Annotated in this window: 48 protein-coding genes (2 of these 48 only partly in view); 38 read left to right on the forward strand and 10 right to left on the reverse strand. The window is 69.0% G+C overall.

The features are described 5' to 3' along the window. Positions 1 to 86 carry the start of an iron ABC transporter ATP-binding protein gene (locus tag KY500_RS01830; protein WP_219902107.1) on the reverse strand. It extends 562 nt beyond the left edge of the window, so only the first 86 of its 648 coding nucleotides appear in the window; the start codon lies at positions 84 to 86; its stop codon lies beyond the left edge, outside the window. Positions 87 to 129: 43 nt separating this feature from the next. Here KY500_RS01830 and argS point away from each other — a divergent pair, with 43 nt between their 5' ends. The 10 genes from argS (at position 130) to KY500_RS01880 (ending at position 12939) form a co-directional block, all read left to right on the forward strand. Then, positions 130 to 1806, forward strand: coding sequence for an arginine--tRNA ligase (argS, locus tag KY500_RS01835; protein WP_219902108.1), 1677 nt, complete (start codon positions 130 to 132; stop codon positions 1804 to 1806). A gap of 12 nt (positions 1807 to 1818) precedes the next feature. After that, on the forward strand, positions 1819 to 2610 hold the full coding sequence (locus KY500_RS01840) for a DUF2993 domain-containing protein (protein ID WP_219902109.1): 792 nt from the start codon (positions 1819 to 1821) through the stop codon (positions 2608 to 2610). Between the two features lie 145 nt (positions 2611 to 2755). Then, complete coding sequence (lysA, locus tag KY500_RS01845; protein ID WP_219902110.1) at positions 2756 to 4255, forward strand: diaminopimelate decarboxylase; 1500 nt, start codon at positions 2756 to 2758, stop codon at positions 4253 to 4255. Continuing rightward, positions 4252 to 5589, forward strand: coding sequence for a homoserine dehydrogenase (locus KY500_RS01850; protein ID WP_219902111.1), 1338 nt, complete (start codon positions 4252 to 4254; stop codon positions 5587 to 5589). Before lysA ends, KY500_RS01850 begins: the two co-directional genes overlap by 4 nt. Continuing rightward, on the forward strand, positions 5589 to 6710 hold the full coding sequence (thrC, locus tag KY500_RS01855) for a threonine synthase (RefSeq protein WP_236900833.1): 1122 nt from the start codon (positions 5589 to 5591) through the stop codon (positions 6708 to 6710). The genes KY500_RS01850 and thrC overlap by 1 nt, the downstream gene beginning before the upstream one ends. Beyond that, a complete protein-coding gene (gene thrB, locus KY500_RS01860) occupies positions 6707 to 7660 on the forward strand; it encodes a homoserine kinase (RefSeq protein ID WP_219902112.1) in 954 nt (317 codons plus the stop codon). Before thrC ends, thrB begins: the two co-directional genes overlap by 4 nt. Before the next feature lie 302 nt (positions 7661 to 7962). Next, entirely contained in the window at positions 7963 to 10590 is a 2628-nt protein-coding gene (gene rho / locus KY500_RS01865) for a transcription termination factor Rho (RefSeq protein WP_219902113.1), read from the forward strand. Next, a complete protein-coding gene (gene prfA / locus KY500_RS01870) occupies positions 10590 to 11669 on the forward strand; it encodes a peptide chain release factor 1 (protein WP_066593635.1) in 1080 nt (359 codons plus the stop codon). Before rho ends, prfA begins: the two co-directional genes overlap by 1 nt. 146 nt (positions 11670 to 11815) lie before the next feature. Beyond that, entirely contained in the window at positions 11816 to 12298 is a 483-nt protein-coding gene (locus KY500_RS01875) for a GNAT family N-acetyltransferase (RefSeq protein WP_219902114.1), read from the forward strand. Between the two features lie 71 nt (positions 12299 to 12369). Beyond that, positions 12370 to 12939 (forward strand): LysE family translocator, encoded by a 570-nt coding sequence (locus tag KY500_RS01880; protein ID WP_255579709.1) that lies wholly within the window; start codon positions 12370 to 12372, stop codon positions 12937 to 12939. A gap of 3 nt (positions 12940 to 12942) precedes the next feature. Here KY500_RS01880 and KY500_RS01885 read toward each other — a convergent pair whose 3' ends face one another. The 3 genes from KY500_RS01885 to cysK form a co-directional block, all read right to left on the reverse strand. Then, positions 12943 to 13968, reverse strand: coding sequence for an isopenicillin N synthase family oxygenase (locus KY500_RS01885; protein ID WP_219902115.1), 1026 nt, complete (start codon positions 13966 to 13968; stop codon positions 12943 to 12945). Between the two features lie 127 nt (positions 13969 to 14095). After that, a complete protein-coding gene (gene epsC / locus KY500_RS01890; RefSeq protein WP_219902116.1) occupies positions 14096 to 14674 on the reverse strand; it encodes a serine O-acetyltransferase EpsC in 579 nt (192 codons plus the stop codon). 41 nt (positions 14675 to 14715) lie between these two features. After that, positions 14716 to 15654: a cysteine synthase A gene (gene cysK, locus KY500_RS01895; RefSeq protein ID WP_066593652.1), complete on the reverse strand. Its 939-nt coding sequence runs from the start codon at positions 15652 to 15654 to the stop codon at positions 14716 to 14718. A 147-nt stretch (positions 15655 to 15801) separates the two neighbouring features. Here cysK and prmC point away from each other — a divergent pair, with 147 nt between their 5' ends. The 15 genes from prmC (at position 15802) to KY500_RS01970 (ending at position 28711) form a co-directional block, all read left to right on the forward strand. Further along, positions 15802 to 16704 (forward strand): peptide chain release factor N(5)-glutamine methyltransferase, encoded by a 903-nt coding sequence (gene prmC, locus KY500_RS01900; protein WP_219902117.1) that lies wholly within the window; start codon positions 15802 to 15804, stop codon positions 16702 to 16704. Further along, entirely contained in the window at positions 16701 to 17216 is a 516-nt protein-coding gene (locus KY500_RS01905) for a GNAT family N-acetyltransferase (protein ID WP_219902118.1), read from the forward strand. The genes prmC and KY500_RS01905 overlap by 4 nt, the downstream gene beginning before the upstream one ends. 157 nt (positions 17217 to 17373) lie before the next feature. Continuing rightward, the gene (locus KY500_RS01910; RefSeq protein WP_219902119.1) at positions 17374 to 18072 is read left to right on the forward strand and encodes an L-threonylcarbamoyladenylate synthase; all 699 of its coding nucleotides are present in this window, start codon (positions 17374 to 17376) and stop codon (positions 18070 to 18072) included. Next, positions 18072 to 19301 carry an MraY family glycosyltransferase gene (locus KY500_RS01915; RefSeq protein WP_219902120.1) on the forward strand — a complete coding sequence of 410 codons (1230 nt, stop codon included), beginning with the start codon at positions 18072 to 18074 and terminating at the stop codon, positions 19299 to 19301. The genes KY500_RS01910 and KY500_RS01915 overlap by 1 nt, the downstream gene beginning before the upstream one ends. After that, positions 19298 to 19765, forward strand: a complete 468-nt coding sequence (locus tag KY500_RS01920; protein ID WP_066593666.1) for a hypothetical protein — start codon at positions 19298 to 19300, stop codon at positions 19763 to 19765. The genes KY500_RS01915 and KY500_RS01920 overlap by 4 nt, the downstream gene beginning before the upstream one ends. Positions 19766 to 19889: 124 nt before the next feature. Next, positions 19890 to 20777, forward strand: coding sequence for a F0F1 ATP synthase subunit A (gene atpB, locus KY500_RS01925; RefSeq protein ID WP_084020674.1), 888 nt, complete (start codon positions 19890 to 19892; stop codon positions 20775 to 20777). 48 nt (positions 20778 to 20825) lie between these two features. Continuing rightward, entirely contained in the window at positions 20826 to 21059 is a 234-nt protein-coding gene (atpE, locus tag KY500_RS01930; RefSeq protein ID WP_066593671.1) for an ATP synthase F0 subunit C, read from the forward strand. A 31-nt stretch (positions 21060 to 21090) separates the two neighbouring features. Next, positions 21091 to 21660 (forward strand): F0F1 ATP synthase subunit B, encoded by a 570-nt coding sequence (locus KY500_RS01935; protein WP_219902121.1) that lies wholly within the window; start codon positions 21091 to 21093, stop codon positions 21658 to 21660. A 4-nt stretch (positions 21661 to 21664) separates the two neighbouring features. Beyond that, entirely contained in the window at positions 21665 to 22462 is a 798-nt protein-coding gene (locus KY500_RS01940) for a F0F1 ATP synthase subunit delta (RefSeq protein WP_219902122.1), read from the forward strand. Between the two features lie 88 nt (positions 22463 to 22550). Then, a complete protein-coding gene (gene atpA / locus KY500_RS01945) occupies positions 22551 to 24188 on the forward strand; it encodes a F0F1 ATP synthase subunit alpha (RefSeq protein WP_219902123.1) in 1638 nt (545 codons plus the stop codon). Between the two features lie 85 nt (positions 24189 to 24273). Beyond that, a complete protein-coding gene (locus KY500_RS01950) occupies positions 24274 to 25176 on the forward strand; it encodes a F0F1 ATP synthase subunit gamma (protein ID WP_066593684.1) in 903 nt (300 codons plus the stop codon). Positions 25177 to 25194: 18 nt separating this feature from the next. Further along, positions 25195 to 26658: a F0F1 ATP synthase subunit beta gene (gene atpD / locus KY500_RS01955; RefSeq protein WP_066593686.1), complete on the forward strand. Its 1464-nt coding sequence runs from the start codon at positions 25195 to 25197 to the stop codon at positions 26656 to 26658. 2 nt (positions 26659 to 26660) lie between these two features. After that, positions 26661 to 26927, forward strand: coding sequence for a F0F1 ATP synthase subunit epsilon (locus KY500_RS01960; RefSeq protein WP_066593688.1), 267 nt, complete (start codon positions 26661 to 26663; stop codon positions 26925 to 26927). Between the two features lie 20 nt (positions 26928 to 26947). Further along, on the forward strand, positions 26948 to 27703 hold the full coding sequence (locus tag KY500_RS01965; protein WP_219902124.1) for a YaaA family protein: 756 nt from the start codon (positions 26948 to 26950) through the stop codon (positions 27701 to 27703). A 9-nt stretch (positions 27704 to 27712) separates the two neighbouring features. After that, entirely contained in the window at positions 27713 to 28711 is a 999-nt protein-coding gene (locus tag KY500_RS01970; RefSeq protein WP_219902125.1) for a malate dehydrogenase, read from the forward strand. Here KY500_RS01970 and KY500_RS01975 read toward each other — a convergent pair. Together KY500_RS01975 and KY500_RS01980 are read right to left on the reverse strand one after the other, a co-directional pair. Continuing rightward, complete coding sequence (locus KY500_RS01975) at positions 28708 to 29310, reverse strand: DNA-3-methyladenine glycosylase I (protein WP_219902126.1); 603 nt, start codon at positions 29308 to 29310, stop codon at positions 28708 to 28710. The two genes, KY500_RS01970 and KY500_RS01975, sit on opposite strands and share 4 nt — an antisense overlap. After that, entirely contained in the window at positions 29307 to 29816 is a 510-nt protein-coding gene (locus KY500_RS01980) for a methylated-DNA--[protein]-cysteine S-methyltransferase (protein ID WP_219902127.1), read from the reverse strand. The genes KY500_RS01975 and KY500_RS01980 overlap by 4 nt, the downstream gene beginning before the upstream one ends. 133 nt (positions 29817 to 29949) lie before the next feature. On the opposite strand from KY500_RS01980, the gene KY500_RS01985 reads away from it, so the two are divergent. From KY500_RS01985 to KY500_RS01995, 3 genes are all read left to right on the forward strand, one after another. Then, positions 29950 to 30912, forward strand: a complete 963-nt coding sequence (locus tag KY500_RS01985; protein ID WP_219902128.1) for an aldo/keto reductase — start codon at positions 29950 to 29952, stop codon at positions 30910 to 30912. 83 nt (positions 30913 to 30995) lie between these two features. Beyond that, positions 30996 to 32729 (forward strand): ABC transporter ATP-binding protein, encoded by a 1734-nt coding sequence (locus KY500_RS01990; protein ID WP_219902129.1) that lies wholly within the window; start codon positions 30996 to 30998, stop codon positions 32727 to 32729. Then, positions 32726 to 34684: an ABC transporter ATP-binding protein gene (locus tag KY500_RS01995; RefSeq protein ID WP_219902130.1), complete on the forward strand. Its 1959-nt coding sequence runs from the start codon at positions 32726 to 32728 to the stop codon at positions 34682 to 34684. The genes KY500_RS01990 and KY500_RS01995 overlap by 4 nt, the downstream gene beginning before the upstream one ends. A gap of 86 nt (positions 34685 to 34770) precedes the next feature. Here the strand turns inward: KY500_RS01995 and KY500_RS02000 are convergent, their stop codons facing one another. Further along, positions 34771 to 36072, reverse strand: a complete 1302-nt coding sequence (locus tag KY500_RS02000) for an ISL3 family transposase (protein WP_219901511.1) — start codon at positions 36070 to 36072, stop codon at positions 34771 to 34773. A 142-nt stretch (positions 36073 to 36214) separates the two neighbouring features. Then, positions 36215 to 36835 carry an acetate uptake transporter gene (locus tag KY500_RS02005; protein WP_219902131.1) on the reverse strand — a complete coding sequence of 207 codons (621 nt, stop codon included), beginning with the start codon at positions 36833 to 36835 and terminating at the stop codon, positions 36215 to 36217. A gap of 233 nt (positions 36836 to 37068) precedes the next feature. On the opposite strand from KY500_RS02005, the gene KY500_RS02010 reads away from it, so the two are divergent. Beyond that, positions 37069 to 38319 (forward strand): DUF4192 domain-containing protein, encoded by a 1251-nt coding sequence (locus tag KY500_RS02010; RefSeq protein ID WP_219902132.1) that lies wholly within the window; start codon positions 37069 to 37071, stop codon positions 38317 to 38319. Between the two features lie 35 nt (positions 38320 to 38354). Here the strand turns inward: KY500_RS02010 and KY500_RS02015 are convergent, their stop codons facing one another. Beyond that, on the reverse strand, positions 38355 to 39806 hold the full coding sequence (locus tag KY500_RS02015; RefSeq protein WP_219902133.1) for an aspartate aminotransferase family protein: 1452 nt from the start codon (positions 39804 to 39806) through the stop codon (positions 38355 to 38357). Between the two features lie 5 nt (positions 39807 to 39811). Then, positions 39812 to 40294, reverse strand: a complete 483-nt coding sequence (locus KY500_RS02020; RefSeq protein WP_219902134.1) for an Lrp/AsnC family transcriptional regulator — start codon at positions 40292 to 40294, stop codon at positions 39812 to 39814. Between the two features lie 141 nt (positions 40295 to 40435). Here KY500_RS02020 and KY500_RS02025 point away from each other — a divergent pair, with 141 nt between their 5' ends. The 9 genes from KY500_RS02025 to KY500_RS02065 all read left to right on the forward strand — a co-directional run. Next, positions 40436 to 41485, forward strand: a complete 1050-nt coding sequence (locus KY500_RS02025; protein WP_219902135.1) for an FHA domain-containing protein — start codon at positions 40436 to 40438, stop codon at positions 41483 to 41485. Positions 41486 to 41533: 48 nt separating this feature from the next. Beyond that, positions 41534 to 42388: a PP2C family serine/threonine-protein phosphatase gene (locus KY500_RS02030; protein ID WP_255579713.1), complete on the forward strand. Its 855-nt coding sequence runs from the start codon at positions 41534 to 41536 to the stop codon at positions 42386 to 42388. 120 nt (positions 42389 to 42508) lie between these two features. Further along, positions 42509 to 43945, forward strand: a complete 1437-nt coding sequence (locus KY500_RS02035) for a serine/threonine-protein kinase (RefSeq protein ID WP_219902136.1) — start codon at positions 42509 to 42511, stop codon at positions 43943 to 43945. Beyond that, the gene (locus KY500_RS02040; RefSeq protein ID WP_255579715.1) at positions 43945 to 49875 is read left to right on the forward strand and encodes an Ig-like domain-containing protein; all 5931 of its coding nucleotides are present in this window, start codon (positions 43945 to 43947) and stop codon (positions 49873 to 49875) included. The genes KY500_RS02035 and KY500_RS02040 overlap by 1 nt, the downstream gene beginning before the upstream one ends. 59 nt (positions 49876 to 49934) lie before the next feature. Next, positions 49935 to 50915, forward strand: a complete 981-nt coding sequence (locus KY500_RS02045) for a MoxR family ATPase (RefSeq protein WP_219903239.1) — start codon at positions 49935 to 49937, stop codon at positions 50913 to 50915. Beyond that, entirely contained in the window at positions 50905 to 52077 is a 1173-nt protein-coding gene (locus KY500_RS02050; RefSeq protein WP_219902138.1) for a DUF58 domain-containing protein, read from the forward strand. Before KY500_RS02045 ends, KY500_RS02050 begins: the two co-directional genes overlap by 11 nt. Then, on the forward strand, positions 52074 to 54416 hold the full coding sequence (locus KY500_RS02055; RefSeq protein ID WP_219902139.1) for a transglutaminase-like domain-containing protein: 2343 nt from the start codon (positions 52074 to 52076) through the stop codon (positions 54414 to 54416). The genes KY500_RS02050 and KY500_RS02055 overlap by 4 nt, the downstream gene beginning before the upstream one ends. Continuing rightward, positions 54413 to 55006 carry an FHA domain-containing protein gene (locus tag KY500_RS02060; RefSeq protein WP_219902140.1) on the forward strand — a complete coding sequence of 198 codons (594 nt, stop codon included), beginning with the start codon at positions 54413 to 54415 and terminating at the stop codon, positions 55004 to 55006. The genes KY500_RS02055 and KY500_RS02060 overlap by 4 nt, the downstream gene beginning before the upstream one ends. Before the next feature lie 97 nt (positions 55007 to 55103). Continuing rightward, positions 55104 to 57671 carry the 5' portion of an FtsK/SpoIIIE domain-containing protein gene (locus KY500_RS02065; RefSeq protein ID WP_219902141.1) on the forward strand. The gene runs 414 nt beyond the window's last position, so only the first 2568 of its 2982 coding nucleotides appear in the window; the start codon lies at positions 55104 to 55106; the stop codon falls past the right edge of the window.

A 57671-nucleotide genomic window follows, 5' to 3' on the forward strand; every position in this document is an offset into this window, starting at 1 on the left:
AACAGTGCGAGGGTAGCGCCGGAGAGGGCGAGTCCAGCGCGCAGTCGGCGGCCGGTGGCGAGGGAAGACGTGCGGGAGTGGGTCACGCGTTGACCTTACCAAGTGGGACGCCGGGTAAGCTTGTTCGCCGTGACCCCTGCCGAACTTTCTCAGTCCCTGCTCAACCTCGTCAACGACCTGGTTGAGCGTCGACGCGGGGAAGGCCTCGAGGTCGCAGATCTGTCTTTGAGCCTCGCCGACGTGTCGCTGGAGCGCCCGCGCAACCGCGACCACGGCGACTGGGCGTCGAGCGTGTCCATGAAGATCGCCAAGCCGCTGGGCACAAACCCGCGCGCCGTGGCGGCCGAGCTCGCCGCCGGCCTTGAAGCCATGCCCGAGGTCGCGTCCGTAGAGGTCGCCGGCCCCGGCTTCATCAACATCCGCCTCGAAGCATCCGCTGCCGGCGCCCTCGCGCGGACCATCGTCAACGCCGGCGAGGCCTACGGCACCGGCCACATGTACGACGGCATCAAGATCAACCTCGAGTTCGTCTCGGCCAACCCCACCGGACCCATCCACATGGGAGGCGTGCGCTGGGCAGCCGTGGGCGACAGCCTCGCCCGCGTGCTCAAGGCCGAAGGCGCGGATGTGACGCGCGAGTACTACTTCAACGACCACGGCTCCCAGATCGACCGGTTCGCCCGCAGCGTGCTCGCGGCCTACCTGGGTGAGCCCACCCCGGAGGACGGCTACGGCGGAGCGTACATCGGCGACATCGCCGCCAAGGTCGTGGAGATCTACGAGGGCGACATCGCGAGCCTGCCCCGCGAGGAACAGCAGGAAATCTTCCGCGCCATCGGCGTCGACCTCATGTTCACGGAGATCAAGGAGAAGCTGCACGGCTTCGGAGTCGACTTCGATGTGTTCTTCCACGAAGACTCCCTGCACGAGTCCGGCGCCGTCGACAAGGCCATCGCGCGCCTGCGCGAGCTTGGCCACATCTTCGAAGCGGATGGCGCCATCTGGCTGCGCACCACCACCTTCGGTGACGACCGCGACCGCGTCATCATCCGCTCGAACGGCGAACCGGCCTACATCTCGGGCGACCTGGGCTACTACCTCGACAAGCGTGAGCGCGGCTTCGACCAGAACCTGATCATGCTCGGCGCCGACCACCACGGCTACATCGGCCGCATGATGGCCATGGTCGAGGCGTTCGGCGACGTGCCCGGCGTCAACCTGCAGATCCTGATCGGCCAGATGGTCAACCTGCTCAAGGGTGGCGAGCCCGTGCGCATGTCCAAGCGTGCCGGCACCATCGTCACCCTCGACGACCTCGTCGACGCCGTGGGCGTGGACGCCGGCCGGTACTCGCTGGTGCGATCCTCGAGCGACTCGCAGCTGGACATCGACCTGGACCTGCTCGGCAAGCGCACCAACGAGAATCCGGTGTTCTACGTGCAGTACGCGCACGCCCGCACCTGCTCCGTGGGCCGCAACGCCGTGGATTCCGGCGTAGACCGTAGCGCGTTCGCCCCCGAACTGCTCACCCACGACAGCGAATCGGCGCTGCTGGGCGTGCTGCAGGAATACCCGCGCGTGGTGGCCCAGGCCGCCGAGCTGCGCGAGCCCCACCGCATCGCCCGCTACATCGAAGAGGTCGCCGGCTACTACCACCGCTGGTACGACAACTGCCGCGTCATCCCGCTGGGCGACGAGCCCGTCACCGACCTGCACCGCACCCGCCTGTGGCTGAACGACGCCACCGGCCAGGTCATCCGCAACGGCCTCGGCCTGCTCGGCGTCTCGGCGCCCGAGCGCATGTAAGCAGTCGCGCGCTTGACTGCCACGACGCCGAAACGACGACGCCCGGCCCGCCGCCTGCTGGTGGTGGTCGTGGCGATACTCGCCCTCGTCGGAATCTTCTTCGCCGTCGATGCCGGGCTCCGTGGCTACGCCGAGAATCGCATCGCGAGCGAGATCGACGCCAAGCTGCCCGAGGGTGTCTCGGGTGACGTGAACGTGGCCCTCGGTGGAACCTCGGTTATCTTCCAGTACCTCAGCGGCAGCTTCGAAAGGGTGCAGCTGACCGCTCCGGAGCTGGCGGTGAACGGCGTGCCGGCATCCGTGTCGATTGACGCCACCGATGTGCCCACCGACACGAGCCAGCCCATCGGCCACGTCGACGGAGCCATCGAGCTCGACCAGGACGCCCTCAACTCCCTGCTGCAGACCGCGCTGACCGAGGCGGATGCCGCCCCCGAGGCGCGCGACGCCCAGCTCGAACTCGGCACCGACCAGGTCACCTACACGGGCGAGCTCAGCATCTTCGGCGTGCCGATCGGCTACCAGGCCACGGCCGGGCCGAGCGTCACCCCCGACGCCCTGGTGCTCACTCCCACCGGCGCCGAGGTCACTGCGGGCTCAGGCGGCCTGGACGTGAGTCGGCTGGTGGACCTGGTGCTCGGCGGCGACCCGATCAGCGTGTGCGTGGCCGGCTACCTGCCGCAGGGGGTCACCCTCAGCGACGTGGAGACAACTCCTGAGCGAGTAACCATTACGCTGGAGTCGAGCACATTGACGCTCACCGAACAGTCGCTCACCACCCTGGGCAGCTGTTCCCCCGCTTGATTCGGCGTGCGCAACTCGCAGTCGCTAGAATTCCGGTAGATTCCCGCGCCCCTTTCGGCGCGTCTCTTCGCTGGCTTCAGGGACCAATCCGGGTTCGCTCGCCACTTCGTGAGACACCCACTTGACTCCTGTGAGGTTTTCACCCGTGGCCCATAACCCACTCGCCCCCGAGTGGCTCAGCTCCCCAGCTGATGCCAACACGCTCGCCGACGGCCTCTGGCCCTCTTCCGTCCAGCGCTCCGATGCCGGCGCGATCATGATCGGCGGCGTCAGCGCCCCCGACCTCGCGGCCCGATTCGGGACCCCGCTCTACGTGATCGACGAAACGGATGCCCGCACTCGCGCGATCGAGCTCCGCACCGCGTTCGACACCGAGTTTGCTCGCATCGGCACCACCGTCAAGGTGTACTACGCCGCCAAGGCTTTTCTCTCCACCGAGGTCGCCCGGTGGATGGTGGACGCCGGCCTGAACATCGATGTCTGCAGCGGCGGCGAACTCGTCGTTGCTCTGGCCGCGGGCGTCGACCCCGCCCGCATCGGGTTCCACGGCAACAACAAGTCCCGCGCCGAGATCGCCCAGGCCACCCGCTTGGGCGTGGGCACGATCATCATCGACAGTCCCATCGAGATCGAGCGGCTCGCCGAGGCCGCCGATCGAGCCGGCATCGTGCAGAACGTGCGACTGCGGGTCAACAGCGGCGTGCACGCGCACACCCACGAGTTCCTGGCCACCTCGCACGAGGACCAGAAGTTCGGCGTGGTCTTCGAGGATGCCCCGGCGCTCGTCGCCGCGATCCGCGCCCAGCCGAGCCTCAACTTCCTCGGGCTGCACTGCCACATCGGCTCGCAGATCTTCGGCGTCGACGGTTTCGCCGAGTCGGCCTCCCGGCTGCTCAGCTTGCAGGCCGACCTGCTGGCCGGCGGCCCGGTGCCCGAACTCAACCTCGGCGGCGGCTTCGGCATCGCATACACCAGCGTCGACGACCCCAGCCCGGTGGCTGAGCTGGCCGCGGCCCTGGCCGACATCGTTGCCGCCGAGTGCGCCCGCCGTAGCATCCCGGTGCCCGTTATCGCCATCGAGCCCGGCCGGGTCATCATCGGACCGGCCGGCGTCACCCTCTACGAGGTGGGCACCACCAAGCCAGTGCGCATCGGCGAGAACACCCGGCTCTACGTGAGCGTCGACGGCGGCATGAGCGACAACGCCCGCCCCGCCCTCTACGGCGCCGAGTACTCGGTGCGCATCGCCGACCGGGTCTCGGATGCCGCGTCCGCGCTCGTGCGCGTGGCGGGCAAGCACTGCGAGAGCGGCGACATCGTCGTGGACGCCGACTACCTGCCGGGGGACGTGGCACCGGGCGATCTGCTCATGGTGCCGGCGACGGGCGCGTACTGCTGGTCGTTGGCCAGTAACTACAACTATGTGGGTCGGCCTGCTGTTGTGGCCGTGGTGGACGGGGAAGCCAGGGTCATTGTTCGGGGGGAGACTATTGACGATCTGCTGGCGCGGGACGCGGGAGTCTCGGGATCGGCTCAGGGGGTCACTTCGACAGGCTCAGTACAGCGCTCGACAAACTCGACCGGCGAGCCTGGCTCGACCAGCGAGCCTGGGGCGACCAACGACATGAAGGAAAGCACCCGATGATCGAATACCGCAATCTGCGAGTCGCCCTGCTCGGAGGTGGATCCGTCGGCGCCCAGGTGGCCCGGCTGCTGCTCGAGCACAGCGACGAGCTCGCCAACCGGGTGGGCGCGGGCCTCGAGCTCGTCGGCATCCTGGTGCGCGACCTCGACGCCCCGCGGTCGGCCGACCTGCCCCGGGAACTGTTCACCACCGACGCCGACTCGCTGATCCTCGGAGCCGACATCGTGATCGAGCTGATGGGCGGCATCGAGCCGGCCCGCAGCTACATCCTCACGGCCATCAACTCCGGCGCCGACGTCGTCACCGCCAACAAGGCCCTGCTGGCCGAACACGGCGCCGAACTCTTCGAAGCCGCCGACCAGGTGGGCGCCCAACTCAACTACGAGGCCGCCGTCGCCGGTGCGATCCCCATCGTGCGGCCCTTGCGCGACAGCCTCGCGGGCGACACGGTCAACCGCATCCTCGGCATCGTCAACGGCACCACCAACTTCATCCTCGACCGGATGCACGTGGCCGGAGACACCCTCGAAGAGGCCCTCGCCACCGCCACGGAGCTCGGCTACGCCGAAGCCGACCCCACCGCAGACATCGGCGGGTACGACGCCGCACAGAAGGCCGCGCTGCTGGCCAGCCTCGCGTTCCACACCAACGTGCCGCTGGAGAAGGTCTACCGCGAGGGCATCACGGGAGTCACCCCGCAGCAGATCGAATCGGCCACCAAGGCCGGCTACGTGGTCAAGCTGCTCGCCATCTGCGAACGCCTGATCGACCCGGAGACCGGCGAAGAGGGCGTCTCCGCCCGCGTCTACCCGGCCATGGTGCACCACAGCCACCCGCTCGCTTCCGTGCACGGCGCCAACAACGCCGTCTTCGTCGAGGCCGAGGCCGCCGGCCCGCTGATGTTCTACGGCGCCGGCGCCGGGGGGGTGCAGACCGCATCCGCCGTGCTCGGCGACCTCGTTTCGGTAGCCCGCCGCCACGTCGTGGGCGGCCCGGGATTCGCCGCCTCCAACCACGCGGACCTGCCGGTGCTCGACATCGGCAAGGTCACCACCCGATACGCGGTCACCCTCGAGGTCACCGACGAACCCGGTGTGCTCGCCACGATCGCCGGCGTGTTCAGCAAAAACGAGGTTTCGCTGGCGCTTGTCGAACAGTCGATGACGCCCGCAGAGCCCGTCAGCGGCAGTCACGCCGCCGTGTCGGGCACAGCTACCCTAGTCATTGGAACGCACGAGGCCACGGAGGCTGCGCTTGCCGCGACCGTGATCGACCTTGCCGCCAACAGTGTCGTCACCAATGTCGCATCCGTATTAAGAGTTGAAGGAGTCTGATGTCCAGCGAACGAGAGACCGGTCAGCACCAGATGGTGAAAACCCAGTCCCGTCAGTGGCGGGGTGTGCTGCGCGAGTACGCCGACCGGCTGAACATCAGTGACGCCACCCCCATCGTCACGCTCGGTGAGGGCGGCACTCCGCTGATCCCCGCCGCCGCGCTCTCTGCGCGCACCGGCGCCAAGGTGTGGGTGAAGTACGAGGGGATGAACCCCACCGGGTCATTCAAGGACCGCGGCATGACCATGGCCATGTCCAAGGCCGTTGAAGACGGCGCCAAGGCCGTCATCTGCGCCTCGACCGGCAACACCTCGGCCTCCGCCGCGGCGTACGCCACCCACGCGGGCATCAAGGCCGTCGTGCTGGTGCCGGAGGGCAAGATCGCCATGGGCAAGCTCAGCCAGGCCATCGCGCACAACGCCCAGCTGCTGCAGGTGCAGGGCAACTTCGACGACTGCCTCGACATTGCCCGCGACCTGGCCAAGAACTACCCGGTTCACTTGGTCAACTCGGTCAACCCCGACCGTATCGAGGGCCAGAAGACCGCGGCCTTCGAGGTCGTCGAGGTGCTCGAAGACGCCCCCGACATCCACATCGTGCCGGTCGGCAACGCGGGTAACTACACCGCCTACTTCCGCGGCTACAGCGAAGAACTCGCTCGCGGCGCCACCACCAAACTGCCCCGGATGTTCGGGTTCCAGGCCGCAGGCAGCGCCCCGATCGTGCTCGGTCACCGCGTTGAGCACCCCGAGACCATCGCCAGCGCCATCCGCATCGGTAACCCGGCCTCGTGGGACCTTGCCCTGAACGCCCGCGAGGTGAGTGACGGCTACTTCGGCGCCATCAGCGACGAGAAGATCCTCGAGGCCTATCGCATCCTCTCCGCCGAGGTGGGCATCTTCGTCGAGCCGGCCTCCGCGATCAGCGTCGCGGGACTCCTCGAACGAGCCGACGCCGGCCAGATCCCGGCCGGCTCCACCGTGGTGCTCACCGTCACCGGCCACGGCCTGAAGGACCCGCAGTGGGCACTTCGCACGGCCGACGGCAGCGATGTGAAGCCCACGATCGTGCCCGTCGACACCGCCGCGATCGCCGAACTCCTGGGCCTGGGCCAGAAATGACCACCGCGCTCCCCGTAGCGGGACGCAACGCGCTGGCCGGCCGTTCGGTCGTCGTCAAGGTTCCGGCCACCACCGCGAACCTCGGCCCGGGGTTCGACACTCTGGGGCTGGCCCTCGCCCACTACGACCACCTGCAGGTGGAAGTGCTGGACGAGCCCGGCGTCTTCGTCGAGGTGCACGGCATCGGCGCGGGCGAGGTGCCCACCGACGAGAACAACCTCGTGGTGCGTGCCATCGCGCACACCTTCGCCGCCTACGATATTCCGCTGCCGGGACTCAAGCTCATCGCCGAGAACGTGATTCCGCACGGCCGCGGCATGGGGTCATCCGGTGCCGCGATCGTCTCGGGCATCATGGCCGCTAAGGGCCTGCTCGAGGGGATCGTCGACATCGACTCCGATGCGCTGCTCGTGCTGGCCACCGAGATGGAGGGGCACCCCGATAACGTGGCGCCCGCACTGTTCGGTGGACTCACCATCGCCTGGATGACCCCGGAGGGCCCGAAGCACAAGAAGCTCATGGTGCACCGCGGCGTCTCCCCGCTGGTCTTCGTGCCCGTGCACGCCATGTCCACGGCGCTGGCCCGCAGCCTGCAACCCGAGTCGGTACCGCACGAAGACGCCGTCTTCAACCTGTCCCGCTCCGCCCTGCTGATCGCGGCTCTCATCCAGAGCCCCGAGCTGTTGCTTGCGGCCACCGAGGACAAGCTGCACCAGAGCTACCGTGCCGCCGCAATGCCCGAGACCAACCGGCTGATCACGCTGCTGAGGGAGCACGGCTTCGCCGCCGTGGTGTCGGGCGCCGGTCCGTCGATCCTGGTGCTGGCCAGCGACCCCGGCCAGCGTCTGGTGGCCGCGGAGCTCGTGGCCGAGAAGAGCGAGACGCCGTGGCAGACGCTCATGCTGGCCGTCGATTTCAAGGGTGCAACGGTCGTCCGCACCGACGTCTGACCCTGCCCGAGTAAAGAGCCCCTTCCCGTCGCCGGGACGGGGCTCTTCTCATGTTTCGGTGCGGTGCTCCGCCGAACCGGGCGTCCGAACCTGCTAGAGTGGTTGCGCACCCGATAGAAACCGCCTCCGCGGATCTGTTCTCTGGTGTATTCCCTGTAACTCACTGCTATTGCGTATTTGTGCGTGGCTGTGTGTGTTCACTCCAATCCGCCACTGCGTGGGACTGGATCACCCGCAGCCCACCTGCGCTGCAACATCTTCTCTGGCCGGCCAAGAGGCGCCAGGGGAAAGGACAATACTTCGTGACCAACGTCAATCTCCACACCGATGGTGTGGATATCTCACGCCTTGCCACCCTTCGCGTCGCCGAGCTTCAGGCTCTGGCGGGCGAACTGGGTATCCAGGGCGCATCAAAACTTCGTAAAGGAGAGCTCGTGGATGCAATCACCGCGACCCAGTCCCAGACGACCGAGCCCGCCGCGGCTGACGCAATCGTGATCGACGCCCCCGTCGAGGTCGAAACCGCGGCTCCCGTCGAGAGCGCGCCCGCCGCCGAGGCGCCCAAGAAGCGCGTCTCGCGCCGCGTCACCACCGCCACTGCGGCCCCCGCCGTCGCCCACGTCAACGCCGACGGCGACCTGGGTCTCGGCCTGATCCTCCCCGAGGCCGCCAAGACCCGCAAGACCACGGCCCCCACCACCTACGCCGGTGCCACCGAGGGTGACATCGTCGCCGATGCCCCCGTCGTGGAGAAGCCGGTTCGCCAGGCCCGCAAGCGCGCCAGCACCGCCACCATCACCGAGGCCGCGATCTCCGAGGCCGTCGCCAAGGCGAACGCCACCGAGGCCGCCGCACCCGCCGCTGCCGCAGCTGAGGCGCCCGTTGCCACCCAGCCGGCCGCCACGGAGCAGGCCACCGAGCAGACCGGCAACGGCCGCAACCGTCGCGGCAACGGCCGCAACGAAGCGCGTACCGAGGGCCGCGGCGACAACCGCAACGAGGGCCGCAACAACTCTCGCAACGGCGGAAACAACCGCAACAACAACAACGCTTCCACGGCGCGCAACGCCTTCGACGCCCGCGCGTTGATCGAAGCCCAGAACGCCGAAGACGGGTACGAGGCTCCCGCCGAGGAGACCACGACCGCAGCGGCCGAGGCCGACACCGTCGACGCCGAGAGCACCGAATCCCGCATTCAGCGCCCCGAGGGCGTTGTGCGTGCCGAGCGCAACGAGCGCGGCGGACGCCAGCGCAACCAGCGCGGTGCCCGCACCGAGCGATCCGAGCCGGCCGAGCAGGCCGACGCCCAGCAGAGCGACACCCAGCAGGCAGAGACCGAGCCCGCCGTGACCGAGTCCGCCGACAACACGCAGGCCGCCGAGACCACCGAGGCGTCCGACTTCGTCGAGCAGCCCCGCCAGGGCCGCAACCGCAACCGCAGCCGCGGCGGCGACCGCAACCAGGGTGACCGCAACCAGGGCGACCGTTCGGCGCAGTCCACGGATGACCGTGGCAACGACGAGCAGGGCGACCGTCAGGCCAACCAGCGCCAGCAGGGTAACCGCGGCCAGGGCCAGCAGGACCGCCAGAACGACCGCCAGCAGAGCGACCGCGCCCAGCAGGAGCGTCAGGGTCAGGACCGCAACCAGGGCCTGGACCGCAACTCCGGCCCCGAGGACGAGCTGAACGGCCGCAACAACCGCAGCCGCTTCCGTGACCGCAAGCGTCGCGGCGCGACCACGAACGACGACTTCGAGCCCGAGCTGACCGACGATGACGTGCTCATCCCGGTCGCCGGCATCCTGGACGTGCTCGACAACTACGCCTTCGTGCGTACTTCGGGCTACCTGCCCGGCGCGAGCGACGTCTACGTGTCGCTCGGCCAGGTCAAGAAGTACAACCTGCGCAAGGGCGACGCCGTCGTCGGCTCGATCCGTCAGCCGCACGAGGGCGATCAGAGCGGCCGCCAGAAGTACAACGCGATCGTCAAGGTCGATTCGATCAACGGCCTGACCGTGGAGGAAGCCGCGACCCGCGTCGAGTTCCAGAAGCTCACCCCGCTCTACCCGCAGGAGCGTCTGCGCCTCGAGACCGAGCCGGGCAAGCTGACCCAGCGCATCATCGACCTCGTCGCCCCGATCGGTAAGGGCCAGCGCGGCCTGATCGTCGCGCCGCCCAAGGCCGGCAAGACCATCGTCATGCAGCAGATCGCCAACGCCATCGCCACGAACAACCCCGAGGTCCACCTCATGGTCGTCCTGGTCGACGAGCGTCCAGAAGAGGTCACCGACATGCAGCGCACGGTGAAGGGTGAGGTCATCGCCTCCACCTTCGACCGTCCCGCCGAGGACCACACCACGGTCGCCGAGCTCGCCATCGAGCGCGCCAAGCGCCTCGTCGAGCTGGGCCACGACGTGGTCGTGCTGCTCGACTCGATCACCCGCCTCGGCCGCGCCTACAACCTGACGGCCCCGCCGTCGGGACGTATCCTCTCCGGTGGCGTCGACGCATCCGCGCTGTACCCGCCCAAGCGGTTCTTCGGTGCCGCCCGCAACATCGAGAACGGTGGCTCGCTCACCATCCTCGCCTCCGCTCTGGTGGAGACCGGGTCCAAGATGGACGAGGTCATCTTCGAAGAGTTCAAGGGCACCGGCAACATGGAGCTGCGCCTGTCGCGCCACCTGGCCGACAAGCGCATCTTCCCGGCCGTCGACGTCAACGCATCCGGCACCCGCCGCGAAGAAATGCTGATGAGCGCCGACGAGGTCAAGATCACCTGGAAGCTGCGCCGCGCGCTGGCCGGACTCGAGCAGCAGCAGGCGCTCGAGGTCATCCTGGGCCGGCTGAAGGAGACCTCGTCCAACGTCGAGTTCCTCATGCAGGTTCAGAAGTCGATGCCGACCCCGAACGGGTCAGACAAGGATCACTGATGTTCGAGTCTGTCCTGACTCTGCAGGCTGAGCACGACGAGCTGCAGTCCCAGTTGGCGGACCCGGAGTTGCACGCGAACCCCGCCCGTTCCAAGAAGGTCAACCGTCGTTACGCCGAGCTCAGCCGCATCATCGCCGCGTGGAACGAGTGGAAAGAGATTGGCGACAATCTCGAAGCCGCTCGTGAACTCGCTGACGAGGATGAGTCCTTCGCCGACGAGATCCCCGGGCTCGTGGACCAGCTGGAGGACGCAGCCGAAAAGCTGCGCCGCCTGCTGATCCCGCGTGACCCGCTGGATGCCCGCGACGTGATCATGGAGATCAAGATGGGGGAGGGCGGTGCGGAGTCCGCTCTGTTCGCCGCCGACCTCCTGCGCATGTACCTGCACTATGCGGAGTCCAAGCGCTGGAAGACCGAGATCATCGAGCAGACCACAAGCGACCTCGGCGGCATCAAGGACATCCAGTTGGCCATCAAGGGCAACTCGGCCGACCCCGCAGAGGGCGTCTGGGCGCACCTCAAGTACGAGGGTGGTGTGCACCGCGTTCAGCGGGTGCCGGCCACCGAGTCGCAGGGACGCATCCACACCTCGGCGGCGGGCGTTCTCGTCTTCCCCGAAGTCGATGAACCCGAAGAGGTCGAGCTGCACCCCAACGACCTCAAGATCGACGTCTACCGCTCCAGTGGCCCCGGCGGCCAGTCGGTCAACACCACCGACTCCGCCGTGCGCATCACCCACCTTCCCACCGGCATCGTGGTGGCGATGCAGAACGAGAAGAGCCAGCTGCAGAACAAGGAAGCGGGTATGCGGGTGCTCCGCGCCCGCGTCCTCGCCCGGCAGCAGGAAGAGATCGACGAGGCCGCCTCCCTGGTGCGCAAGGGCCAGATCCGCACCATGGACCGGTCAGAGCGCATCCGCACGTACAACTTCCCGGAGAACCGGATCGCGGACCACCGCACCGGCTACAAGGCGTACAACTTGGACACCGTGATGAACGGTGCCCTGGATGCTGTCATCGACTCGTGCATCACCGCCGACGAGGCCACCCGCCTCGCCGAGATCGGCGACCACGACTAGCTCCTGGTTCTGAAAGGGCGTCCCGGCTTCGGCCGGGGCGCCTTTTCCCATTCCGCGGGGTCTCGACAGGCTCGACCGGCGTGTGGTGCGGCTCCGGGGCCGACTCGCGACCGGCGAGGGGTGGTGGCCCAACTAGGATTCTGGATATGCCCGGGCTCACCTTTGTCATCACCGCCCCGGGCTCGCCCGCTGCCGCCGCCCTGCTGCGGGAGTACTACGACGACATCGTCGGCCGATACTGGGGCCGGGCCGCACTGCCCGCCGAGGTCGACTCCGCGATGGCGGACGAGCCGAGCGACGACCTGCAGGGCGACAGCGGCGTGCTCGTGGTCGGGATTCTGGACGGCGAACCCGTGGCCTGCGGCGGGGTGCGTTTCGTCGGTGGAGGCGTCGGTGAGCTGACCCGCGTCTACGTGGCGGCTGCTGCCCGGGGGACCGGCGCCGGCTCCGGGCTGCTCGCCCACCTCGACGGCCTCGCCGTGGCGGCCGGGCTCAGCACGCTCCGGCTGACGGTGCGCAGTGATCTCATCGAGGCCCGCCGCCTCTATGCCCGATCCGGCTTCGCCGAGGTCGACCCGTTCAACACCGAACCCTATGCCGAGCACTGGCTCGCGAAGGAGCTGCACTAAATGGTCACGTTACCCGCCGTCCTCGGCATGGCCCTCGTGGCCCTCGGTATGGTCCTCACCCCGGGCCCAACATGATCTACCTGGTCTCCCGGAGCATCGGGCAGGGCTGGCGCGCGGGAATGGTCTCGCTGGGCGGCACCCTGGTCGGATTCCTCGTCTATATGACCATGGCCAACGTGGGCCTCGCCGCGGTGTTCCTGCTGGTGCCGTGGCTCTACACGGCGGTCAAGATCGCCGGTGCGGCGTACCTGCTCTACCTGGCCTGGAAGACCCTCAAGCCCGGCGGGCTGTCGCTGTTTGAAGCCAGGAGCCTGCCGGCCGATTCCCGCTCGAAGCTGTTCCGGATGGGCCTGGTCACCAACCTGCTCAACCCCAAGGCGGCCATCATGTACCTGGCCCTGATCCCCCAGTTCGTGACGCCGTCCGCCGGAAACGTGATGCTGCAGGGCTTCATCCTCGGCGGGGTGCAGATCACCGTGAGCATGCTGGTGAACACCCTGATCGTGCTGGCTGCCGGTGCCATCGCGGTGTTCCTGCGCAGCCGGCCCACCTGGCTGGTCGTGCAGCGCTGGATCACCGGCACCCTGCTGGGCGCGGTGGGCGTCAAACTCGCGATCGACGCACCCGCCCCCGCGGCCTGACCTTTACTTGACCAGGTCGGGGTGGTGGATCGCCGCGACGTCGGGGTGCGCGCGCAGGCGGCTCTTGAGCACGTTCTCGCCATAGGTGGTGAAGATCGGGTTCTCCGGGTCCACCGTGATGCCCGGGGCGTGCAGTTCCTCCGGCAGGGTGAGCACCGGGATGGTGGCGTCCAGCGCGGGGCTGTAGAAGAACGGGATCGAGATGCGGTCGGTGCCGATCAGCGGGGAGATCACCCGGTGCACGGTTGCCTTGAGGTAACCATCCGTGGCCACCTCGAGCAGCTCGCCGATGTTCACCACGAACGCGCCGTCGAGCGGGGGAGCGTCGATCCACTGGCCGTCCTTCTCCACCTGCAGGCCGCCCTTGCCGGGCTCCACGAAGAGCAGCGTGAGCACGCCGGAGTCCTTGTGCGCACCGACGCCCTGCTTGGGAGTCGGGTCGGACTTGCCGGGGTAGCGCACGATCTTGATCAGGGTCGAGGGCTTCTCGGCGAAGGCCGCGTCGAAGACATCCTGTGGGGCGCCGAGGGAGAGTGCCCACGCCTGCATCAGCCGGAGGGCGACGTCATTGAGCTCGTCGCGCCACTGGGTCATGACCTCTTCGAGGGCGGGCAGGTTCTCCGGCCACTGATTGGGCCCCTCGAGGCGCAGGTAGTCGGCGTCATCCGCCGTGAGGTCGAGCGCCGGGCGCTCCGCGCCGATGTCGATCTGCTCGCGCCAGTCCACCTTGCCTTGGGTGAGCTCGCCGCCTACCCGGGTGTAGCCGCGGAAGTGCGGGCTCTTGAGGTTTTCGATGGCCATCTTGTCGTCTTCGGGCAGGTTGAAGAACGCCCGCGAGGTGGTCATGACACGTTCGATCAGCTCGGCGGGGACGCCGTGGCCGGTGAGGTAGAAGAATCCGTACTCGTGGGTCACTTCGCGCAGCTCGGCACGGAACGCCGCGGCTTCCTCGGGGCCTGCGTCGAGCCTGGAGAGGTCCAGGATCGGCAGGGAGAGGGCGGCGGTGGGGGCGTCGGCTGAAGTTGTCATGACAACTATTCTGCCAACAACCGACACCAACGGGCCGGGTGTTACAGCGGATTGCCGGGCTCGAAGATCCTGCGCGCCAGCATCCGTTGAACGCCGCCGTATCGCAGAAAACGCGGACGAGGTGGGTTCAGGCGTCGGATTTGAGCAGGCAGCGCGCGGCCTTGATCTCCTCGGCCGTGCCCGGCTGCACGCGCGCGGGGATACCCAGCAGGATCGAACGCGCCGGCGCATCCTTGGTGACCACGGCGTTGGCCCCGACGGTGCACCATTCGCCCAGGGTGATGGGGCCGAGAATCTTGGCGCCGGCGCCCACGGTGACACCGTCGTGCAGCAGCGGATGGCGCCGGGCCCCGGCTACGACCCCGTGCCGGCTCTTCCCGCCCAGGGTGACCCCGTGGTAGAGCATCACGTCGTCACCGACCACGGCGGTCTCGCCGATCACCACGCCCATGCCGTGGTCGATGAACAGCCGACGGCCGATGCTCGCACCGGGGTGGATCTCCACCCCGGTGAGGAAGCGGGCGAACTGCGAGAGCAGCCGGGCGGGCAGCCGGTAGCCGCCGAGCCATAGCCGGTGGGTGATCCGGTAGGCCCAGACGGCGTGCACGCCGCTGTAGCCCAGGACAACCTCGGCCTTACTGTGTGCGGCGGGGTCGTGCCGCTGTGCCATCGCAATGTCTTCGCGAACGCGGGCGAACACTCCCATGCCGGGCACCAGTCTTCTCGTCGGTCGAAGGGAACGGATGTCTAGTCGACCAGGTCTTCGTAAAGGACAGTACTGATGTATCGTTCCCCGAATCCGGGGACGATGACGACGATGGTCTTGCCGGCGTTCTCGGGCAGCTTGGCCTGCTCGAGGGCGGCCCAGACGGCGGCGCCGCCGGAGATGCCGGCGAGGATGCCCTCCTGGGTGCCGAGGGCGCGCGCGGTGGCCACCGAGTCGGCGAGGGTCACATCGGTGACCTCGTCGTACACGTGGGTGTCCAGCACGCTCGGCACGAAGTTGGCGCCGATGCCCTGGATCTTGTGCGGGCCGGGTGCGCCGCCGTTGAGGATGGGGGAGTCCTTGGGTTCGACGCCGATGACGCGCACCGAGGGCTTGCGCTCCTTGAGTAACTGGCCGGCTCCGGTGATAGTGCCGCCGGTTCCGATGCCGGCGACAAGCAGGTCGACGGCTCCGTCGGTGTCGTCCCAGATCTCCACGCCCGTGGTGGCCTTGTGGATGGCCGGGTTGGCAGGGTTGTCGAACTGACGCGCCCAGATCGCACCGGGTGTCTCGGCCACGATCTCCTGGGCCTTCTCGACGGCGCCGCGCATGCCGGCGGCCCCCGGGGTGAGTACGAGTTCTGCGCCGTATGCGCGCAGCAGGATTTTGCGCTCCTTGCTCATGGTTTCCGGCATGGCCAGGATCACCTTGTAGCCGCGGGCCGCGCCCACGAGGGCCAGCGCGATGCCGGTGTTACCGCTGGTGCCCTCGACGATGGTTCCGCCGGGCAGGAGCTCTCCCGAGGCCTCTGCGGCGTCGACGATGGCGATGCCGATGCGGTCCTTGACGCTGCTGGACGGGTTGTAGAACTCGAGCTTGGCCAGCACCGTGGCGGTGGAGTCGCCGGTCAGCCGGTTGAGCTTGACCAGCGGGGTGCCGCCCACCGTCTTGGTGATGTCTGAGTAGATCCGTGCGGACATCGATAGACCTTTCCTGTGGGCTCACCTGGAGCCCGACTTGTACGGACGTGCCGCGGGGAGTTAGCGCCGCCACCGGGGAGTTCTGCAGCATCCCTCGTTCAGCCTAGAGCCCGACGATACCCACAGAGTTGCGTAAGATTCCACTTTGTGACAGCTCCCAGCAACGCGCCAGCCCAGCCCTCCCCGAATCCCACGACGGTCACCCGTCTGCGCGAGCTGGCGACCGCCACGCTCGGCCAGTCCGGAATTGCTGACCCGGAGGTCGACGCCGATCTGCTGATCGGCTTCGTACTCGGCCAGAGCCGGGGCCAGGTGCAGGCCTCCGCCATCCTCGGCACTGCCCTCGGCGACGCGGACGCGACGAGCATCCTGGCCCTCGTCGAGCGTCGCGCCCGCCGCGAACCCCTGCAACACATCACCGGACGGGCGCCGTTCCGGGTGCTCGAACTCAACGTGGGCCCGGGCGTGTTCGTTCCCCGCCCCGAGACCGAAGGGGTCGCCCAACTCGCCATCGACGCCCTGCGCTCGATGGCCGATCCCGAGCCGATCGGCGTGGACCTGGGCACCGGCAGCGGCGCCATCGCCCTGGCTCTGGCCACCGAGGTGCCGCACGCCCGGGTGTTCGCCTGCGAGAACTCCACCGACGCGTTCCCCTGGACAAGCCGTAACTTCGCCGAGGTTGCTGCCCCCAACGCTCGTCTGGTGTTCGCCGACCTCGCCGAGGCCTTTCCCGAACTCGACGGCACGGTGTCGGTCGTCGTGTCGAACCCGCCGTACATCCCCGCCGACGCGATTCCGCGGGACCCCGAGGTGCGCCTGTTCGACCCGGCCCACGCCCTCTACGGCGGCCCGGACGGCCTGGATGTGGTGCGGCTGGTCTCGCAGACCGGCCTGCGGCTGCTGCGCGCCGGCGGCGTGCTCATCATCGAGCACGGCGAGCTGCAGGGCGCCGAGATTCGGGCGCTGCTGGACGCCGACGGCTGGCGGGCCACAGCCACCCACCGTGACCTCACCACCCGTGACCGCACGACGACGGCGTTACGGCCGTGACCGCATCCGGGCCGCCTGGCGTCGGAGCTGCCGCCACCGCGGGCCTGCGACAGCTGACTCCGGAAGAGCTGGCGGCCTGGCTCGCCACCAGCACGGCCGACTACGCCGACGACCTCGAGGCGGCGGGACTGAGCCGGGCCGCGGCCGAGAGGAAAGCGGGAGAGTCGACCGCGCGCGAGTTCCCGCACGGCGTGCCCGCACCGGGCCAGCACGTCTACGCGGTCACGGTTTCCGGTGAGCACGTCGGCGTGCTCTGGCTGGCCGCCGGAGCGGCCGACGACCCCGCCAACTGGTGGATCCTCGACATCCTGATCTTCGACGCGTTCAGGGGCCGCGGCCACGGCCGCCGGGCGATGCTGCTCGCCGAGACCGAAGCCGCCCGGCTGGGCGCCGCCAAACTCACCCTCAACGTCTTCGCCCGCAACACGGCAGCCAGGGCCCTCTACGCATCCCTGGCCTACGAGCCCACCAAGATCTACCTGGAAAAGACCCTCCCCTCCCGCGAACTGTGAGTTAAGCCCCGGAAATCCGGGATTTGTGGGGCTTAGCTCACGGTTCGCGGATGGGCGGTTAAGGAGGGGAGCGCTGCACGTGGGGTGAGGCCGGTGAAACGGGCCGCACCGCCAGCCGCCGGGCCCTCTCAGGCGGGCTGCACTAGAATCGTGCCCGATGACACGTATCTATGATTGCTCGGTCGACGCAGAACTCGCGACCGGCATGCGACTGGCACGCTCGGCGATCGGCCGCGGCGCGCTCGTTGTCATCCCCACCGACACCGTCTACGGCATCGCCGCGGACGCCTTCAACCCCGAGGCCGTGCAACGGCTGCTGGATGCCAAGGGCCGCGACCGCCAGTCGCCGCCGCCGGTGCTCATCCCGGGCATCCCCACCCTCGACGCCCTCGCCACGGATGTGCCCGAGCCCGTGCGCGCGCTCGTGGCGGAGTTCTGGCCCGGCGGCCTCACCGTTGTGCTGAACGCCCAGCCCTCGCTGGTCTGGGACCTCGGCGAAACCCAGGGGACCGTGGCGCTGCGGATGCCGCGCAACCGGGTGGCCCTCGACCTCCTGGCCGAGACCGGCCCGCTGGCCGTCTCGAGCGCCAACATCAGCGGCCTTCCGGCGGCCATCGACGTGATCGGCGCCGAGGACATGCTCGGCGAGAGCGTCGCCGTCTACCTCGACGGGGGAGTGGCCGGACTCGACTACGACGCCATCGGCGACCGGCCCGGCGACACCTCGTCCACCATCATCGACGCCACCGGCTTCGCCGACAACGGCGGCAAGCTCGCGATCGTGCGGAACGGCGTGATCTCCCGAGCCGCCATCGAAGCCGTGATCGGCGACGCGCTCGCCCCGGTGGCCGAGTAATGACTCTCTTCATCCTCCTGGCGCTGGTGTCGGCCGTCGTCACGTTCCTCATGTCGATCGTGGTGCTCAAGCTCACCCACAAGTACCGGCTGTACCCCAAGATCCGCGAACGCGATGTGCACACCCGGCCCACACCCCGGCTCGGCGGCATCGCGATGTTCCTGGGCATCCTGGTGGCCTTCGGGGTGTCCTACCTGGTGGCGTCGCAGTTCGCGCCGTTGCGGCTGATCTTCGCCGACCCGCACCAGATCATGGCCATCCTCGGCGCCGCACTGCTGATCGTGCTGCTCGGCGTGGCCGACGACATCTGGGACCTCGACTGGATGACCAAGCTGCTCGGCCAGTTCATCGCCGCCGGGCTGGTGGCCTGGCAGGGCGTGCAGGTGTTCTCCTTGCCCATCGGCGGCCTCACCGTCGGCTCGTCCTGGATGTCGATCGTGATCACCGTGATGGCGATCGTGATCGTGATGAACATGATCAACTTCATCGACGGACTCGACGGCCTTGTGGCCGGTGTGGCGCTCATCGCCAACGGTGTCTTCTTCATCTACAGCTATCTGTTGGTGCGCGATACCTCTCCCACCAACTACTTCAACCTCGCTTCCCTCATCGCGGCCCTCCTGATCGGCGCCTGCGTGGGGTTCCTGCCCCTGAACTGGCACCCCGCCAAGATGTTCATGGGAGACGCCGGAGCCCTGCTCGTGGGCCTGCTGATGGCCACCTCGGCGATCGCGATCACCGGCCAGGTCGACCCCACCTCGATGAACCGCGCGCAGCTGTTCCCGGCGTTCATTCCGCTGATCCTGCCGGTGGCGATCCTCATCATCCCGCTTCTCGACTTCGGCCTAGCCGTGTTCCGGCGGGTGCGGGCCGGTAAATCCCCGTTCAGCGCCGACCGCAAACACCTGCACCACCGACTGCTCGACATGGGCCACTCACACCTGCACGCCGTGCTGATCTTCTACGGCTGGACCGCCGCGGCATCCGTGGGGTGCCTGCTCTACTACGTGCTGCCGGTGTTCTTCGGATTGCCCACCTGGTGGGCCACCGTCTTCCTGGTGAGCGCCCTGGTGATCTGTACCGTGGTGACCCTCGCGCCGCTCAGCCGTCGCAAGGCCATCGAAGCGGCCAGCCAGCTCGCGCCGGTGACCGATGCGATCGGCATCCCGACCATTGCCCGGCTTGACCCCCTCGACGAGGCGTCTGACAACGCCAAGGAGCACGTATGAGCACCACACCCAGCACCCAGCCCACCTCGATCCCGGTCTTCCGCCAGGTGCTCGTCTACGGCGGTGTGCTGGCCCTCGCGATCGCCGTGATCGGCATGGTCGTCGGCGGGCTCACCGTGGGCGGTGTGGGCGTGCTGAGCGCCCTGATCGGCACCCTGATGGCCGTCGTGTTCATGGGGATCACCGCGGCCAGCATTCTGTTGGCGAATCGTTACGCGGGCCGGGAGTCCGCCATCGGTGCCTTCTTCGGCATCGTGATGGGCGGCTGGCTACTCAAGTTCGTGGTCTTCCTGGTGCTGTTGATCCTGCTCAAAGACCAGCCGTGGATCAACCCGCTGGTGCTGTTCCTGAGCATCATCGCCGGTGTCCTCGGTTCCCTCGTCGTCGACGCGATCGTGCTCTTCAAGAGTCGGATGCCCTACGCCAGCGACGTCGTGCTGCCGCCCGCGCCGCACGATGACTGAGGCTGACCTAACTCGCGACTCGCCGCACGGGCCAATCAGGCACTGATCCGGGCTCACCCGATTCGTAAGCTGGGCTCGTTTATTGCTAGGGTTATGAGCGATTCACCCCGGTCCGACGTTGCCCATGCTGGCGCGAGGGCCGGCATCTATATTCGTCGTTGCGAGAGCAGAGCTCCACGCCCCGAACCAGGAGAAAGCGCTGCTAGAAACCGCCGTAAACCTGCTCGTTCCGTTCGCGTCCGACGACGGTGAATTCCACGGTCCGACGATCAACGAGTTCTTCCCGCCCGCGATCTTCTTCCCGGACACCCCGTTCGAGATGAACCGCATCATCCTCATCCGTTTCATCGCGGTTGCCGTGATGATGCTGCTCTTCTGGGCCGGCACCCGTCGTATGAAGATCGTCCCGACCCGCCTTCAGAGCCTGGTCGAAATGGGCCTGGACCTCGTACGCGTCAACATCGCGGAGGACCTGCTCGGCAAGAAGGACGGCAAGCGCTTCCTTCCGCTGATCACCACCATCTTCTTCATGGTTCTGTTCATGAACCTCACCGGTGTGATCCCGTTCCTGAACATCGCGGGAACCTCCGTCATCGGTGTCCCGCTGGTGCTCGCCCTGGTCGCCTACGCTGCGTTCCTCTACGCCGGCATCAAGAAGCACCCCGGCAAGTTCTTCCGCAACTCGCTCTTCCCGCCCGGCGTTCCCCCGGTGCTGTACATCATCGTCACGCCGATCGAGTTCGTCTCCACGTTCCTGATCCGCCCCGTCACGCTGACCCTGCGGCTCCTGATGAACATGGTCGTCGGCCACCTCCTGCTGGTGCTGTTCTTCGCGGCGACCCAGTTCTTCTTCTTCACCGCTGACGGCGGCTTCAAGCTGTTCGGTGTCGGTACCCTCGCGTTCGGCTTCGTGTTCACGCTGTTCGAACTCTTGGTGGCGACGCTCCAGGCGTACGTCTTCGCATTGCTCACCGCTGTCTACATCCAGCTCGCGCTGGCTGACGAGCACTAACCTCGCATTCGGCGCTCGCCGGATACGTCACTACGGAAGGAAACACACGTGGACGCAGTTACCGTTCTCGCGGAAATCAACGGCAACATTGCCACCGTCGGCTACGGCCTCGCGGCTATCGGCCCGGCAATCGGCGTTGGTATCGTCGTTGGCAAGACCATTGAGGGTGTCGCACGTCAGCCTGAGCTGGCCGGCCGTCTCCAGGTGCTGATGTACATCGGTATCGCATTCACCGAGGCGCTCGCGTTCATCGGTATCGCCACGTACTTCATCTTCGTTTAGTCCTCTTTTCTACAACTAGTTAGGAGGCACGATGCTTCACTCAGTGATTGCAGCCGCCGCAGAAGCGGAAGAGGCGGTCAACCCGCTCATTCCCGCGATCTACGACATCATTTGGTCGTCCTTCGTCTTCGTCGTCATTCTCTTCTTCTTCTGGAAGCTCGTTCTTCCGCGCATGCAGAAGCTCCTCGACGACCGCGCAGAGGCCATTGAAGGAAACATCGCGAAGGCCGACGAAGCCCAGCGCAAAGCGGAAGCTGCCCTCGAGCAGTACACCGCCCAGCTCGCTGCGGCCCGCGTCGAAGCCGGCCAGATCCGCGAGCAGGCTCGCACCGACGGTCAGCAGATCGTCGCCGAGCTTCGTGAGCAGGCGTCCAACGACGCCGCCCGGATCATGGCCACCGCCAAGACCCAGATCGAAGCAGAGCACCAGGCCGCCATCACCTCGCTTCGCAGCGAGGTCGGCACCCTGGCTCTCGACCTGGCCTCCGGTGTCATCGGTGAAAGCCTGACCGACGACGCGCGCGCCAGCGCCATCGTCGACAGGTTCCTCGCCGACATCGAGTCCTCCGAGAACACGGCCCCGTCGGCCGGAAAGCACTAGACACATGGGAAGCGCCACCAGAGAAGCCTTGGCCTCGTCGCGGACGGCCTTGGCCGCCCACGCCGACTCGGCCGATCTGGCGACGGGCGAAAGCCTGTTCGACGCCGGCCGCGTCATCGGTGACTCATCTCAGCTGCTAGCCGCCATCGGCGACGCCTCAGCCGATGAGACCGCCAAGGCCGCCCTGGTCAGGGCGGTCTTCGCTCCGACGCTGACGCCGGCAGCCCTCGAGCTGCTGCAGTTTGCTGCGGCGGCCCGCTGGTCGAGCCACCAGGACCTGCTTGCAGGGATCGAAGAACTCGGCCTGCGTGTGACCGCCGCGTCCGCTCCTGCGGACGTGTCGATCGATTCCGAGCTGTTCACCTTCGGCGCGGCGGTCTCCTCCGACGCCGAGCTCGAACTGGCGCTGACCAGCAAGCTCACGCCGGCTGCGGCCAAACTGAGCCTCGTCGACGCGCTGCTCTCCGGCAAGGCGAGCGCGCAGACCCTCGTCATCGTGCGTCACCTCGTGCAGCAGCCCCGCGGCCGCCGCATCGGTGAACTGCTCGGCGACGCCGCCGCGATCGTGGCTGACCAGGCCGACACCATCATCGCCACCGTCATCTCCGCGACGCCGTTGCACAGCACTCAGCTGGACCGACTCGCGAAGAGCCTGTCGGTTCGATACGGCCGCAACCTCACCATCAACCAGGTCATCGACGCATCCGTCGTCGGCGGCCTGAAAGTACAGATCGGCGATGACGTCATCGACGGCAGCATCGCCACCCGTCTCAAGGACTTGAGACTGCAGCTTGCTGGGTAACCTTAGGGTTTCCCAGAACACACAAACCTCGAGACGGTAACGTGTCGAAAAGACAAAGCCTGTACTGCTGTACAGAAAAGGGAAGATGATGGCAGAACTAACGATCAGCCCCGATGAGATCCGTGACGCTCTCCAGGACTTCGTCAAGTCCTACGAGCCGAACAAGACCGCAACGACCGAGGTCGGCTACGTCACCACCGCGGGCGATGGAATCGCCCACGTTGAGGGTCTCCCCGGCGTCATGGCCAACGAACTCATCGAGTTCGCCGACGGCACCCTGGGCCTCGCGCTGAACCTCGACGAAGACGAGATCGGTGTTGTCGTCCTCGGCGAGTTCGCCGGCATCGTCGAAGGCATGGAGGTGTACCGCACCGGCGAGGTCCTCTCCGTACCCGTCGGCGATGGCTACCTCGGCCGCGTCGTCGACCCGCTCGGCGCCCCGATCGACGGTCTCGGCGAGATCAAGACCGAAGGCCGCCGCGCCCTCGAGCTGCAGGCGCCCGGCGTCATGCACCGCAAGAGCGTGCACGAGCCGATGCAGACCGGCATCAAGGCCATCGACGCCATGATCCCGATCGGCCGTGGCCAGCGCCAGCTGATCATCGGTGACCGCCAGACCGGCAAGACCGCCATCGCGGTAGACACCATCATCAACCAGAAGGCCAACTGGGAGTCCGGCGACACCAACAAGCAGGTTCGCTGCATCTACGTCGCCATCGGCCAGAAGGGCTCCACCATCGCTTCGGTGAAGGGTGCGCTCGAGGATGCCGGAGCGATGGAGTACACGACCATCGTCGCCGCTCCCGCGTCCGACCCGGCCGGCTTCAAGTACCTCGCCCCGTATACCGGATCGGCCATCGGCCAGCACTGGATGTACGCCGGCAAGCACGTCCTCATCATCTTCGACGACCTGTCCAAGCAGGCCGAGGCCTACCGTGCCGTGTCGCTGCTGCTGCGCCGCCCGCCGGGACGCGAAGCGTACCCCGGCGACGTGTTCTACCTGCACTCCCGTCTGCTGGAGCGTTGCGCCAAGCTCTCCGACGAGCTCGGTGCCGGATCGATGACCGGCCTGCCGATCATCGAGACCAAGGCCAACGACGTTGCTGCGTACATCCCGACCAACGTGATCTCGATCACCGACGGCCAGATCTTCCTGCAGTCCGACCTCTTCAACGCCAACCAGCGCCCCGCTGTCGACGTGGGAATCTCGGTCTCCCGAGTCGGTGGTGACGCGCAGGTCAAGTCGATCAAGAAGGTCTCCGGTACCCTCAAGCTCGAACTTGCCCAGTACCGCTCGCTCGAGGCGTTCTCCATGTTCGCCTCCGACCTCGACCCGGCCAGCCGTCGCCAGCTTGCTCGCGGCGCGCGCCTGACCGAGCTGCTCAAGCAGCCGCAGTACTCGCCGTACCCCGTCGAAGACCAGGTCGTCTCGATCTGGGCCGGCACCAACGGCAAGCTCGACGAGGTTCCCCTCGAAGACATTCTGCGTTTCGAGCGCGAACTGCTCGACTACCTGGGCCGCAACACGGGCATCCTCACCACCCTGCGCGAGACCAACGTGCTCTCGGATGACACCGTCACCGAGCTCACCTTGGCCGTCGACACCTTCAAGCGCGAATTCCAGACCGGTGAGGGCAAGGCACTCGCCTCCGTCGGCCGCGAAGAGTTCGTCGCCACCAAGGCGGAAGACGTCAACCAGGAAAAGATCGTCAAGCACAAGCGCTAGCCGCTGTACGGTCCGCGCCTCCCCGGAGGCGCGGACCGCTGCTCGACACCCACCGACACGACAGACAAGTAAGCACAGGAGACACATGGGAGCGCAACTTCGGGTCTACCGGCAGAAGATCAAATCTGCCCAGACGACCAAGAAGATCACTCGGGCCATGGAGCTGATCTCCGCCTCGCGCATCCAGAAGGCGCAGGCGAGGGTTGCTGCGTCCACCCCGTATTCGCGTGCAATCACGCGCGCCGTTTCAGCCGTCGCCACCTACTCGAACATCGAGCACGTGCTGACGACCGAGCCGGAGACCATCAACCGCGCCGCGGTCGTCATCTTCGCCTCGGACCGCGGTCTGGCCGGAGCGTTCAGCTCCCAGGTACTCCGCGAGGCCGAGCAGCTCACCGAACTGCTGCGCAGCCAAGGCAAGGACGTCGTTTACTACCTCGTCGGCCGCAAGGCGCTCGCGTACTTCAGCTTCCGCCGTCGTGTCTCGGAGCGTTCCTGGACCGGCGCGACCGACCAGCCCGTGTTCGACACGGCACAGGAGATCGGCGAAGCCCTTCTCGAGGCGTTCCTGCGCGGAGCCGATGACGGTGGTGTGGATGAGATCCACATCGTCTACAACCGCTTCGTCAGCATGGTCACGCAGGTGCCCGAGGTTGTTCGCCTGCTGCCGCTCGAGGTCGTCGAAGGCGAAGAGGCCCCCGAGGCCGCGAACGTGCTGCCGCTCTACGAATTCGAGCCTGAGGCCGAGACCGTTCTCGACGCCCTGCTGCCGGTGTACATCGAAAGCCGCATCTTCAACGCCATGTTGCAGTCCGCCGCTTCCGAACACGCCAGCCGCCAGAAGGCGATGAAGTCGGCCAGCGACAACGCCGACAAGCTCATCAAGGACTTCACGCGGCTGTCGAACAACGCGCGTCAGACCGAGATCACGCAGCAGATTTCCGAGATCGTGGGTGGAGCCGACGCGCTCTCATCCGCCAAGAACTAACCCAGAGAAGAGAGAGCAATGACTGACACCGCAATCGCGCCAGTCCTCGCGGAGGACACAGCCGGCGCTGTGGGCCGGATCGCACGCGTTACGGGACCCGTCGTGGACATCGAGTTCCCGCACGACTCGATCCCTGGTATGTACAACGCGCTCAAGACGACCATCGTCATCGGCGACGAGTCGACCGAGATCACCCTCGAGGTCGCCCTGCACCTCGGCGACGACCTGGTGCGCGCCATCGCCCTGAACCCGACCGACGGACTCGTCCGCGGCCAGGAGGTCCGGGACACCGGCTCGCCCATCATGGTTCCGGTCGGAAACGTCACCAAGGGTCGCGTCTTCAACGTCATCGGCGAGGTGCTCAACGCCAAGCCGGGCGAGAAGATCGAGATCACCGAGCGCTGGCCCATCCACCGCAAGCCGCCGCCCTTTGACCAGCTGGAGTCCAAGACCCAGCTGTTCGAGACCGGCATCAAGGTCATCGACCTTCTCACGCCGTACGTCCTCGGTGGAAAGATCGGCCTCTTCGGTGGTGCCGGTGTCGGTAAGACCGTCCTGATCCAGGAAATGATTCAGCGCGTCGCGCAGGACCACGGTGGTGTGTCGGTGTTCGCCGGTGTCGGCGAGCGTACCCGTGAGGGCAACGACCTCATCGGCGAGATGGAAGAAGCCGGCGTCTTCGACAAGACCGCCCTCGTATTCGGCCAGATGGACGAGCCGCCGGGAACGCGACTGCGTGTCGCGCTCTCCGCGCTGACCATGGCGGAGTACTTCCGTGACGTTGCCAAGCAGGACGTGTTGCTCTTCATCGACAACATCTTCCGCTTCACCCAGGCCGGTTCTGAGGTGTCGACCCTGCTGGGCCGCATGCCGTCCGCCGTGGGCTACCAGCCGAACCTGGCCGACGAGATGGGCATCCTGCAGGAGCGCATCACCTCGACCCGTGGCCACTCGATCACCTCGCTGCAGGCCATCTACGTGCCTGCTGACGACTACACCGACCCGGCTCCGGCGACCACGTTCGCGCACCTCGACGCCACCACCGAGCTCTCCCGTGAGATCGCATCGAAGGGCCTCTACCCGGCCGTCGACCCGCTGACCTCGTCCAGCCGTATCCTCGATCCCCGCTACTTGGGCGCCGACCACTACAACACGGCCGTTCGCGTCAAGGCGATCCTGCAGAAGAACAAGGAGCTCCAGGAGATCATCGCGATCCTCGGTGTCGACGAGCTCTCTGAAGAAGACAAGGTGACCGTGGCCCGCGCCCGGCGCATCCAGCAGTTCCTGTCGCAGAACACCTACATGGCGAAGAAGTTCACGGGCGTCGAGGGTTCGACGGTGTCGCTCAAGGACACCATCGAGTCGTTCACGGCCATCGCCAACGGTGACTTCGACCACGTGTCGGAGCAGGCCTTCTTCAACGTCGGTGGCATCGGCGACGTCGAAGAGAAGTGGGCTCAGATCCAGAAGGAGAACGGCTAAGCATGGCTTCGGCTCCGCTTTCCGTGAGTGTCGTCTCGGCGGACCAGCAGGTCTGGTCCGGCGAGGCCACCATGGTCGTGGCACGCACCGTGGAAGGCGAGATCGGTATTCTCGCCGGCCACGAGCCGTTGCTGGCCATCCTGTCCAGCGGTGAGGTGCGCCTGACCCTGCTGGACGGCACCAAGGTCGTCGCCGAGGCGGCCGACGGGTTCCTCTCGGTTGAGAACGACACCATCACCATCGTGGCCCGCAAGGCCGCACTCGTTTAGGAACTGCCCGCTAGGACACTGTGTTTGTATTGCTACCGCCGTCGGAGACGAAACGCTCCGGCGGCGGTTTTGCGTCCCTGGACCTCGAGTCGCTGGCTTTTCCCGAACTGGCCGGGCGCCGTCGCACACTGGTCACCGCATTGACGAAACTGGCCGGCGACCCGGATGCCACGGTGCGCGCCCTCAAGCTCGGCCGCACCCAACTGGCCGAGGTGGAGCGCAACGCCACCGTCGTCTCCTCCCCGACGACCCCGGTCATCGACCGGTACACCGGAGTGCTGTACGACGCCCTTGCCGCCGACACCCTGTCTGCCGAGGCTCGCGCCTTCGCCGGCCGGCACCTGCTCGTGCACTCAGCCCTGCTCGGACCCGTTGCCGGCCTCGACCTGGTTCCCGCCTACCGCCTCTCGCACGACTCCAGGCTGCCCGCGCTGCCGCTGAAGAAGCACTGGGCCGCCGACGTGTCCGCCGTGCTCGAGGCGACGGAGGGGCTGCTGCTCGACCTGCGCTCAGAGGGCTACGTCGGCCTGGGGTCCGCGGCCGCCCATCCGCAGCGACACTTCCTGCGCGTGGTCACCGCGTCCGCCGATGGGCGTACCCGGGCGCTCAACCACTTCAACAAGAAGGCGAAGGGCGAGTTCACCCGCGCCCTGCTCGAGAACGGCCGGGACTTCCAGACTGTCGACGAGCTCCTCGACTGGGCCCCGACCGCCGGCCTCACCCTCCGGCCCGGCGCCGCCGCAGAACTCGAACTGGTCGTGAAGTCGCACGCCTAGGATGAAGACGTGCAGAGACAACGAGTAAACGTCACCGTCACCGGCGCCGGAGGCAACATCGGCTACGCTTTGATGTTCCGCATCGCCTCCGGTCAGCTGCTCGGGCCCGATGTTCCCGTGGCCCTGCGGCTGCTGGAAATACCCACGGGCATCCGGGCCGCAGAGGGCAGCGCCTTCGAACTCCAGGACAGCGCGTTCCCGCTGCTTGGCGATGTGCTTGTGACGGATGACCCGGTGCAGGCGTTCGACGGAACCAACGTCGCGATCCTGGTCGGGTCCAGGCCCCGCGGTCCCGGCCAGCAGCGCGCCGACCTGCTCGAGGGCAACGCCCGTATCTTCGGCCCGCAGGGCGCCGCCATCAACGCCGGCGCCGCCGACGACATCCGGGTGGTCGTGGTCGGCAACCCCGCCAACACCAACGCCCTCGTCGCGTCCAGCCACGCACCGGACGTGCCCGCCGACCGCTTCACCGCTCTCACCCGTCTGGACCACAACCGGGCCGTGGCCCAGCTGGCCGCCAAGCTCTCTGTGCAGGTGACCGACGTACACGGCGTGATCGTCTGGGGCAACCACTCCGCCCTGCAATACCCCGACGTGTCCCACGCCACCGTCAAGGGTCGGCCCGTGCGGGACCTCGTCGGCGAGGACTGGCTCGCGAACGAGTTCATCCCGAGGGTGGCCAACCGCGGCGCTGAGATCATCGCTGTGCGCGGCGCGTCCTCGATGGGCTCGGCCGCCAGTGCGACTGTCGACCACGTGCACGACTGGGTGAACGGGACCGGCGGCGACTGGACCAGCGCGGGGGTGTTCTCGGACGGCTCGTACGGGGTTCCCACGGGGCTGGTGTCGTCGTACCCGGTGCGCTCGCTCGGTGGCCGTTGGGCCATCGAGCCGGGGCTGTCGATCGACGCGTTCTCCCGGGCGCGCATCGACGCGTCCATCGCCGACCTGGTGGCCGAGCGCGACGCCGTCAGCGCGCTGGGGTTGTTGGGCCCAGGGCGAGCCTAGGCGGGAAGCGACTCGCCCGGCGACGGCGCGAGGTGGCAGCCGACGACATGGTCGTTCACCAGCCCGCTGGACTGCATGAGGGCATACACGGTGGTGGGCCCGACGAACCGGTAGCCGCGGGAGCGCAGTTCCTTGCTGAGCGCCTCGGACTCCGGGGTGATCGCCGGGACGTCGGCCAGGCCGGTGAGCGGCTCCGCGCGGGTAGCGGGGGCGAAACCCCAGATCAGATCCGTGAGGCTGCCGTCGAGGGCTAGCGTGGCCCTGGCGTTGCCGATGGTGGCGGTGATCTTGCCCCGGTGCCGGATGATCGCCGCGTCGGCCAGCAGACGCTCCACGTCGTCGTCGGTGAAGGCGGCCACCGTCGGGGCGTCGAAGCCGGCGAACGCCGCACGGAAGGCCGGCCGCCGCCTGAGGATGGTGATCCAGGACAAACCCGCCTGGAACCCCTCCAGGCAGAGCTTCTCGAACAGGGCTCGGTCGTCCCGCAGCGGGCGTCCCCACTCCTGGTCGTGATAGCGCCGGTATTCGGCATCGTTCCCGACCCATCCGCATCGGCCCACGCCGTCATCGCCGATCAGGACGGAAGGGCGTTCGGTCATCCGACGTACTCGATGCTCTCGTGCCGCAGCAGCCACTGCTTGGTAGGGATTCCCTCGCCGGCGCTGAAGCCGGTGATGCGTCCGTTGGAGGCGAGCACGCGGTGGCAGCCGACCAGGATCGGCGCCGGATTGGCACCGACGGCGCCGCCGATGGCGCGGCCGGCTCCGCTCTTGCCGATCGACCGGCCCAGCTCGCCATAGGACAGGTGCGCGCCGAACGGGATCGCGGCCAACCCTGCCCAGACGCTCCGCTGGAACTCGGTGCCGCGGGAGAGCCGCACGGGCACGTCGAAGTCGGTCCGCTCGCCCGCGAAGTACTCGGTGAGCTGTGTGGCCGCCTGCCGCAGCAATGGGTTGGGGGACTCGGGGAGGCCCTCGAAGGGCAGGTGGCCGTTCCTGATGATGGCCAACGACCAGACCTCGCGGTCGTCGCCGGTGAGCTCGAGGTCGCCGAGCGGACTCGAGAGGCGAATCAGGTTCGGGGGAAGGAGGCTTGGGCTGCTCATACTGCGACTGTAGTCGGCGGGCCCGGGCGGAACCGGCGGATTTCGGACACTGGAATATCCGGCCGCACGGCGGCCTGTGGAGGAGGGGCGGAAGGCCCCTCATTCTGGCGCTGGAGAGGAATAGTCTGGTGCAATGGCTCAGATCGACTATCGCACCCTCGGCAACTCCGGACTCGTCGTTTCGACGATCGGACTCGGCTGCAACAACTTCGGGAGGACCGGCACCACCACCGAGACCCAGGCGGGCACCTCCCTGGTCATCGACGCTGCCATCGACACCGGGGTCACCCTCTTCGACACCGCCGACATCTACGGCGCCGAGCGAGGCCTCAGCGAGACCCTGATGGGGCACGCGCTACGCGGCAAACGCGATCAGATCGTGCTGGCCACCAAGTTCGGCATGGACATGAGCGGTGCGAACGGGCCGGACTGGGACGCCCGCGGTTCCCGCCGCTACATCCGCCTGGCCGTCGAGGCGTCGCTGACCCGGCTGCAGACCGACTGGATCGACCTGTACCAGCTGCATCGGCCCGACCCCAACACTCCCATCGAGGAGACCCTGTCGGTGCTCGACGACCTCATCCGCGAGGGCAAGATCCGCTACATCGGCCACTCCAACCTGGCCGGCTGGCAGATCGCCGAGGCCGAGTTCACCGCGCGCATCGGCGGGCATCCGGCGTTCATCTCGGCGCAGAACGAGTACAGCCTGCTGGTGCGCGAAGCCGAGGAGGAGGTGCTGCCCGCCGTGAACGCCTACGGCCTGGGCTTCCTGCCGTTCTTCCCGCTCTACAACGGGCTGTTCACCGGCAAGTTCAACCGCGACGGCGGGCCGGCCGACAGCAGGATTATGATGGTGCGCCGGCACCTACTCGACGACGCCCCCTGGGACACCATCGAGCGGTACCAGCAGTTCTGCGACGACCGCGGCGTCACCATGCTCGGCGCGACGCTGGCCTGGCTACTCGCGCAGCCCGGCCTCACGAGCGTGATCGCCGGGGCCACCAAACCCGACCAGATCGTGCAGAATGCCGAGGCCGCAACCAGCTGGCGACCCACCGACGAGGACGTCGCCTACATCTCGGCCCTCTTCGCCTGACCCGTCCACACCGGCTTCACCGCACCGATCAACCCACACGTCGCTCCACTCACACCACGCTCCACCCACACCAAGGACACCGGATGCTCTGGAAATTGCTCGTACGCTACCTGCGGCCGCATTGGCGGCTGCTGGTCGCGGTCGTCGTGTTCCAACTCGCCCAGTCGATAGCGTCGCTCTACCTGCCCTCGCTGAACGCCGACATCATCGACGAGGGCGTCGCGACGGGCGACACCGGGTACATCATGCGCGTCGGCGGGGTGATGCTGCTGATCACCCTCGGCCAGATCATCTGCGCCATCATCGCCGTGTACTTCGGCGCCAAGGCGGCCATGGCCCTCGGCCGTGACCTGCGCGGCGCGGTGTTCACCCGGGTGGGTGAGTTCTCCGAGCAGGAGGTCAGCCGGTTCGGCGCCCCGTCGCTGATCACCCGCTCCACCAACGACGTGCAGCAGGTGCAGATGCTGGTGCTCACCACCTGCACGCTGCTGGTCTCCGCTCCCATCCTGTGCGTCGGCGGCATCATCATGGCCATGCGCCAGGACCTCGAACTGTCCTGGCTGATCGCCGTCAGCGTGCCCGTGCTGCTTGTCGCCGTCGGTCTCATCATCGTGCGCATGGTGCCGTTGTTCCGGGTGATGCAGGTGCGCATCGACACCGTCAACCGGGTGCTGCGCGAACAGCTCACCGGCATCCGTGTGGTGCGCGCATTCGTGCGCGAAGACGTGGAGACCCGCCGGTTCGGCCAGGCCAACACCGATGTCACCACCACGGCGCTGCAGGCAGGCCGGCTGATGGCGCTGATGTTCCCCGTCGTGATGCTGGTGCTGAACGTCTCCAGCGTGGCCGTGATCTGGTTCGGCGCGTTCCGCATCGACGACGGTTCGATGCAGGTGGGCACCCTGATCGCGTTCCTCAGCTACCTCATGCAGATCCTGATGGCCGTGATGATGGCCACCTTCATGGCCGTGATGATCCCGCGCGCCACGGTCTCGGCCGACCGCATCGGCGAGGTCCTCGAGACCCCGTCCAGCGTGCGCCCACCGGTAAGCCCGGTGAACGAGACGATCGGGCGCGGCGAACTCGAGCTGCGCGGGGTGGGCTTCGCCTACCCGGGCGCCCAACAGCCCGTGCTCAGCGACATCAGCTTCGTGGCCCGGCCCGGCTATACCACCGCGATCATCGGCAGCACCGGCTCGGGCAAGACCACCCTGGTGAACCTGATGCCGCGCCTGTTCGACGCCACCAGCGGCACCGTGCTGTTCGACGGCGTCGACGTGCGTGAGCTCAACCCCGACCTGCTCTGGGGCCACATCGGCCTGGTGCCGCAGAAGCCGTACCTGTTCTCCGGCACCGTGCGCAGCAACCTGCTCTACGGCAAGCCTGATGCGTCGGAAGCGGAGATCTGGCAGGCGCTGGAGACCGCGCAGGCGCGGGACTTCGTCGAGAGGCTCGACGGCGGCCTGGACGCCCCGATCTCCCAGGGCGGCACCAACGTCTCCGGCGGGCAGCGGCAACGCCTCGCCATCGCCCGGGCGCTCGTGAAACGGCCGGAGCTCTACATCTTCGATGACTCCTTCTCGGCCCTCGACCTCGCCACCGACTCCCGGCTGCGCGCAGCTCTGGCCGAGGACGTCTCCGACGCCACCATGATCATCGTCGCCCAGCGGGTGTCGACGATCCTCGACGCCGACCAGATCCTCGTCGTCGAAGACGGCCGGATCGTCGCCAGCGGCACCCACGAGGAGCTCCTGGAGACCTCGACCACCTATCAGGAAATTGCGGCATCCCAGCTGGCAGCGGAGGCCACCTCATGAGCGACAGCACCGACGACGACGTTAAGGTTCCCGCCAGGCCCCCGCGCGGCGGAGGACCCTTCGGCGGTATGAACATGCCCGCCGAGAAGGCCATGAACTTCGGTCCAAGCGCCAAACGCCTGATCGGCAAGCTCCACCCGGAACGGCTCTGGCTGGTTCTCGTGCTGGTGCTCGCCGTGGTCAGCGTCACCTTCTCGGTGATCGGTCCGCGCCTTCTCGGCGAGGGCACCAACCTGATCTTCTCCGGCATCGTGTCCAAGACCCTCCCGGCCGGCATGACGCAGGCCGAGATCATCGCCGGGCTGAACGCATCCGGTGACACGGCCAAGGCCGACATGCTCAGCGCCATGACGCTCACGCCGGGGCTCGGCATCGACTTCGCCGCGCTGTCCAGTGTGCTGTTCTGGGTTCTCGCGCTGTACATCCTCGCCTCCGTGTTCAGCTGGTTGCAGGCCCTGGTGCTCAACGCCGTCGTGCAGCGCACCGTCTACCGGCTGCGCGAGGAGATCGAGGCGAAGATCAACCGCCTGCCGCTGGGCTACTTCGACACTGTCAAGCGCGGCGAGCTGCTCAGCCGGGTGACCAACGACGTCGACAACATCTCGCAGAGCCTGCAGCAGTCGCTCAGCCAGGTCGTCACGTCGTTGCTCACCGTGGTGGGTGTGATCGTGATGATGCTGCTGCTCTCGCCGCTGCTCGCGGTGATCGCGCTCGTGACCGTGCCCCTCACCCTGGTGACCACGGTGCTCATCGCCAAGCGCTCGCAGAAGCTCTTCGTGGCGCAGTGGACCCACACCGGGGAGCTGAACGGCCAGATCGAGGAGACCTTCTCCGGTCACGCCCTGGTGAAGGTCTTCGGCCGCCAGAAGGAGGTGGAGCAGCGCTTCACCGCCAAGAACGCCGAACTCTACGAGGCCAGCTTCGGTGCCCAGTTCGTCAGCGGCATGATCATGCCCGCGATGACCTTCATCGGCAACCTGGTCTACGTCGGCATCGCCGTCGTCGGCGGTCTGCAGGTGGCCTCCGGTGCCATGCAGCTCGGTGACGTGCAGGCGTTCATCCAGTACTCCCGGCAGTTCACCCAGCCGCTCGCGCAGCTGGGCTCCATGGCCAACCTGCTGCAGTCCGGTGTGGCCAGCGCCGAGCGCGTGTTCGAGCTGCTGGATGCCGACGAGCAGACGCCCGACGAAGAGCCCGCAGAGACCCCGGTTCAGACGCACGGGCGCCTGGTGTTCGAGAACGTGTCGTTCAGCTACAGCCCGGACAAGCCGCTCATCGAAAATCTCAACCTGGTGGCCGAACCCGGCCAGACCGTGGCGATCGTGGGCCCAACAGGGGCTGGCAAGACCACCCTGGTGAACCTGATGATGCGCTTCTACGAGATCGGCGGCGGCCGGATCACCCTGGACGGCGTGGACATCTCGAAGATGACCCGCAACGACCTGCGCAGCCGGATGGGCATGGTGCTGCAGGACACCTGGCTGTTCGGCGGCAGCATCCGCGACAATATCGCCTACGGTCGGCCGGACGCCACCGAGGAGCAGATCCTCGAGGCGGCGAAGGCCACCTACGTGGACCGGTTCGTGCACTCGTTGCCCGAGGGCTACGACACCGTGCTCGACGACGAGGGCGGCAACGTCAGCGCGGGGGAGAAGCAGCTGCTCACCATCGCCCGGGCGTTCCTGGCCCGGCCGAGCGTGTTGATCCTCGACGAGGCCACCAGCTCGGTCGACACCCGCACCGAGGTTCTCGTGCAGCACGCGATGAGCGCCCTGCGGGCCGACCGCACGAGCTTCGTGATCGCGCACCGCCTGTCGACGATCCGGGACGCCGACCTGATCCTGGTGATGGAGGCCGGCCGCATCGTGGAGCAGGGCAACCACGAGCAGCTGCTGGCGGCCGACGGCGCTTACCGGGCCCTCTACGACTCCCAATTCGCGGCCGCGATCGAGTAGCCCCCTCCCGGGAGAACCTCCTCCGCGAACTGTGAGAAAAGCCCCAAAAACGTCAAGTTTTTGGGCTCTCCTGACTCTTCCGTGGGTCATTTCCGGCCCGGGAGGGCTGGTCGGTGGCCGCCGAGGCTGAGCATGGCGAGGCTGATGAGGGCGTCAGGTGAGGCGAAGCCGAACGCGATTCTGGTGAGGAGTCTGATTTTGGTGTTCATGGATTCGATGCGGCCGTTGGAGAGGTTGTGTTCTATCGAGGCGAGGATCGCGACGCGGTGCTTCACGATGCTTCGTTGCAGCTTCACGAACGCGGGGATGCGGCAGCGGCGAGCCCAGGCGACCCATTTGTCGAGGGCTTCCTTGGCCTGGTCGAGCGGGAGTTTGAAGATGACTCTGAGGCCTTCTTTGAGGTAGTAGGCGCGGGCCAGTCGGGGGTCGGTTTGGACGATCCAGGCCAGCTTGGTTTGTTGTTTCTCGGTGAGGTTCTCGGGGTTTTTCCAGAGCGCATAACGGCTGTTTCTGATGCCGGCCGCGCGAGCGCTGTCGGGGCGTTCGGGGGCTCCGTTCCGGGGTCGGCCGCGGCCCCGCGCGGCGTCATTGATGCGGGCGGCTTTGCGGGCGTCGTTCCAGGCTGCGCGGCGGACTTCGTCGAGGGCTTCGGTGGCCCATTTGACGACGTGGAACGGGTCCGCGCAGCGCACCGCGTTCGGGCAGCGGGCCGCGACAACGTTGGCGATCCAAGCCGCACCGTCCGCGGAAACATGCGTGATCTGTGCGGAACGCTCGGGGCCGAGGGCGTCGAAGAACGTGCCGAGGGTGGCTTTGTCTTGGCCCGGTGCAGCCCAGACGAGACGGCCGGTGTCGTGGTCCACGACGATGGTGAGGAACTTGTGGCCACGCTTGTAGGAGATCTCATCGATCCCGATGCGGGTGAGGCCATCGAACGGGTCGTGCAGGGTCGCGGCGTCGTCCCAGACCCGGGTGACGATCGCGCCGACGGTGCGCCAAGCGATGCGCATCAACGCGGTAACCGCGGTCTTGGAAGACTGCGTAGCCAGCCACGCGACGTGGTCGTCGAAGAGGTAGGTATGTCCGGCCTGGTGCCGAGCCCACGGCACCGACGCGACCGTGACGCCATGCTCACGGCACGCCACCCGGCGGGCGTCTGCCTCGAGAACGACCTGGATGATGCCAGCATCCAGGCTCCGCCAGCGTCGTCGACCCTCACCACGGTCGTAGCCTGGGCTGCGCCGGTGGCACAGCCCACACCGGTTCCGGGCCGCTTTCATCGGCCGGACCGCGACGACCAAAACGCCCGCATCGTCGTCGTAATCGACGTCGTCAACGATGGTCTTTTCGACACCGAGCAGAGTCCGCCATATCCTTGCAGTACGCACGCCGTTTTCCGTTCTTCAGTTTCCAACCTTTGACAGTCAGAAACCTAGACAGAAAGCGGCGTGCGCTCGTTAAGCCACGCGGAAACCACCCACGGATATGTCAGAAGAGCCAGTTTTTGGGGCTTTTCTCACAGTTCGCGAGTTACTTGGCGGGCCAGACGGGAAGGACGGCGCGGCCGGCGGTGGAGTTGTAGACCACGGCGAAGGAGCCGTACCAGGCCAGCAGAGCGGTGAGGATGCCGAACCAGCCGCCGAGCTGGTGGATGGCGGTGATGCCCGTGAAGGCGCCGATCGCCAGCAGCAGGAACGTGATGGACAGGGCCACGAAGACCGCGAAGATCGAGCCGTTGGTCTTCTTGGCCGCCACGGTCATGTAGACCGTGAAGATCGCCCAGGCGAGCAGGAAGGTGCCCATGCCGGACGCTCCGGCGGCGATGTTGCCCCCGGTGCTCTCGAGGTACCAGAACGCCAGCCAGAACGCGCCGAACGAGGTGAATGCCGTGGCGCCGAACGTGTTGTGGTTGCGGAACTCCCAGATCCCTGCGATGACCTGGGCGATTCCGCCGTAGAACAGGGCGAGACCGAGCACTGCGGCGCTGGAGGGAACGATGCCGGTGTTGGACATGCTGAGCACGAAGGTGGTGAGCGCGAATGCGGCCAAGCCCAGCGCGCCGGGGTCGGCAAGGGCGGAGTGGGTCGGCGCTGCGAGCGCGGGTGCGGAGGGTGCTGTCGCGGACGCCGGGGAGGCTTCCGGAATAGTCATATTATTCTGAGTCATTTGTTTAGAGATTATCAGCCGACGGGCCAGGTGCCCGGGCCGTTGGCCCTGTCGTGCACAGGCCTGCACAGTCGTGCACGCCGCTGTGGCGGCGGATGCACGCTCGTGTGCGCGGCCGATGCACAGCCGTTATCCACAGGCGGGACCACTCGGCGGAATTCTGCACAGGTTCGGCGGCGCCCGGCTGGCGTGGCCCGTGCGGGCGCACCGTGGTGCGCATGCAGAAGACAATCGTGAAGACCCCGACTCCCCAGGACTTTCTCGCCCTCGTGCCCCAGCTTGTGGGGTTCCTTCCGGAACGCAGTCTCGTTTTGGTCGCCTTTCGCGGAAACCGCACCTGCGGCGCGCTGCGGTTCAACCTGCCCCAGGAGCAAGCCGGCGTGCCCGAGCTGCGCCGTATCGCCGGCACGCTGCTGGGCACCCTGTGCAAGATTCCCGGTGTGGACGCCCTGGTGCCGGTGCTCTACACCGATGAGGAGATCGGTGATGCGCCGCCCGAGACGTCTGTCGGGTTACCGCAGGGCGTGTTCCTCCGCGCCATCCTGGCCCGGGCTGCGCAGTCCGGCTTCCTGGTGCGGGACGCCCTCTGCGTGGCAGCGGATGGGTGGGCCTCCTATCTGGACCTCGAACAGGTTCCGGGGCAGACGGGCCCGGCGATCGGGGATCGGGCCGGCCGTTCGCTGCGGCATCCGCTCAGCGACATCGCGGAGTCGAGTGTGACCGAGGGCGTGCCGCCGGGTGACCGCCGGGAACTCGCCCGGCTGCAGACCGGCGCCGAACTGCCCAAGGTGGACCTGGCCACGCGGGAGCGGTGCGCCCGCAGGCTGGCCCGCTACCAACGGCTCGGCCCGGACATGGGGCCCATCCCCGAACTCGTCGAGATGGTGGGCGACATGCTCGACCCGGTGGGCACGGCAGAGACCGTGCTCGGGCTCACCCCCGCCGAGCTCAGCATCGACGAGGCCGCCGTGCTGCTCTTCCTCGTGCAGAGCCCGGCCACCCGCGACCAGATGATGCTGCAGTTCGCCTTCGGTGAGGAGGAAGGACGCCGCAGCCACGCGCTCAACCGGCACTACGCCCAGCGGCAACGCGAAACCGGTCTGAGCATGGACGACCTGGTCGCGGCGGACATGGCCGCTGGGCGATCCTTCCATGAGACATCGCCGACCACGGGCGACCTGATGCTCGGGCTGAGCCGGCAGCGACCGGATCCGGAACGGGTGGCCCGTGGGATCCAGCTGCTCAAACTCCTCGTGGCGATGGCCCCCCGCCCGGCCCGGCCGGCTCCGCTGTGCATGCTGGCGTGGCTCTGCTGGGCGCTCGGCCAGGGCTCGGTCGCGGGGATCTACATCGACACGGCCCTCGACATCGACGACGACTACGGCATGGCGCTGCTGCTCCGGCAGGTGCTCGGGAGCGGGCACCTGCCGGAGTGGGCCTTCGAAGTGCCCAGGGAGGAGGACGCCTGATGCGTCCCGCCCAGGCCCGGTCGGGCCGGATGGGGTCAGAGGTGTTTCGGCGCCTCCGACAGCACGCCGTGCAGGATGTCGCCGATCTCCCGGATCTCGGCGGGTCCGATGGTCAACGGCGGGGCGAGCTGCACCACGGGGTCGCCCCGGTCGTCGGCCCGGCAGTACAGGCCGGCCTCGAACAGCGCCCCGGAGAGGTAACCACGGAGGAGGCGTTCGGACTCGTCATCGGAGAACGTCTCCTTGGTGGCCTTGTCTTTGACCAGCTCGATGCCGAAGAAGTAGCCCTCGCCGCGCACATCACCCACGATCGGCAGCTCGAGCAGCTTCTCCAGCTCGGCGCGGAACACCGGGGAATTCTCCCGCACGTTCTCGTTGAGCTTCTCCTCCTCGAAGATGTCGAGGTTGGCCAGCGCCACCGCGGCCGAAACCGGGTGCCCGCCGAAGGTGTAGCCGTGATAAAATGCCGTGTCACCGTACTTGAAGGGCTCGTAGATGCGGTCGCTCACGATGGTGGCGCCGATCGGGGAGTACCCGCTCGTCATGCCCTTGGCGCAGGTGATCATGTCGGGTTCGATACCGAAGGTCGTGGAGGCGAACATGTTGCCGATCCGGCCGAACGCCGTGATGACCTCGTCGGCCACCAGCAGCACGTCGTACTGGTCGCAGATCTCCCGCACCCGCTTGAAATAGCCCGGCGGCGGCGGGAAGCAGCCGCCGGAATTCTGCACCGGCTCGAGGAACACCGCGGCGACGGTCTCCGGACCCTCGAACTGGATCATCTCCTCGATACGATTCGCTGCCCACAGGCCGAAGGCCTCGACGTCATCGCCGTGCCCGGAGCCCATCTCATCGGCGCGGTAGAAGTTGGTGTTCGGCACCCGGAAACCGCCCGGGGTGACCGGTTCGAACATCTCCTTGAGGGCGGGGATGCCCGTGATCGCCAGGGCGCCCTGCGTCGTGCCGTGGTAGGCGACGGAACGGGAGATCACCTTGTGCTTGGTAGGCCGGCCCTGCAGCTTCCAGTAATACTTGGCGAGCTTGAACGCGGTCTCCACGGCTTCGCCGCCGCCGGTGGAGAAGAACACCCGGTTGAGATCGCCCGGCGCCTGGTCGGCGAGCCGGTCGGCGAGCTCGATCGCGCTGGGGTGCGCGTACGACCAGAGCGGGAAGAATGCGAGCTCCTCGGCCTGCGCGGCGGCGGCCTGGGCGAGGCGGGTGCGACCGTGCCCGGCGTTGACCACGAACAATCCGCTCAAGCCGTCGATGTAGCGCTTTCCGTGGGAGTCCCAGATGTGGTGGCCCTGCCCCTTGGTGATGATGGGCACGCCGGCGCCGGATTCCATCACCGATTGCCGGGCGAAGTGCATCCACAGATGGTCCTTGGCCTTCTGCTGCAGGTCGGCGTTCTCGGCATCGGAGTAGACGCGCGGTGCGGAGGCCGGCGCGGTCGGCTGGCCGGTCGTGGTCTGTTCTGTCGTGGTCATATCGGTCACCGTGTTCCCCAGTTGTACAGCTGCTTGTGTAGCTTCAGATAGACGAAGGTCTCGGTGGAGGAGACCCCCTCGAGGGCGCGAATCTGCGAGTTGAGCAGGGCGATGAGCTCGTCGTCGTTCTCGCAGACGACCTCGGCGAGAATGTCGAAGGAGCCCGCTGTGAGCACGACGTAGTCCACCGCGGGTATCGCCGCGAGCTGGTCTGCGAGCACCCGGGTGTCGCCGGTGGCGCGGATGCCGATCATCGCCTGCCGGTAGAAGCCCAATTGCATGGGGTCGGTCACCGCGACCACCTGCATGACGCCGGAATCGGTGAGCTTCTGTACCCGCTGGCGCACCGCGGCCTCGCTGAGCCCCACGGCCTTGCCGATCTCGGCGTAGGAGCGACGGCCGTCGACCTGCAGCTGTTCGATGATCTTCTTGGACACATCGTCCAGCTGCGCCGGTTTGCCGGCACTTCCGCGCGTATTGCTGCTCATCGTCCGATTGTGACAGCCGAATTGCCCTGCGGCAAGCGAATCAGTTGTTTTTGGGCTGCTTCACAACTGATTACCACGCCCCACTCGCGGGCGTGCGAGGTCGGTGCCGGCAGGTCTAGCATCGAAGGCAGAGGGAGCATCATGCAACTGGGACGGGTCGGGGGACAGACAGTGCCGGGGGAGAGCCCCGAGTGGACCTTCGTGGTCGGCCGCGGTTTCCTGGTGGTGGTGCCCGTCAGCACCCCCACCCCTGTCGTGGCCGCCCTGCACGGTCTGGCCGCGGAGTCCGTCGTGCCGATCGAGGACCTGGTGGCCGTGATCCCGCTCGGCGGCCTGGACGACGTGGACTCGTTCGCGGTGATCGTGCCCGGTCTGCGACCCGAGACCGCGCCGGCAACCGGCGGGCCGCCGCATGACGGGATCCCGGTGCATGCCCTGGTGCGAGGCGCCCTCGCCGTGGACGTGTTCTCCATCGGTGGGTCGCGCCGCTTCACCGACCGCAACATCCGACCGTGGCTGTTGGCGGAGTTCCAGGCCGTGACCGGTCTCGTGATCGGTTCACCGCTGGCCTCCGTCGCCCGGTCGCACCAGCTCGGCGCCGGCCGGGTGCTCGGCGAGGGTATCGACGTCGGCGACACCCTGTTCTGGTCGGTCGCCGGCCGCGGCGCTGGGGCGGCCGACACGGTCCTGCGCCCCCGACGGATCGTGGATGACACCGTTCTTCTCACCCGCACCGGGAACTCCGACGAACGACGGGCCGCCGCCCCGCTCGGCGGCGGCGAAGGCGACCCGACGGCGACGCACGACCGCACCGTCGACAGCAGTACTGATCCGGATGCCGCGTCGCCAGGGCCCTGCGGCTTCCGGTTGGCCAGCGGCCGGGAGGTCAGGCTCGACCGGGTGTACCGGATCGGGCGGAACCCCCGCACCCGCCGCATCCAGGTCGGAGAGATTCTGGAGCTGGTGACGGTGGACTCGCCGAACGCTCTCGTGTCGGGCAACCACCTCGAAATCCGGCAGACCGGCACCGCTGTGGTGCTCACCGATCTTGGCTCCACCAACGGCACACTCGTGCGTTTTGCCCTCGGCCGCACCCAGAGACTGCGCTCCGGAGCCTCCCTCACAGTGCTGCCCGGTACGACGGTGGACATCGGGGACGGTAACCTGATCGAGATACTGCCAGCGGGCTGAGCGTCGCTCGTTGACTAGCCGCACGTTCGCATTCGGAAGGCACCACCCGTGACCCAGATAGGTCAAGGCTCTCCCAGCCACACGATCGCGCTGCCCGCGGTGAAGAAATCAGTCACCCTGGCGTGGTCCGCGCTCACCGATGTCGGTCACCGCCGCGAGGTCAATGAAGACAGCCTGGTGACGGCGTGGCCCGTGTTCGCGGTCGCCGACGGCATGGGCGGCCACTCGGCCGGCGACGTCGCCAGCAAGGCCGTGGTCACACGCCTCGCCGAACTCGGCGGCACCCCGACCACCACGGCGGAGTCGCTCAACCAGGCCCTCGCCCTGGCCGTGGACGATATGAAGGCCGGTGAGGGTGTCACCGACCTCGGCACCGGAACCACCGTCACCGGTGTGGCCCTGGCCATCGTCTCGGATGCCGCGCAACTCATCGCCTTCAACATCGGCGACTCCCGGGTCTACCAGCTCACCTCCGGGGTGCTGGAGCAGGTGACCATCGACCACTCCGTGGTGCAGGAACTCGTGGACGCCGGCCGGATCACCCGCGAAGAAGCGGATGTGCACCCGCACGGCAACGTGATCACCCGCGCCGTCGGTTTCCACGAACCCCCGGTGCCGGACTACCGGATCCTCTCGTTGCACGAGGGTCTGCGCATCCTGGTCTGCTCCGACGGCCTCACCAAGGAACTCACGGCGTACGGCATCCGGCATTTCCTGATGTCGAACCCGAACGCCGACGACGCCGTGGCCGCTCTCGTGACCGCCGCGCTCGAGAACGGCGGCCGCGACAACGTGACCGCGATCGTGCTCGACGTGCTGGCGGTGGACGATCTCGAGGGCGAGCCCGACGCGGCCGACGAGCGAGAGGCCGGCGACGCGGCCGACGACGCCTCCCGGCCCTGAATGCCCACGGCCCTAGAATTGAACCGGGTGGTCGTTTACCCGTGACGACGCCCGACACACCGTAACCGGCAAGCAATCCGGCGCGAGAGCGACCGGCCGACACGACTCACGGGAGGCGCCATGGCAGGACGACTGCCGTCGACGCCCCCGGCGCTGCCGGGGTTCTCCTACCTGCGTCTGCTGGGCTCCGGCGGATTCGCGGATGTGTTCCTCTACGAACAGAACCTGCCGCGCCGCCAGGTGGCCGTGAAGGTCCTCCTCGCCGAGGTCGTCAGCGACCCCGTGCAGCGGCTGTTCCAGGCCGAGGCCAACCTGATGGCGCAGCTGTCCGCGCACCCGTCCGTGCTCACGGTCTTCCAGGCCGGCGTGTCGGCCGACGGCCGGCCCTACCTGGTGATGGAGTACTGCTCCAGCGCCCTCGAAGAGCGGTACCGCTCCGGCAGGTTGCCCATCTCCGAACTGCTCCGCATCGGCGTGACGATATCCAGCGCCGTGGAGACCGCCCACCGCGCCGGCGTGCTGCACCGCGACATCAAACCGTCGAACATCCTGATCACCGCGTACGGGCATCCGGTGCTGGCCGACTTCGGCATCGCGGCGACGCTGGGCGAGGTGGAGGCGGCCGACCAGGTCGGCCTGTCGATCCCCTGGTCGGCGCCCGAGGTACTGCTCGAGGACTGTGCCGGCTCGGTGGCCGCGGAGGTCTGGTCGTTGGGCGCGACCCTGTACACGCTGCTGTCGGGCCGGTCGCCGTTCGAGGTGCCCGGCGACCAGAACAGCCCTGCCCAGCTGATCTCCCGCATCGGTAAGGCGGCGTTGCCGGCCATCGGACGGGCCGATGTGCCCCCGCGCCTCGAGCTGCTGCTGGCCAGGGCGCTGTCCAAGCGGAGCGAGCGCCGGCCGGCGAGCGCTCTGGAATTCGCTCGGGAACTGCAGGCCGTTGAGGCCGAACTCGGACTTCCGCAGACCCCGCTCGAGCTGGCCAGCGCCGAGTGGGAGGCGCAGGCGGCCGGCGATTCGGCCGACCAGACCCGCATTACCGCCCTGGTGAGCGTGGCTGCCCGGCCCGAGCGGCGCCGCCGCCGCGAGCCCGGCTCCCGCCCGGCCGCGGCGGCCCCCGCGACGGCCGTGACCCGGCGGCCACGGCGTCTGATCGTCGCGGCAGTCGTGGGCGGTGTGCTCGTCACCGGCGTGATCGCCGGGGCCCTGCTCATCGGCCCGTTGCTCGCCCCGCCGGCTGTGAGCACCGGAACGACCGGGATACCCCGGGTGAGCGACGTGGCCGGCAGCGGCGCGGACGGCACCGTCGTGTTCAGCTGGGCCGACCCAGGCACCCTGCCGGGCGACAGCTACCTGGTGCGCCTGGGCACCGGCGAGACCAGTCTGCAGCGCGGTACCGAGTTCACCGTGCAAACCGACGCCGTGCAGACCAACAGCGCCCAGCCCGGTGCACGTCAGGCCGACCCGGTGTGCGTCACCGTGAGCGTCAACCGCGACGGCCGCACCGGCGCCGCCAGCACCGAGAAATGCGTCGACCCCGGCGAGTTCGATCGATGATGCGCGCTTGGCTAGCCGGCCACCGCTCGCTCGCTGCGACCGTCACGGGCGGCACCGTCGTGACGGCCCTCGTCGTGACCCTCGCCGTCGTCTCCGGCGGGTACTCCGCCCAGAAGGTCGACCTCGGCGACGCAGCGGTCTGGGTGTCCAGCGAGACCAGGCAGCTCGTGGGCCGGGTCAACACGGAGATCGCCGAGCTGAACACCGTGGTGCCGGTCGAGTCCGACTCCACCACGGTGGTGCAGAGCGGCGGTACCGTCCTCGTCGTGGACAGCGACACCGGCACCCTCGGCATCCTCGACCCTGCCACGGCCACCCTGGCCGACAGTGTGGCTCTGCCGCCGGGCTCCCCCGAGGTGCAGCTGGCCGGCGACCTCGCCGCGATCTGGTCCGACGGCGACCTGTGGACCAGCACAGCCGGCGCGCTGGCCGATTTCGACAGCACGACGGAACCCGCCCTCACGCTCGGCGCGGGCACCCTGTTCAGCCTCGCCCCCTCCGGTGAACTGTTCGCGTTCACCCCGGCCACGCAGGCCCTGGTGCGCATCGACCCCGACCGCGCGGACGCCGTGACCGAGTCGACCACGGTCGCCGCCGGCGACCCCGACGACGCCTACCAGCTCAGCCAGGTCAACGGCAGCTGGGCCCTGCTCAACTCGACGACGGGCATCCTGCTGCTGGCCAGCGGCGCCGTCGACCTGTCCGAATCCCTGGGCGCGGATGCCGAGCCCCGGCTGCAGGATGCGGCCGCCGGCGGCGACCGGGTCCTCATCGCCCACAGCGCGGGCCTGATCGCCGTGCCGGTGGGCGGCGGGGCGGCCACGGAGCTCCTCACCGACGGCGCCGCGGCCGGCGCCCCGTCCCGGCCCGCGATCTCCGGACTGTGCGCCTATGCGTCCTGGACCGACGGCACCGCCTGGCAGGCCTGCGGCATCGGCGCCCCGGCCGGGACCACCGCCACCCTCGTCGAGCTCAGCGGCGACGCCCGCCTGGACTACCGGCAGAACGGCAGCCGGCTGCTGCTCAACGACTCCCGCAACGGCACCACCTGGAATGTGCAGGACGGCAACACCGTCATCGACAACTGGGATGACCTCATCGACCCGGTTTCCGACCGGCAGGTGGTCACCGAAGCCACCGACGACAGCCCGCCGGAGTATGAGGACACCCAGGCGCCGCCCGTGGCCGTCGACGACGAGTTCGGCGCCCGCCCCGGCCGCACCGTCACGCTTCCCGTGTTGCTGAACGACTACGACCCCAACAACGACGTGCTCGTGATCGACACCGTCAGCCAACCACCGGCGAGCCAGGGCCGGGTGGAGCTCGTCGCGGCCAACCAGCAACTCCAACTCACCCTCGCAGCCGAGGCCACGGGCATCCTCACCTTCGACTACACGATCAGCGACGGGCGCGGCGGCAGCGACTCGGCCCGGGTGACCGTGACCGTGCGCGGCCCCGACGAGAACTCGCCGCCGCAGCAGGTGCGGCAGACCCGCGCGACGGTCGAGGCCGGCGGCCGGGTCGACAGCCAGGTGCTCGGCGACTGGGTCGACCCGGACGGCGACCCCTTCTACCTCACCGCCGCGACCGCCACCGCCCCGGACACCGCCACCGCCACCCCGCAGGGCCTGGTGGTGTTCACTGACGCGGGAGGTGGCGGCAGCGAGGCGCAGGTCGGCCTCGTCGTCTCCGACGGCACCCTCACCGGCACAGGCACCCTCGACGTGACCGTGCGCCCCGCCGGCACGGTCCCGCTCGTCGCCGACGGCTTCGCCGTGCGCGTCACCGCGGGCACCGAGGTGACGGTCTCCCCGCTCGAGCACGCCCGCGGCGGGGCAGGTCCCCTGCGGCTCGGCGCCGTGCCGACCCGGCCCGACGTCACCATCACCGCCGACTTCGCCAGCGGCACCTTCCGCTTCGCCAGCGACGCGGTGGGGGTGCACTACCTCGACTACGCCGTGACCGATGGGGTGGCCACGGTCACCGGCATCATCCGGGTGGATGTCGCCCCCGCGCCGGAGAGCCCCGGCCGGCCCATCACGGTGCCGCACACTGCCTTCCTGCGCGCTCAGCAGCCCACCGTGATCGACGTGCTGGCGACCGACATCGACCCAGCCGGGGGAGTGCTCCTGGTCACCGGAAGCAGCAACCAGCCCGCCGTCAGCGGCCTGACCGTCGAGATCCTCGACCAGCACCTGCTGCGGGTCACGTTGACCCGGCCGCTGCCCGCCGGGACGACCGTCTTCGACTACACGGTGAGTAACGGACTGGCCGAGGCCACCGGCACCGTCACCGTGATCGAGATCCCGGCGGCGAGCACCCGGCAGCCGCCCGTAGCGAGCCCGGACACCGTCTCGGTGCGGGTGGGCGACACCGTCGATATCCCCGTGCTCGCCAACGACGAGCACCCGGATGGTGACGAGCTCACCCTCGACCCCGCCCTGACCACCCCGCTGTCGGCCGGCGCCGGGCTGCTCTTTGCGTCTGGCCGGGTGCTGCGCTACTTGGCGCCGCTGACCGCGGGCAACTTCACCGCCGTCTACCGGGTGAACGCGCCGGACGGCCAGTTCGCCGACGCGGAGGTGCGCATCTCCGTGCGGGAAGCCGACCTCGCCACCAACAACCCGCCCCGGCCCACCACGGTGACCGCGCGGGTGCTCGCCGGCGACACCGTTCGCATCCCCATCCCGCGCACGGGTATCGACCCCGACGGCGACTCGGTGCAGCTGCTCGGCCAGGAGACCAACCCGGAGAAGGGCGCCGTCATCTCGTCGGACGCCGACTCGCTCAGCTACCGCGCCGGGGAGTACTCGGCCGGAACCGACACCTTCACCTACGCCGTCATCGACGCCCTCGGTGCCCGTGCCGTCGGCACCGTGCGGGTGGGCATCAGCCCGCGCCCGGACGGCGCCCGCAACCCCGTCGCCGTGCCCGACGAAGTCACGGTGCGGCCCGGCTCGCGGGTCTCCGTGCGGGTGCTCGGGAACGACTCGGACCCCGACGGCGGCGCGCTGACGGTCACGGGCGTCGACGCGACCGGCAGCGGCGACACCGAGGCCGGGACCGCGACCGTGGACGGAGACCTCATCGTGGTGAAGGCGCCGACGACCGAGGGCCGGTTCGGCTTCGTCTACGAGATCCAGAATGACCGCGGCGGTTCGAGCTCGGCGTTCCTCACCGTTGTCGTGGCCGCGAACGCCTCGCGCGCCTACCCCGAGGCCGCCGACACCCGGCTCACCCTGTCGGATGTGCTCGGCCGTGCCACCGTGGACGTCGACGTGCTGGCCCGGGTGTTCTTCGCCGAGGGTCCGGCCCGCTCGCTGACCCTGGCGGTTCTGCCCGGCAACACGGCGGCCGGAGCGGCGAGCGTCACCGACGGCCAGCGCATCCGGGTCACCGTGGGCAAGACCAGTCAGATCATCCCGTTCAGCGTCACCCACCCGCAGGACCCGGGGATCGTGTCCTACGCGTTCGTGTGGGTGCCGGGGACCGACGACGCCCTCCCGCAGCTGCGGGCAGGCGCGGCCAAGCTCGTCGTGGCCAGCGAGGCGACCCTCAACATCGACATCAACGACTACGTCGTGGCGGTGGGGGACGCACCCGTGCAGCTCACCGACCGCAATACCGTGCGCGCCACCCACTCGAACGGCGCCGACCTCAGCACGGGCCCCCGCACCCTCAGGTTCACCAGCGCCGACCAGTACTTCGGCCCGGCCTCGATCTCCTTCGAAGTCACCGACGGCGCCAGCCCCACCGACCCGGCCGGACGCACCGCCACAATTGTGCTTCCCATCACGGTGACGCCGCGGGAGAACCAACCGCCCGCCTTCGACGGCGCCCTGATCGACTTCGAACCCGGCCAGGAGAAGGTCATCGACCTGGCCCGGCTCACCTCCTATCCCTACCCGGACGACCGGGACGAGCTCGCCTTCACCGTGCTCGACCCGCAGCCCACCGGATTCGACTACTCGCTGGCCGGCAGCCTGCTCACGGTGCGCGCTCTCGAGGGCACGATCAAGGGCAGCACCAGCTCGGTGACCATCGGGGTGCGCGATGCCCTCTCGACGGGCAAGGCCGGCCGGATCGTGCTCGGCGTCGTGGCGTCGACCCGGCCCCTGGCCGTACCCGTGACGGATGCGGCGATCGCGCCGCGCGGGCGCAGCACCGTCATCGACGTGCTCGCCAACGACGGCGCTGCGAACCCGTTCCCCGCCGTGCCACTGCGGGTCGTCGCGGTGCAGGGCCTGGACTCCGCCGCGCTGCCAGCCGGGGTGTCGATCAGTCCGAGCGCCGACAACAGCCGGCTCACCGTGCGGGTAGCCGGTGACGCCCTGCCCACCGACACCACCCTGCAGTACCAGGTGGCCGACGCCACCGGCGATCCCGACCGCTACACCTGGGGCCTGGTACGGATCTCGGTGCAGGACGTGCCCGAGCCCGTCACGGGGCTCCGCGCCACGGGCTTCGGCGACGGCAGGATCACCGTGGCCTTCAACCCCGGCCCGGCGAACAACGCGCCCATCACCGGCTACCAGCTGAGCACCGTCGACGCCGCCACCCGCCGTACCCTCGGCACCACCTCTTGCGCCTCCACCTCCTGCACGCTGAGCACCCCGGGTAACGGCCAGGCCAACGCCGTGCGGGTCGGCGTCACCGCCCGTAACAGCATCGGCGACTCCTCCGACACGACCCTCGCCCAGACTGTGTGGTCCGACGTGATCCCGGCGGCGCCGACCGGGCTCACCGCGGCGCCCCTGGATGCCGGGCTGCTGCTCACCTGGAACGTCGTCGCGCCGAGCGGCGGGGGCACCGGTATCCGCGGCTACCAGGTGAGCGTTGCCGGCTCGATTCAGCCCGAGGTGAGCGCCACCGGCGCGCACTGCGATGGCACCCGGTGCACCCTCACTGTGAGCGGCCTGCAGAACGGAACCAGCGTCGAGTACACCGTCAGCGCCCGGAACGACGCCTACCCGGCGCTGTCCAGCTGGAACAGCGCGGCCGCGACCGGGCAGCCCTACGGCCCCGCGCAGGCGGGCGGCATCACTGCGACCGCCGCCGACAGCACCGGCGCCGTGACCGTGGGCTGGGACGGCTTCGCCGACCGCGGCGACGCCATCGCCGGGTACTACGTGCAGCGCATCGGCGGGGACACCGTGCCCACCGGAGCGCAGGCTTGCATGGTCAGCACCCCGGCGCCCGGCACCGTGACCGCACCGCGTGCCGGCGGCACTGTGCTCGAGCAGAAGAGCGCATCGGCCGGGGCGCGCAGCGCCGTGTTCGACGGTCTGCTGGCCGACAACGGCAACTATTCGTTCGTCGTGTGGGGCTACAACCGGGCCGGCTGCGCCGCGACGGCGGTCGCCACGGTGCTCGTGCGGCCGGCGCCCACCGCGATCGGCGACGTGCGTGGCGGCATGGAGAAAAAGGGTGACGCCTGGGACTACCACCTCACCTCGGCGAGCCCGTCGGCCGGAGTCGACCACTACGACATCCGCGCCGGCGACGGCAGCGGCGCGGTGCAGAGCATCCCGACGGCGAACGCCTGGCCCCGGGAACTGCTCGGCCTCCCGTTCGGCGCCACGGTGTCGTTCCAATTGCGTGCGTGCACGGTGTGGGGCAGCTGCGGGCCGTGGTCCGCCGCGACGACCGCGCCGGAGGCATCAGTGAGCTTCACCGTCACCGGACTGGAATACGACGGCGTCGCCGGCCGGTTCTCCTGGACCGGAGCGCCCGCCAACGGCGGGCTGCCGGCCGGATTCGACTGCGCCGTCGCCGGTTCGACGGTGACGAGGACGCCCGCCGACAGCAGCACGACCTGCACCCTGCCCGCCCCGCTGCCCGCCAGCGGAACCGTGGTGCTCACCGTCACGGTGAACGGCCACTCCTTCGACTACACCCGCCCGATCCCGACGAAAGCGATCACACCATGACCCTCACCCCCGATCGTGTGAACCAGGGGCAGCCGGGTGCGCAGCCCGGCGTCGACCTGATGACCAGCGAGGAAGCCAGCCAGTTCGCCACCCTCTTCGACAGGCTGGTGCGCGGCGTCGAGGAGGTCGTGCTGGGCAAGCAGCACGTGATCCGGCTCGCGTTCACCACATTGTTCAGCGGCGGGCACCTGCTGCTGGAGGACGTGCCTGGCACCGGAAAGACCTCGCTGGCCCGCGCCGTGGCACAGAGCGTGCGCGGCACCAGCAGCCGGGTGCAGTTCACCCCTGACCTGCTACCCGGTGACATCACCGGGGTGAGCATCTTCGACCAGCGCACGGCCACCTTCGAATTCCACCGCGGGCCGGTGTTCGCCAACATCGTGCTCGCCGACGAGATCAACCGGGCGAGCCCGAAGACGCAGTCCGCGCTCCTCGAGGTGATGGAGGAGGGCCAGGTCACGGCAGACGGGATCACCCATCGGCTGAGCGGCCCGTTCATGGTCATCGCCACCCAGAACCCGATCGAGCAGGCCGGCACCTACCGGCTGCCCGAGGCGCAGCTGGACCGGTTCCTGATGAAGACCTCGATCGGCTACCCCGACCACGCCGCCACCGTGCGGATCCTCGAGGGCGCCAGCCGGGCCGTCGGCGATGCCCAGGTGGCGCCGGTGCTCTCGGCCGAGTCGGTCGTGGAGGTCGCCGCCCTGGCCCGCACCGTGTTCGTCGACGCGACCATCAACGACTACGTCTCCCGCCTCGTCGACGCCACCCGCTCCAGCCCGGAGGTGCGCCTGGGCGCCAGCGTGCGCGGCGCGCTCGCCCTCGTGCGCACGGCCAAGACCTACGCCGCCTCACAGGGCCGGCACTACGTGGTGCCCGACGATGTGAAGTCGCTCGCCGAACCCGTGCTGGCCCACCGGATGCTGTTGGACGCCGAGGCCGAATTCGACGGGGTCACCGCCTCGAGCGTGATCGGCCGGATCCTGGTGGAGACCCCTCCGCCGCGGAGCGCCGAGGAGCGGCGGGCGGATGCGCTCTAACCTCCGGATGCTCCGCGCGGTCACGCCGCTCGGCTGGGCCGTCGCCTGCTGTGCGCTCGCGGCGCTCGCGGCCGGATACACCCTGGGCTGGGCCGAGCTCGTGACGATCGGCTGGGCGGCCGCCGTTCTGGTGGCCGTCGCCCTGGCGTACCTGTTCGGCGGCACGAGCCACCGGATCTCGCTGAGCCTGCCCGTCGACAGGGTCGTCGCCGGGGAACGGGTGCCCGGCCAGGTGGACGTGCAGAACCCGACCGGCCGGCGGCTGGGCGCCGTGACCGTGCAGGTGCCCGTTGGCGCCGGGGGAGTGGCCGAGTTCCCGGTGCCGTCGCTGGCGGCGCACGCCGCCCTCGACGAGGTCTTCGTCGTGCCGGCCGAACACCGCGGCATCATCCCGATCGGCCCCGTGCACACCGTACGCGGCGACCCCGTTGGCCTGGTGCGGCGCGAGAGTGTGCTCGCCCAACGCATCGACCTGTACGTGCACCCGCGCACCATCGCCATCCCCAGCATGAGCCAGGGCTTCGTGCGCGACCTGGAGGGCACCCCGACCCGCGACCTCACCTCGAGCGACATCGCGTTCCACGCGCTGCGCGAATACCAGCCCGGCGACGACAGGCGCAGCATCCACTGGAAGAGCACCGCACGGACCGGGCGGTTCATGGTGCGCCAGTACGAACAGACCCGGCGCAGCCATCTGCTCGTGGTCTTCAGCCTGGCCCCGGCCGATTACGCCGGCGACGAGGAGTTCGAACTGGCCGTGAGCGTGGCCGGGTCGTTGGGCGTGCGGGCGATCCGTGACGCGCGCACCGTGTCGGTCCTGGTGAGCAGCGGACCGCTGGCCACGGTGACACCCACGCGGCTGCTCGACGGCCTGAGCGGCGTGGACCTGGCCCCCGCAGCCGCGAGCCTGCGTACCCTGGCCCGTCAGGCCGCCCGGTCGGTGGCCGGGCTGTCCGTGGTCTTCCTCGTCTGCGGCTCGTCGACCCCGCTGGCTGTGCTGCGCGCCGCGGCCGCCGGCTTCCCGCTGGGCGTCGAGGTCGTCGCCGTTGTCTGCGACCCGGGAGCCCGGCCGGGGCTCGTCCGATCCGGCAACCTGAGCCTGGTCACCATCGGCTTCCTCGATGACCTCAAACAGAGCCTGGCCAGGGGAGCCGCGGCATGACCGCGCACGGCACCCGCTGGATCCTGGGCAACACCGCGGCCATGCTCGCCGCCACAGCCGTGGCGGCCACCGCCCTGTGGCCGGTGTACCAGAGCACGGCGTTCGTGCAGCTGGTCGCCGTGGCCGCCGTGCTCGGCTGCGGCATCGCTATCGCCGGCAGGGTGTGGCGCTGGCCGGCCTGGCTCGTCGCCGCGGCGACCGTGACCGGCTACCTCCTCGTCGGGGTGCCCCTGGCCGTTCCCGGCCGCGCACTGTTCGGTGTGCTGCCGACCCCCGCCGGCCTCGCCGACCTGGTGCCGGCCACCGCGCTCAGCTGGAAACAGCTGGTCACCATCGTGCTGCCGGTCGGCTCCTATCAGGCCCTGCTGGTGCCCGCCCTGATCCTGGTGCTGGGCAGCACCGTCATCGGGCTCACCGTGGCGCTGCGCAGCCGGGCCGCCGAGACCGCCCTGCTGGCGCCCGCTCTGCTCTTCGTGGCCGGCATCATCCTGGGCCCTGGCACGACCGAGTCACCGGGACTCCGCGGGCTGGCCCTGTTCACCGTGCTGGTGCTCTGGTTGCTCTGGCTGGGCCACGAACGACGGCGGCACCGGCTGACGGTCAGCGGCGGCCGTGCCCGGCCGGTCGGTGCCCGTCGCCCGGCCGCCCTCAGGGTCGCCGCGCTCACGACGCTGTCGCTCCTGGTGGCCGTCGGCGCCGGTTCGCTCGCTTCAGCCGCCCTGCCGCCGACGGCGACCAGGGACGTGCTGCGCACCCGGGTGCAGGCCCCGTTCGACGTGCGCGCCTACCCGAGCCCACTCACCGGTTTCCGCGGCTACCTGGCGGCCGACCGGGCCGACGCCGTGTTGTTCGAGGTGTCCGGTCTGCCCGAAGGCGGACGCATCCGGCTGGCCACCCTCGACGACTACGACGGGGTGGTCTACGCCGTGGGCAGCGCGGATGCGGCGTCCGGTACCGCCGATTCGGGCACCTTCACCCGGCTGCCGTACCGCCTCGACCAGAGCGCCGTCGCCGGTGACGAGGTCACTCTCACGGTGACGGTCCAGGACTACTCGGGAGTGTGGGTCCCCGGAGCCGGCGCGCTGGAGCGCATCCGGTTCACCGGCCCGGCGGCGTCTGGGCTGCAGGACTCGTTCGTCTACAACGACCTTGGCGGCACCGCCGCCGTGATCGCAGGCCTCGGACGCGGCGATGGCTACACCAGTACGTCGATCGTGCCGCCTGCCGCCGGCGACCTCGCCGACGTCCTGCCCGGCACGGCGGTGCTGCCGCCCATCGGGGTGCTGCCCGACGGGCTCGACGAGACCCTCGCCGGGTACCAGCGCCCCGGTGACAGTGCGGGCGAGCGGCTGCAGGCCATGCTCGACGGGCTGGCCGCGGACGGGTACGTCAGCAGCGGGGCCGCCGGGGAACCGGCCAGCCGCTCCGGCCACGGCGCCGACCGGATCAGCGAGCTCCTCGACGACCAGCCCATGCTCGGCGACGCCGAGCAGTACGCGGTGACGGCCGCGCTGATGGCCAGGCAGATCGGCTTTCCCGCCCGGGTGGTGCTGGGCTTCGCCCCCGGCGGCGACGGCGGCCCCACGGCCGTGACCGGGGCCGACGTGTCGGCCTGGATCGAGGTGCAGACGCTCGCCGACGGCTGGGTGAGCCTTGACCCCACCCCGCCCGTGCGGGACATCCCGCAGAGCCAGCCGGAGGACCCCACCCAGGTGGCCCGCCCGCAGACCGTGCTGCCACCGGCGGTTCCGGACGCGGCCGACCAGATCGACCCGGCCCCGCCGGAGAGCAGCACGGCGGACGACCCGGCCGCCCCTGATCCGTTCTGGGGTGTCGTGCGCCTCGTGGTCGCCGTCGTCGGATGGTCGGCGCTCGGCCTGCTCGTGCTCGCCGCACCGTTCCTGGCCGTGATCCTGGCCAAGTGGCGTCGGCGCCGGCGCCGACGGCTGGCCCCAGGGGCGGTCGATCGGGCCGTGGGCGGTTGGCGGGAATTCGCCGACACCGCCACCGACTACCGCATCGACGTGCCGGGCCAGGCGACACGCGCCGAACTGGCCCGGTCCGTGGGCGGTGTGCGCGCCGCGTGGCTGGCGGCGGAGGTGGACCGGGCGGTCTTCGCGCCCGACGGGGCCGCGCAGGCCGACGGCGACGCGGTCTGGGTGTCGGTGCGGGAACTGCGTACCAGCCTGGGCGCGGGGCGCACCCGCCGTGAGCGGCTGCGGGCGGCTGTCTCGGTGCGCTCGTTCGGTCGCTACGCTAAGAGGACGACCGCGCGGGAGGGTCGACGCAGGCGCCGGCCGGGGGGAACCGGCGCGAGCACGAAGGGAACGGGCACGTGAACTGCCAGATTTGCAGTGCGCACCTGCCGGAGGGCGCCATGTTCTGCGGCGGCTGCGGGAGTTCGACCACGGCCACCCCGCTGACCCGCAAGCGCGCCGACCCCCGACCCAACGACACCACCATCATCCAACCGGTGGCGCCGCGGTCCACGGTGATCTCGGTTCCGCTCTGGCCGGCCGGCAGCCTGCAGGCCGGCACGGCTTCAGCCCCGGCCTCAACGGATGCTGCTCCGGACCGTGCAGGCACGCCGGCACCCGTCGTCGCTGAGCGGTACACCTTGCAGTTCAGCACGGGCGAGACCGTATCGGTGCGCGGCACGGGCCTGATCGGCCGCCGGCCGCTGCCGCAGCCCACCGAACGATTCGATCACCTCATCCAGATCACCGACCTCGGCATGTCGGTGTCCAAGAGTCACCTGGAATTCGGTCAGCACGCCGGCGAGTTCTGGATCAACGACAGGTTCTCCGGCAACGGCACGGTCGTGCGCCGGGCGCCGGCCCCCGCGCTGCGCTGCGAACCCGGCCGCCGGTACCTTGTCGGGCGTGGGTCCCGGGTGGAGATCGGCGACCAGTTCTTCATGGTGCTCTGACCGACGACGGGTCCTCCACAGCCCGCTGACGACGGAAGTTCTTCACCGGTCTCCGGCCCGGCCGCGCACGGGAGCGCCGTCCGGCTTCGCTGGAGCCATGGCCACCGACTCCCCGCAGCTCCCGCCGGCCGACCCGATCCGGTTGCCGAACCGGCCGACGGCGCCCGACCGGGCCGCATTCCCCCTCATCGCCTGCGTGGCGCCGCTGATCGCCGCGGGTCTGATCTGGTGGATCACCGGATCGGCGCTGGTGCTGGTCTTCGCCGTGCTCAGCCCGGTGATCGCCGTGGCCGGGCTGCTCGACGGGCGACGGTCCACTGCTCGTCGCCGACGCCGGGACGCCGCTGACTATGCGGCCGCGATGACCGACGCTGCGGATGCCGTGGACCGGGCCCTCGAGAGGTTGCGTGACGCCGCCTGGCGCCAGGCGCCCTCCGTGCAGACCATGCTCGAACGACCGGACGAGCCGGGCCGCTGGGCCGACCCGGCCGCAGCATCCGTCGTTCTCGGCGCCGGCACGGTGCCCAGCGGCCTGCGCCTGGAGGGTGCCGGTGACGCCGCCGAGCACCGGGAGCTGCGGGCCCGCGCCGCCGGGCTCGAAGGGGCACCGATCGTGGTCGATCCGGCCGGCGGCATCGGGCTGATCGGGCCTGGGCTGCTGCTGCGGGCGCTCGCGCGGAGCCTGGTGGTGCAGTTGACCGGGCAGCTCAGCCCCCGCAGCCTGGGCCTGCGGCTGCCGGACGAACCGGACTGGGCGTGGGCGGCCCGCCTTCCGCACCACCGTGCCGAGTCCCCGGCGCAGTGGCTCACGGTGCTCGACGCCGATCAGGCGTCCCGGCCGCCGCACCGGCCAGCGGACGGCCCCTGGATCGCGTTGGCCGGAACCGGAGCGGGCCTGCCGCCGGGGTGCGCCACCGTCGTGCGGGTGTACGGGCCCGTCGGAGCGGAGATCGTGCGCCTGGCGGGCCGCCCGGCTGCCGTGCCCGTGGCGCCCGTGCTGGTGGCCGAGAGTCAGGTGGCGGGGCTGGGGGAGTCGCTCGGCCGTGCGGCAGAGGCGGCCGGCCTGGGGAGACACACCGGCACCCTGCCCGACACGGTCTCCTTCGCCGCTCTCGCCGCGCTCGGTGCTGCGACGGGCGCAGGCGCTTCCAGCATCCGCGCGGCCGGGCCCGTGACGGAGCTGAGCTGCACGGTGGGCCTGGGCGAGCACGGACCCCTCGTCCTCGACCTGGTGTGCGACGGCCCGCACGCCCTCGTGGGCGGCACGACCGGCAGCGGTAAGAGCGAACTGCTGGTGACGTGGGTGGCGGCCCTGGCCGCCCGGTATGACCCCGGCCAGGTCACCTTCCTGCTCGTCGACTTCAAGGGCGGCGCGGCCTTCGACCTGCTCCGCGCCCTGCCGCACTGCGTGGGTCTGATCACCGATCTCGACGAGCGGGAGGCGCACCGTGCCCTGGCGAGCCTGGCGGCCGAACTGCGGCACCGGGAGCGCGTGCTGCGGGACGCCGGAGCCCGCGACATAACCGACCTGCCCAGCGCGGCCCTCGCGCGGCTCGTGATCGTCGTGGACGAGTTCGCGACCATGCTGGCCGCGTTCCCGGCCCTGCACGCCGTGTTCGTCGATATCGCCGCCCGCGGGCGCTCCCTCGGGGTGCACCTGGTGCTCTGCACGCAGCGGCCGGCCGGCGTGCTGAGGGACGCGCTCCTGGCCAATTGCAGCCTGCGGATCTCGCTGCGGGTGAACAACCGGGCCGACAGTCAGGCCGTGCTCGGTTCGGATGCCGCAGCCCTGATCGACGCCGCCCGCCCCGGCCGGTGCGCTCTTGTGCGCGGGTCCACGCCGGTCGAGACCGCGCAGGTGGCCTCGACGGGTGACGCCGACATTCGGCAGATCGCGAACGATCGGCCGGCCGGGCCGAACCTGCCGCGACGCCCCTGGCTGGACCCGCTCCCGCACCGGGTGACCCGGGCGCAGCTGGCCGCGATGGGAGCCGCGCCGCATGGACTGCTGCTCGGCCTTCTCGACGAGCCGGAGCGCCAGCGCTACCGGGTGGCCGGTTACGACCCCGGCGTCGACGGCAACCTGCTGGTGGTCGGCGGTGCTCGCACCGGCAAGTCCACGCTGCTGGCCGCGCTCACCGAGCAGGCGCCGTGCGCGGTGCGGCTGGTGCCCGCCGACGTCGAGGGCACCTGGGATGCGCTGGTGTGGGCCCGCGCCGAACTGGACGGCGTCGTTCAAACGGACCGCGCGACCGGCGCTCACCGGCAGGAGAGCGCGCCGGAGAGCCGGCTGCTGCTGATCGACGACCTGGACGCCGTGCTGGCGCGCTGGGGTGACGAACACCGGGCCGCCGCCGTCGACCTCGTCACCGGTCTTCTGCGGGACGGCGGGCCGAGCGGGTTGCGGCTGGTCATCACCGTTCAGCGGCTCACCGGCGCCCTGCAGGTGCTGCCCGCCCTGTGTCAGAGCCGGCTGGTGCTGCGGCTGCCTGGCGTGCACGAGCACCAGGCCGCGGGGGAGCCGGCGGCCAGCTACGACGCAACCCTGCCGGCCGGCGGCGGCCGCTGGCGGGGCGGGCGCATCCAGCTGCCGCAGCCGGAGCCGGCCGGTGACGGCGCGGCGAGCCCGGTGCGGCGGCACGACGGTGTGCCCTCCGCCTCGGCC

Origin of the sequence: Cryobacterium sp. PAMC25264 (assembly GCF_019443325.1) — a bacterium.
Lineage (GTDB): Bacteria > Actinomycetota > Actinomycetes > Actinomycetales > Microbacteriaceae > Cryobacterium.

Excerpts from the sequence above, each read along its gene's own strand:
- KY500_RS01950 (WP_066593684.1), top strand. The coding sequence starts at position 24,274 with ATGGGAGCGCAACTTCGGGTCTACCGGCAGAAGATCAAATCTGCCCAG.
- KY500_RS02055 (WP_219902139.1), top strand. The coding sequence starts at position 52,074 with ATGACCGCGCACGGCACCCGCTGGATCCTGGGCAACACCGCGGCCATG.
- KY500_RS01880 (WP_255579709.1), top strand. The coding sequence starts at position 12,370 with ATGATCTACCTGGTCTCCCGGAGCATCGGGCAGGGCTGGCGCGCGGGA.
- KY500_RS01915 (WP_219902120.1), top strand. The coding sequence starts at position 18,072 with ATGACTCTCTTCATCCTCCTGGCGCTGGTGTCGGCCGTCGTCACGTTC.
- KY500_RS01975 (WP_219902126.1), bottom strand. The coding sequence starts at position 29,310 with ATGACCGAACGCCCTTCCGTCCTGATCGGCGATGACGGCGTGGGCCGA.
- KY500_RS01920 (WP_066593666.1), top strand. The coding sequence starts at position 19,298 with ATGAGCACCACACCCAGCACCCAGCCCACCTCGATCCCGGTCTTCCGC.
- KY500_RS02015 (WP_219902133.1), bottom strand. The coding sequence starts at position 39,806 with ATGACCACGACAGAACAGACCACGACCGGCCAGCCGACCGCGCCGGCC.
- KY500_RS02045 (WP_219903239.1), top strand. The coding sequence starts at position 49,935 with ATGACCAGCGAGGAAGCCAGCCAGTTCGCCACCCTCTTCGACAGGCTG.
- atpB (WP_084020674.1), top strand. The coding sequence starts at position 19,890 with ATGCTGGCGCGAGGGCCGGCATCTATATTCGTCGTTGCGAGAGCAGAG.
- KY500_RS02010 (WP_219902132.1), top strand. The coding sequence starts at position 37,069 with ATGCAGAAGACAATCGTGAAGACCCCGACTCCCCAGGACTTTCTCGCC.
- KY500_RS01990 (WP_219902129.1), top strand. The coding sequence starts at position 30,996 with ATGCTCTGGAAATTGCTCGTACGCTACCTGCGGCCGCATTGGCGGCTG.
- atpA (WP_219902123.1), top strand. The coding sequence starts at position 22,551 with ATGGCAGAACTAACGATCAGCCCCGATGAGATCCGTGACGCTCTCCAG.
- atpD (WP_066593686.1), top strand. The coding sequence starts at position 25,195 with ATGACTGACACCGCAATCGCGCCAGTCCTCGCGGAGGACACAGCCGGC.
- KY500_RS01940 (WP_219902122.1), top strand. The coding sequence starts at position 21,665 with ATGGGAAGCGCCACCAGAGAAGCCTTGGCCTCGTCGCGGACGGCCTTG.
- KY500_RS01875 (WP_219902114.1), top strand. The coding sequence starts at position 11,816 with ATGCCCGGGCTCACCTTTGTCATCACCGCCCCGGGCTCGCCCGCTGCC.
- KY500_RS01885 (WP_219902115.1), bottom strand. The coding sequence starts at position 13,968 with ATGACAACTTCAGCCGACGCCCCCACCGCCGCCCTCTCCCTGCCGATC.
- KY500_RS02005 (WP_219902131.1), bottom strand. The coding sequence starts at position 36,835 with ATGACTATTCCGGAAGCCTCCCCGGCGTCCGCGACAGCACCCTCCGCA.
- KY500_RS02050 (WP_219902138.1), top strand. The coding sequence starts at position 50,905 with ATGCGCTCTAACCTCCGGATGCTCCGCGCGGTCACGCCGCTCGGCTGG.
- KY500_RS01980 (WP_219902127.1), bottom strand. The coding sequence starts at position 29,816 with ATGAGCAGCCCAAGCCTCCTTCCCCCGAACCTGATTCGCCTCTCGAGT.
- KY500_RS01960 (WP_066593688.1), top strand. The coding sequence starts at position 26,661 with ATGGCTTCGGCTCCGCTTTCCGTGAGTGTCGTCTCGGCGGACCAGCAG.
- prfA (WP_066593635.1), top strand. The coding sequence starts at position 10,590 with ATGTTCGAGTCTGTCCTGACTCTGCAGGCTGAGCACGACGAGCTGCAG.
- KY500_RS01850 (WP_219902111.1), top strand. The coding sequence starts at position 4,252 with ATGATCGAATACCGCAATCTGCGAGTCGCCCTGCTCGGAGGTGGATCC.
- epsC (WP_219902116.1), bottom strand. The coding sequence starts at position 14,674 with ATGGGAGTGTTCGCCCGCGTTCGCGAAGACATTGCGATGGCACAGCGG.
- KY500_RS02025 (WP_219902135.1), top strand. The coding sequence starts at position 40,436 with ATGCAACTGGGACGGGTCGGGGGACAGACAGTGCCGGGGGAGAGCCCC.
- thrC (WP_236900833.1), top strand. The coding sequence starts at position 5,589 with ATGTCCAGCGAACGAGAGACCGGTCAGCACCAGATGGTGAAAACCCAG.
- KY500_RS02020 (WP_219902134.1), bottom strand. The coding sequence starts at position 40,294 with ATGAGCAGCAATACGCGCGGAAGTGCCGGCAAACCGGCGCAGCTGGAC.
- KY500_RS02040 (WP_255579715.1), top strand. The coding sequence starts at position 43,945 with ATGCGCGCTTGGCTAGCCGGCCACCGCTCGCTCGCTGCGACCGTCACG.
- KY500_RS01985 (WP_219902128.1), top strand. The coding sequence starts at position 29,950 with ATGGCTCAGATCGACTATCGCACCCTCGGCAACTCCGGACTCGTCGTT.
- KY500_RS02035 (WP_219902136.1), top strand. The coding sequence starts at position 42,509 with ATGGCAGGACGACTGCCGTCGACGCCCCCGGCGCTGCCGGGGTTCTCC.
- thrB (WP_219902112.1), top strand. The coding sequence starts at position 6,707 with ATGACCACCGCGCTCCCCGTAGCGGGACGCAACGCGCTGGCCGGCCGT.
- KY500_RS01995 (WP_219902130.1), top strand. The coding sequence starts at position 32,726 with ATGAGCGACAGCACCGACGACGACGTTAAGGTTCCCGCCAGGCCCCCG.
- KY500_RS01910 (WP_219902119.1), top strand. The coding sequence starts at position 17,374 with ATGACACGTATCTATGATTGCTCGGTCGACGCAGAACTCGCGACCGGC.
- cysK (WP_066593652.1), bottom strand. The coding sequence starts at position 15,654 with ATGTCCGCACGGATCTACTCAGACATCACCAAGACGGTGGGCGGCACC.
- KY500_RS01935 (WP_219902121.1), top strand. The coding sequence starts at position 21,091 with ATGCTTCACTCAGTGATTGCAGCCGCCGCAGAAGCGGAAGAGGCGGTC.